This is a genomic window from Selenomonas sp., assembly GCF_057272215.1.
Map to the genome: position 1 here is coordinate 171,755 of NZ_DBHIUY010000004.1, position 56,524 is coordinate 228,278.

At 56.9% G+C, this 56,524-nt stretch carries 61 protein-coding genes, 1 tRNA gene, 2 riboswitches and 1 other annotated feature (2 of these 65 cut by a window edge); of the genes, 58 read left to right on the forward strand and 4 right to left on the reverse strand.

What is annotated here, in order from left to right; all coding sequences use genetic code 11:
- From clpX to thiC, 6 genes are all read left to right on the forward strand, one after another.
- On the forward strand, positions 1–738 hold the 3' portion of the coding sequence (clpX, locus tag ACO5Z0_RS05090; RefSeq protein ID WP_442672967.1) for an ATP-dependent Clp protease ATP-binding subunit ClpX. The gene continues 534 nt to the left of window position 1, outside the view; only the last 738 of its 1,272 coding nucleotides appear in the window; its start codon lies beyond the left edge, outside the window; its stop codon occupies positions 736–738.
- 62 nt (positions 739–800) lie between these two features.
- The gene (lon, locus tag ACO5Z0_RS05095; RefSeq protein WP_442672968.1) at positions 801–3,134 is read left to right on the forward strand and encodes an endopeptidase La; all 2,334 of its coding nucleotides are present in this window, start codon (positions 801–803) and stop codon (positions 3,132–3,134) included.
- Positions 3,079–3,747, forward strand: a complete 669-nt coding sequence (yihA, locus tag ACO5Z0_RS05100) for a ribosome biogenesis GTP-binding protein YihA/YsxC (RefSeq protein ID WP_485649440.1) — start codon at positions 3,079–3,081, stop codon at positions 3,745–3,747. Before lon ends, yihA begins: the two co-directional genes overlap by 56 nt.
- Positions 3,748–3,797: 50 nt before the next feature.
- Positions 3,798–4,250 (forward strand): siroheme decarboxylase subunit alpha, encoded by a 453-nt coding sequence (gene ahbA / locus ACO5Z0_RS05105; protein WP_442676585.1) that lies wholly within the window; start codon positions 3,798–3,800, stop codon positions 4,248–4,250.
- Between the two features lie 12 nt (positions 4,251–4,262).
- Positions 4,263–4,778, forward strand: coding sequence for a siroheme decarboxylase subunit beta (gene ahbB / locus ACO5Z0_RS05110; protein WP_485649441.1), 516 nt, complete (start codon positions 4,263–4,265; stop codon positions 4,776–4,778).
- 42 nt (positions 4,779–4,820) lie between these two features.
- A riboswitch (TPP riboswitch) is annotated at positions 4,821–4,924 on the forward strand.
- 102 nt (positions 4,925–5,026) lie between these two features.
- Positions 5,027–6,334, forward strand: a complete 1,308-nt coding sequence (thiC, locus tag ACO5Z0_RS05115) for a phosphomethylpyrimidine synthase ThiC (protein WP_485649442.1) — start codon at positions 5,027–5,029, stop codon at positions 6,332–6,334.
- Between the two features lie 107 nt (positions 6,335–6,441).
- On the opposite strand, the gene ACO5Z0_RS05120 is transcribed toward thiC, so the two are convergent.
- Positions 6,442–7,470, reverse strand: coding sequence for an AI-2E family transporter (locus ACO5Z0_RS05120; RefSeq protein WP_442676582.1), 1,029 nt, complete (start codon positions 7,468–7,470; stop codon positions 6,442–6,444).
- 257 nt (positions 7,471–7,727) lie between these two features.
- Between ACO5Z0_RS05120 and rny the strand changes: the two genes are divergently transcribed.
- The 6 genes from rny to ACO5Z0_RS05150 all read left to right on the forward strand — a co-directional run bounded on the left by rny (position 7,728) and on the right by ACO5Z0_RS05150 (position 12,903).
- On the forward strand, positions 7,728–9,272 hold the full coding sequence (gene rny / locus ACO5Z0_RS05125; protein ID WP_442672974.1) for a ribonuclease Y: 1,545 nt from the start codon (positions 7,728–7,730) through the stop codon (positions 9,270–9,272).
- A gap of 104 nt (positions 9,273–9,376) precedes the next feature.
- Entirely contained in the window at positions 9,377–9,907 is a 531-nt protein-coding gene (locus tag ACO5Z0_RS05130; protein WP_442672975.1) for a hypothetical protein, read from the forward strand.
- A 125-nt stretch (positions 9,908–10,032) separates the two neighbouring features.
- Positions 10,033–10,812 (forward strand): TIGR00282 family metallophosphoesterase, encoded by a 780-nt coding sequence (locus ACO5Z0_RS05135; RefSeq protein WP_485649443.1) that lies wholly within the window; start codon positions 10,033–10,035, stop codon positions 10,810–10,812.
- A 118-nt stretch (positions 10,813–10,930) separates the two neighbouring features.
- Positions 10,931–11,191, forward strand: a complete 261-nt coding sequence (locus tag ACO5Z0_RS05140) for a stage V sporulation protein S (RefSeq protein WP_442672977.1) — start codon at positions 10,931–10,933, stop codon at positions 11,189–11,191.
- A 36-nt stretch (positions 11,192–11,227) separates the two neighbouring features.
- On the forward strand, positions 11,228–12,058 hold the full coding sequence (locus tag ACO5Z0_RS05145) for a PHP domain-containing protein (RefSeq protein WP_485649444.1): 831 nt from the start codon (positions 11,228–11,230) through the stop codon (positions 12,056–12,058).
- An 11-nt stretch (positions 12,059–12,069) separates the two neighbouring features.
- Entirely contained in the window at positions 12,070–12,903 is an 834-nt protein-coding gene (locus tag ACO5Z0_RS05150; protein ID WP_485649445.1) for an Asp23/Gls24 family envelope stress response protein, read from the forward strand.
- Positions 12,904–12,920: 17 nt separating this feature from the next.
- On the opposite strand, the gene ACO5Z0_RS05155 is transcribed toward ACO5Z0_RS05150, so the two are convergent.
- A complete protein-coding gene (locus ACO5Z0_RS05155) occupies positions 12,921–13,436 on the reverse strand; it encodes a DNA-deoxyinosine glycosylase (RefSeq protein WP_485649446.1) in 516 nt (171 codons plus the stop codon).
- A gap of 841 nt (positions 13,437–14,277) precedes the next feature.
- A riboswitch (cobalamin riboswitch) is annotated at positions 14,278–14,454 on the forward strand.
- Positions 14,455–14,621: 167 nt separating this feature from the next.
- On the opposite strand from ACO5Z0_RS05155, the gene ACO5Z0_RS05160 reads away from it, so the two are divergent.
- The 9 genes from ACO5Z0_RS05160 (at position 14,622) to trpS (ending at position 22,663) form a co-directional block, all read left to right on the forward strand.
- Positions 14,622–15,605: an ABC transporter substrate-binding protein gene (locus ACO5Z0_RS05160; RefSeq protein WP_442673742.1), complete on the forward strand. Its 984-nt coding sequence runs from the start codon at positions 14,622–14,624 to the stop codon at positions 15,603–15,605.
- A gap of 22 nt (positions 15,606–15,627) precedes the next feature.
- Positions 15,628–16,266: a MotA/TolQ/ExbB proton channel family protein gene (locus ACO5Z0_RS05165; protein WP_485649447.1), complete on the forward strand. Its 639-nt coding sequence runs from the start codon at positions 15,628–15,630 to the stop codon at positions 16,264–16,266.
- Positions 16,263–16,676, forward strand: a complete 414-nt coding sequence (locus tag ACO5Z0_RS05170; protein WP_009646437.1) for an ExbD/TolR family protein — start codon at positions 16,263–16,265, stop codon at positions 16,674–16,676. Before ACO5Z0_RS05165 ends, ACO5Z0_RS05170 begins: the two co-directional genes overlap by 4 nt.
- Before the next feature lie 3 nt (positions 16,677–16,679).
- Positions 16,680–17,402 carry a TonB family protein gene (locus ACO5Z0_RS05175; protein ID WP_485649448.1) on the forward strand — a complete coding sequence of 241 codons (723 nt, stop codon included), beginning with the start codon at positions 16,680–16,682 and terminating at the stop codon, positions 17,400–17,402.
- A 4-nt stretch (positions 17,403–17,406) separates the two neighbouring features.
- The gene (locus ACO5Z0_RS05180; protein ID WP_485649449.1) at positions 17,407–19,449 is read left to right on the forward strand and encodes a TonB-dependent receptor plug domain-containing protein; all 2,043 of its coding nucleotides are present in this window, start codon (positions 17,407–17,409) and stop codon (positions 19,447–19,449) included.
- Between the two features lie 136 nt (positions 19,450–19,585).
- Positions 19,586–20,092: a hypothetical protein gene (locus tag ACO5Z0_RS05185; RefSeq protein WP_485649450.1), complete on the forward strand. Its 507-nt coding sequence runs from the start codon at positions 19,586–19,588 to the stop codon at positions 20,090–20,092.
- A gap of 86 nt (positions 20,093–20,178) precedes the next feature.
- A complete protein-coding gene (locus ACO5Z0_RS05190; protein WP_485649451.1) occupies positions 20,179–20,481 on the forward strand; it encodes an RNA helicase in 303 nt (100 codons plus the stop codon).
- A 22-nt stretch (positions 20,482–20,503) separates the two neighbouring features.
- Positions 20,504–21,274 (forward strand): HesA/MoeB/ThiF family protein, encoded by a 771-nt coding sequence (locus ACO5Z0_RS05195; protein ID WP_485649452.1) that lies wholly within the window; start codon positions 20,504–20,506, stop codon positions 21,272–21,274.
- A 297-nt stretch (positions 21,275–21,571) separates the two neighbouring features.
- Positions 21,572–22,663, forward strand: coding sequence for a tryptophan--tRNA ligase (gene trpS, locus ACO5Z0_RS05200; RefSeq protein ID WP_485649453.1), 1,092 nt, complete (start codon positions 21,572–21,574; stop codon positions 22,661–22,663).
- A 15-nt stretch (positions 22,664–22,678) separates the two neighbouring features.
- Here the strand turns inward: trpS and ACO5Z0_RS05205 are convergent, their stop codons facing one another.
- Positions 22,679–22,909, reverse strand: a complete 231-nt coding sequence (locus ACO5Z0_RS05205; protein WP_485649454.1) for a type II toxin-antitoxin system MqsA family antitoxin — start codon at positions 22,907–22,909, stop codon at positions 22,679–22,681.
- Positions 22,906–23,235, reverse strand: coding sequence for a DUF4258 domain-containing protein (locus tag ACO5Z0_RS05210; RefSeq protein WP_485649455.1), 330 nt, complete (start codon positions 23,233–23,235; stop codon positions 22,906–22,908). The genes ACO5Z0_RS05205 and ACO5Z0_RS05210 overlap by 4 nt, the downstream gene beginning before the upstream one ends.
- A gap of 164 nt (positions 23,236–23,399) precedes the next feature.
- Positions 23,400–23,637: a binding site (T-box leader), on the forward strand.
- A gap of 46 nt (positions 23,638–23,683) precedes the next feature.
- Here ACO5Z0_RS05210 and ACO5Z0_RS05215 point away from each other — a divergent pair.
- From ACO5Z0_RS05215 to rfbB, 37 genes are all read left to right on the forward strand, one after another.
- Positions 23,684–25,354 carry a 2-isopropylmalate synthase gene (locus tag ACO5Z0_RS05215; protein WP_485649456.1) on the forward strand — a complete coding sequence of 557 codons (1,671 nt, stop codon included), beginning with the start codon at positions 23,684–23,686 and terminating at the stop codon, positions 25,352–25,354.
- The gene (locus ACO5Z0_RS05220; RefSeq protein ID WP_485649457.1) at positions 25,351–26,307 is read left to right on the forward strand and encodes an alpha/beta hydrolase; all 957 of its coding nucleotides are present in this window, start codon (positions 25,351–25,353) and stop codon (positions 26,305–26,307) included. The genes ACO5Z0_RS05215 and ACO5Z0_RS05220 overlap by 4 nt, the downstream gene beginning before the upstream one ends.
- Before the next feature lie 60 nt (positions 26,308–26,367).
- Entirely contained in the window at positions 26,368–26,805 is a 438-nt protein-coding gene (dtd, locus tag ACO5Z0_RS05225) for a D-aminoacyl-tRNA deacylase (RefSeq protein WP_485649458.1), read from the forward strand.
- Between the two features lie 256 nt (positions 26,806–27,061).
- Entirely contained in the window at positions 27,062–27,826 is a 765-nt protein-coding gene (locus tag ACO5Z0_RS05230; RefSeq protein WP_442677062.1) for a dihydroorotate dehydrogenase electron transfer subunit, read from the forward strand.
- Positions 27,823–28,737: a dihydroorotate dehydrogenase gene (locus ACO5Z0_RS05235; protein ID WP_485649459.1), complete on the forward strand. Its 915-nt coding sequence runs from the start codon at positions 27,823–27,825 to the stop codon at positions 28,735–28,737. Before ACO5Z0_RS05230 ends, ACO5Z0_RS05235 begins: the two co-directional genes overlap by 4 nt.
- The gene (locus ACO5Z0_RS05240; protein ID WP_442673884.1) at positions 28,734–29,552 is read left to right on the forward strand and encodes a hypothetical protein; all 819 of its coding nucleotides are present in this window, start codon (positions 28,734–28,736) and stop codon (positions 29,550–29,552) included. The genes ACO5Z0_RS05235 and ACO5Z0_RS05240 overlap by 4 nt, the downstream gene beginning before the upstream one ends.
- 18 nt (positions 29,553–29,570) lie before the next feature.
- Positions 29,571–30,818 carry an aminopeptidase gene (locus tag ACO5Z0_RS05245; RefSeq protein ID WP_485649460.1) on the forward strand — a complete coding sequence of 416 codons (1,248 nt, stop codon included), beginning with the start codon at positions 29,571–29,573 and terminating at the stop codon, positions 30,816–30,818.
- Between the two features lie 52 nt (positions 30,819–30,870).
- A tRNA-Leu gene (locus ACO5Z0_RS05250) sits at positions 30,871–30,955 on the forward strand.
- A gap of 168 nt (positions 30,956–31,123) precedes the next feature.
- Positions 31,124–31,723 (forward strand): ComEA family DNA-binding protein, encoded by a 600-nt coding sequence (locus tag ACO5Z0_RS05255; protein WP_485649461.1) that lies wholly within the window; start codon positions 31,124–31,126, stop codon positions 31,721–31,723.
- A gap of 50 nt (positions 31,724–31,773) precedes the next feature.
- A complete protein-coding gene (locus tag ACO5Z0_RS05260) occupies positions 31,774–32,361 on the forward strand; it encodes a hypothetical protein (protein WP_485649462.1) in 588 nt (195 codons plus the stop codon).
- Positions 32,362–32,457: 96 nt separating this feature from the next.
- Entirely contained in the window at positions 32,458–34,866 is a 2,409-nt protein-coding gene (locus ACO5Z0_RS05265) for a DNA internalization-related competence protein ComEC/Rec2 (RefSeq protein ID WP_485649463.1), read from the forward strand.
- A gap of 305 nt (positions 34,867–35,171) precedes the next feature.
- The gene (locus tag ACO5Z0_RS05270; protein ID WP_442673391.1) at positions 35,172–36,452 is read left to right on the forward strand and encodes an ArsB/NhaD family transporter; all 1,281 of its coding nucleotides are present in this window, start codon (positions 35,172–35,174) and stop codon (positions 36,450–36,452) included.
- 269 nt (positions 36,453–36,721) lie between these two features.
- Positions 36,722–36,994 (forward strand): DUF4321 domain-containing protein, encoded by a 273-nt coding sequence (locus tag ACO5Z0_RS05275; RefSeq protein ID WP_485649464.1) that lies wholly within the window; start codon positions 36,722–36,724, stop codon positions 36,992–36,994.
- Positions 36,995–37,007: 13 nt separating this feature from the next.
- Complete coding sequence (locus tag ACO5Z0_RS05280) at positions 37,008–37,580, forward strand: Maf family protein (protein ID WP_485649465.1); 573 nt, start codon at positions 37,008–37,010, stop codon at positions 37,578–37,580.
- Positions 37,561–38,250, forward strand: coding sequence for a RadC family protein (gene radC, locus ACO5Z0_RS05285; protein WP_485649466.1), 690 nt, complete (start codon positions 37,561–37,563; stop codon positions 38,248–38,250). The genes ACO5Z0_RS05280 and radC overlap by 20 nt, the downstream gene beginning before the upstream one ends.
- Before the next feature lie 107 nt (positions 38,251–38,357).
- Complete coding sequence (locus tag ACO5Z0_RS05290; protein ID WP_037370520.1) at positions 38,358–39,398, forward strand: rod shape-determining protein; 1,041 nt, start codon at positions 38,358–38,360, stop codon at positions 39,396–39,398.
- Positions 39,395–40,492, forward strand: coding sequence for a rod shape-determining protein MreC (mreC, locus tag ACO5Z0_RS05295; protein WP_485649467.1), 1,098 nt, complete (start codon positions 39,395–39,397; stop codon positions 40,490–40,492). The genes ACO5Z0_RS05290 and mreC overlap by 4 nt, the downstream gene beginning before the upstream one ends.
- Positions 40,489–40,998, forward strand: coding sequence for a rod shape-determining protein MreD (gene mreD / locus ACO5Z0_RS05300; RefSeq protein WP_485649468.1), 510 nt, complete (start codon positions 40,489–40,491; stop codon positions 40,996–40,998). The genes mreC and mreD overlap by 4 nt, the downstream gene beginning before the upstream one ends.
- 121 nt (positions 40,999–41,119) lie before the next feature.
- Complete coding sequence (gene mrdA, locus ACO5Z0_RS05305) at positions 41,120–42,904, forward strand: penicillin-binding protein 2 (protein WP_485649484.1); 1,785 nt, start codon at positions 41,120–41,122, stop codon at positions 42,902–42,904.
- Positions 42,905–43,012: 108 nt separating this feature from the next.
- Positions 43,013–43,723, forward strand: coding sequence for a septum site-determining protein MinC (gene minC / locus ACO5Z0_RS05310; protein WP_442672881.1), 711 nt, complete (start codon positions 43,013–43,015; stop codon positions 43,721–43,723).
- A gap of 10 nt (positions 43,724–43,733) precedes the next feature.
- Positions 43,734–44,537, forward strand: coding sequence for a septum site-determining protein MinD (gene minD / locus ACO5Z0_RS05315; protein WP_442672882.1), 804 nt, complete (start codon positions 43,734–43,736; stop codon positions 44,535–44,537).
- The gene (gene minE / locus ACO5Z0_RS05320; RefSeq protein WP_485649469.1) at positions 44,530–44,808 is read left to right on the forward strand and encodes a cell division topological specificity factor MinE; all 279 of its coding nucleotides are present in this window, start codon (positions 44,530–44,532) and stop codon (positions 44,806–44,808) included. Before minD ends, minE begins: the two co-directional genes overlap by 8 nt.
- A 21-nt stretch (positions 44,809–44,829) precedes the next feature.
- Complete coding sequence (rodA, locus tag ACO5Z0_RS05325) at positions 44,830–45,933, forward strand: rod shape-determining protein RodA (RefSeq protein ID WP_442672884.1); 1,104 nt, start codon at positions 44,830–44,832, stop codon at positions 45,931–45,933.
- A gap of 16 nt (positions 45,934–45,949) precedes the next feature.
- Entirely contained in the window at positions 45,950–47,803 is a 1,854-nt protein-coding gene (locus ACO5Z0_RS05330; RefSeq protein ID WP_442672885.1) for a TIGR03960 family B12-binding radical SAM protein, read from the forward strand.
- Positions 47,800–48,483, forward strand: a complete 684-nt coding sequence (locus tag ACO5Z0_RS05335) for a TIGR03936 family radical SAM-associated protein (protein WP_485649470.1) — start codon at positions 47,800–47,802, stop codon at positions 48,481–48,483. The genes ACO5Z0_RS05330 and ACO5Z0_RS05335 overlap by 4 nt, the downstream gene beginning before the upstream one ends.
- A gap of 76 nt (positions 48,484–48,559) precedes the next feature.
- The gene (locus ACO5Z0_RS05340) at positions 48,560–49,999 is read left to right on the forward strand and encodes an Rne/Rng family ribonuclease (protein ID WP_485649471.1); all 1,440 of its coding nucleotides are present in this window, start codon (positions 48,560–48,562) and stop codon (positions 49,997–49,999) included.
- Between the two features lie 147 nt (positions 50,000–50,146).
- Positions 50,147–50,869: a 30S ribosomal protein S2 gene (gene rpsB / locus ACO5Z0_RS05345; RefSeq protein WP_442672888.1), complete on the forward strand. Its 723-nt coding sequence runs from the start codon at positions 50,147–50,149 to the stop codon at positions 50,867–50,869.
- Positions 50,856–51,731, forward strand: coding sequence for a translation elongation factor Ts (gene tsf / locus ACO5Z0_RS05350; RefSeq protein WP_442672889.1), 876 nt, complete (start codon positions 50,856–50,858; stop codon positions 51,729–51,731). The genes rpsB and tsf overlap by 14 nt, the downstream gene beginning before the upstream one ends.
- A gap of 202 nt (positions 51,732–51,933) precedes the next feature.
- Positions 51,934–52,662 (forward strand): UMP kinase, encoded by a 729-nt coding sequence (gene pyrH, locus ACO5Z0_RS05355; protein WP_442672890.1) that lies wholly within the window; start codon positions 51,934–51,936, stop codon positions 52,660–52,662.
- Positions 52,659–53,216 (forward strand): ribosome recycling factor, encoded by a 558-nt coding sequence (gene frr, locus ACO5Z0_RS05360; protein ID WP_442672891.1) that lies wholly within the window; start codon positions 52,659–52,661, stop codon positions 53,214–53,216. Before pyrH ends, frr begins: the two co-directional genes overlap by 4 nt.
- On the forward strand, positions 53,216–53,443 hold the full coding sequence (locus ACO5Z0_RS05365; RefSeq protein WP_442672892.1) for a PASTA domain-containing protein: 228 nt from the start codon (positions 53,216–53,218) through the stop codon (positions 53,441–53,443). Before frr ends, ACO5Z0_RS05365 begins: the two co-directional genes overlap by 1 nt.
- Positions 53,427–53,597: a DUF362 domain-containing protein gene (locus ACO5Z0_RS05370; RefSeq protein ID WP_442672893.1), complete on the forward strand. Its 171-nt coding sequence runs from the start codon at positions 53,427–53,429 to the stop codon at positions 53,595–53,597. Before ACO5Z0_RS05365 ends, ACO5Z0_RS05370 begins: the two co-directional genes overlap by 17 nt.
- A 158-nt stretch (positions 53,598–53,755) precedes the next feature.
- Positions 53,756–54,136 carry a universal stress protein gene (locus ACO5Z0_RS05375; protein ID WP_485649472.1) on the forward strand — a complete coding sequence of 127 codons (381 nt, stop codon included), beginning with the start codon at positions 53,756–53,758 and terminating at the stop codon, positions 54,134–54,136.
- Positions 54,137–54,320: 184 nt separating this feature from the next.
- Positions 54,321–54,755: a hypothetical protein gene (locus ACO5Z0_RS05380; protein WP_442676104.1), complete on the forward strand. Its 435-nt coding sequence runs from the start codon at positions 54,321–54,323 to the stop codon at positions 54,753–54,755.
- A gap of 27 nt (positions 54,756–54,782) precedes the next feature.
- Positions 54,783–55,655 (forward strand): glucose-1-phosphate thymidylyltransferase RfbA, encoded by an 873-nt coding sequence (gene rfbA / locus ACO5Z0_RS05385; protein ID WP_485649473.1) that lies wholly within the window; start codon positions 54,783–54,785, stop codon positions 55,653–55,655.
- A 12-nt stretch (positions 55,656–55,667) separates the two neighbouring features.
- A complete protein-coding gene (gene rfbC / locus ACO5Z0_RS05390; protein ID WP_485649474.1) occupies positions 55,668–56,240 on the forward strand; it encodes a dTDP-4-dehydrorhamnose 3,5-epimerase in 573 nt (190 codons plus the stop codon).
- Positions 56,237–56,524: the 5' end (the start) of a dTDP-glucose 4,6-dehydratase gene (rfbB, locus tag ACO5Z0_RS05395; RefSeq protein ID WP_485649475.1), read on the forward strand. Its footprint extends 720 nt past the window's final position; 288 of the gene's 1,008 nt are visible here — the first part of the coding sequence; its start codon is at positions 56,237–56,239; its stop codon lies off the right edge, out of view. Before rfbC ends, rfbB begins: the two co-directional genes overlap by 4 nt.

Sequence of the window (56,524 nt, forward strand, 5' to 3'; positions counted from 1 at the left end):
ATTTACATCGACGAGATCGATAAGATCGCGCGCAAGTCGGAGAATCCGTCCATCACGCGCGATGTTTCGGGCGAGGGCGTGCAGCAGGCGCTTTTGAAGATCTTGGAAGGTACCGTGGCTTCCGTGCCGCCGCAGGGCGGGCGCAAGCATCCGCATCAAGAGCTTATACAGATCGACACGACGAACATTTTGTTCCTCTGCGGCGGCGCTTTCGATGGCATCGAGAAGATCATCGAAGCGCGTATGGGCAAGAAGAATATGGGATTCGGCGCTGAGATCGCCTCGAAGGTGGAGCGCAATATCGGGGAGACACTGCGCCACATCCTGCCGGAAGATTTGCTGAAGAACGGCTTGATTCCAGAGTTCATCGGGAGACTTCCGATCGTCGTGACCCTTGAAGCGCTCGGCGAAGGAACGCTCGTGCGCATCTTGACTGAGCCGAAGAACGCGCTTGTCAAGCAGTATCAGAAGCTCTTGGAGATGGACGGCGTGAAGCTCGACTTCGACGAAGCGGCGCTCCATCTGATCGCGAAGGAAGCCTTGAAGCGAAAGACGGGGGCGCGCGGTCTGCGCTCAATCATCGAGAGCATCATGCGAAACGTCATGTATGAAGTGCCGTCTGTTGATGGAGCTTCGCACTGCCGCGTCACAAAGGAAGTCATCTCGGACAAGAAAGATCCTGTACTGACGATTGACAAGGCAAAGGCGAAGAGCGTGGATAAGGAAGCATCAGCTTGAGCATCGAAGGGGACGCTGCGGCAAGCAGCGTCCTTTTTTGCTATCTTTAAGGAGGATTGTTTATGTCGGAACTGCGTAGGCTGCCGCTCCTGCCTCTGCGGGGAATGATCGTGTTTCCCTTCATGATCATCCATCTCGATGTCGGCAGGGATCGTTCCGTGGCGGCATTGGAGGAAGCGATGGTGCGTGACCGTCAGATTCTGCTCGTGGCGCAAAAGAATGCTGAGACCGATGAGCCGGGCGAACAGGATCTCTACAGCGTCGGTACAATCGCCGAGGTGCGTCAGCTTTTGAAGCTGCCGGGCGGCGCCTTGCGCGTGCTTGTCGAAGGACAGAAGCGGGCTGTGATCGAAGGCTACGAGGAGCTTGAAAAATTCGCTGAAGTAGCGGTCGCCGAGTATGCCGAGGTCGTCGAGGAGTCTATGGAAATGGAGGCGCTGACACGCGCTGTCGTGCATGAGTTCGAGCAGTGGGTGAAGATCAGTAAAAAAATTCCTGCGGAAACACTCGTTTCCGTGGCGATTCTCGACGATGGGGGCCGCTTGGGCGATCTCATCGCGAGTCATTTGAATCTCAAGCTCGAAGACCGGCAGGCGCTTTTGGAGCAAGTCAATATCAAGAGCCGCATGGAACTCCTTTATAAGATTTTGGCGCGTGAGCTTGAAGTGCTGGAAATGGAGCGCAAAATCGGTATGCGCGTGCGCAAGCAGATGGAAAAGATTCAGAAGGACTATTACCTGCGCGAGCAAATCAAGGCGATTCAAAAAGAGCTGGGTGACGAGGACGACAAGGCGGCGGATATCGAAGCGTACCGCAAGAAGCTCGCTGAGGGCGGCTATCCCGAGGACGTGCAGAAGGCGATCGAGAAGGAAATCCATCGCATGGAAGGACAGGCGAGCATGTCCGCCGAGATGGGCGTCATACGCACCTACATTGAAACTTTGCTTGAACTGCCGTGGACGATTCTATCGGAGGACAACATCGACATCAAGGCGGCGGAAGCTGTCTTGGATGCGGATCACTACGGACTCAAGAAGGTCAAGGAACGCATCCTCGAATACCTCGCCGTCCATCAGCTCACGAAGGAGCAGCACGCGCCGATTTTGTGCCTCGTCGGCCCGCCGGGCGTCGGCAAGACGTCTCTGGCAAGTTCCGTGGCGCGTGCGACGGGCAGGAAGTTCGTGCGTGCATCGTTGGGCGGCATTCGTGATGAAGCGGAGATTCGCGGACATCGCCGCACCTACGTCGGTGCGATGCCGGGGCGCATCATGGAAGGGCTGCGCAAGGCGGGCACGAAGAATCCCGTATTCCTGCTTGACGAGGTGGATAAGATCGCTATGGATTACAAGGGCGACCCTTCGGCGGCGCTCCTCGAAGTGCTCGATCCCGCGCAGAATTCGACGTTCAGCGATCATTACGTCGAGCTGCCCTTCGACCTCTCCGAAGTTCTTTGGATCGTTACGGCAAACAGTCTGGCGAATATCCCGCGTGCGCTGCGCGACCGCATGGAGATCATCACGCTTTCGAGCTATACGGAGCAGGAGAAGCTGGAGATCGCCAAGCGCTACCTCATCGGACGCCAGCGTGCGGCGAACGGTCTGAAGGCGCGTGACCTGCGATTCGGCGAGGGCGTCGTCGAGAAGATGATCGTCGAGTACACGCGCGAATCGGGCGTGCGTGAGCTTGAACGCACGATCGGGCACGTATGCCGCAAGGCGGCGCGGCTCATCGTCGAGGGTGAGAAAAAAGCGGTGCGTGTGACGGAGAAGAATCTTGCTGCCTTCTTGGAACGACCGAAGTTCCTCAGGAAGAAGGCGGAGAAGAAGCCTGAGATTGGCGTGGCGACGGGCATGGCGTGGACGGAGGTCGGCGGCGATATCCTGCCGACGGAAGTCACGGTGCTCGCGGGCAAGGGCAAGCTGATCTTGACAGGTCAGCTCGGTGACGTCATGCAGGAGTCGGCGCGTGCGGGACTTTCCTATATCCGCAGCCGACAAAATGTGTTCGGTATTGATGCAGACTTCTATGAGAAGCGCGACATTCACATCCATCTGCCTGAAGGCGCGATTCCAAAGGATGGACCGTCTGCGGGCATCACGATGGCGACGGCGATGATCTCGGCGCTGACGGGGCGAAAGGTCAGAAGCGACGTCGCCATGACGGGCGAGATTACGCTGCGCGGTCGCGTTTTGCCCATCGGCGGTTTGAAGGAAAAGGTTCTGGCGGCGTACCGCGAGGGCATGAAACGTATCGTTTTGCCGAAAGAGAACGAGCGCGACATCGAGGACATCCCGCAGGAAGTGCGGGAAAAACTCGTTTTCGTGCCCGTAGAAACGATGGATGAGGTGCTCCTTGAGGCGCTTGTGCCGCAAAAGGGAGGCGCACACACTGGATAAGGTCACGATCACACAGGGAAAATACATCGCCTCCGCCGTGAAAAAAGAGCAGTATCCCGAAGTAAGACGCAAGGAGATCGTCTTCATCGGACGCTCGAACGTCGGCAAGTCGTCGCTCATCAACTCGCTTGCACGCACAAAAAATCTTGCTCGCGTCTCGGGGCAGCCCGGCAAGACGCAGACGATCAACTTTTACGAACTTGGCGCGAAGATCGAAGGCGAAGCAGAGCGGCGCGACTTCTACCTTGTCGATCTGCCGGGTTACGGCTACGCGCGAACGGCGAAGAGCAAGCGCAAGGTGTGGTCGCGCTTCATCGAGGCATACCTTTTGCACAGCGAGGATTTGCAGTTTGTTTGTCAGCTCATGGACATTCGCCACGAACCCATGACGTCGGATATTGAGATGTTCCAATGGCTCGTGGCGAAGGGGCTGCCCGTGCTCGTCGTCGCGACGAAGGCGGACAAGCTGAGCCGCAACGAGCAGAAGAAGAGCATCGCCGTCATGCGAAAGGCGCTCGGCGTTGCGGAGCTGGATATTCTACCGTATTCTTCGGTAAAAAATGAAGGGCGTTCAGAATTGCTTGACGTGATAGCAAATGTTCTGATAGAATGAGCGAAAGGGTGTATTGCCAAAACTTCCCCGGAGAAAATGAGGGTGAAAATATGTTGACAGCTTTTGACAAGAAGCTTCTCAACGTCTTGCAGGCCGGCTTGCCCATCAGCAGCCGGCCTTTTGCTGACTTGGCGCAAGGCTTGGAGGCAGATGAAAAGACCGTTCTTTCGCGCGTGAAGGAACTCAAGGCGCAAGGATATCTGCGCCGTATCGGGCCGTTTTTCGACTCGGCGAAGATGGGCTATCGCGGCACGCTCGTGGCGCTTCGCGTGAAACCCGAAGCGATGAAGCGCGTGGCTGAGGCGGTGAACCGCCATGTGGGCGCGACGCACAACTATGAGCGTGAGGGAAAGTACAACCTATGGTTCACGCTGCTTACGCCGAATGAAGAGATGCGCCGCAGGATTCTTGCGGAGATCCGCGATCTGCCCGGCGTCGAGGCTTTGTTGAATCTCGCCTCGCACAAGAAGTATAAGGTCAACGTACAGTTCAAACTCGGATAAGGGGGTGCTGCGATGGAAATGCTCGATGAAATCGACAAGAAGATCATACGCGCCATGCAGGGGGATTTTCCGCTCGTAGAAGAGCCGTACAAGGAAATCGCCGCCATCGTTGGCGTCGAAGAGGCAGAACTGCTGCGCCGCCTGTGCCGTTTGAAGGAAAACGGGCAGATCCGCAAGATGGGGGCTGTCCTTCAGCACCGCGCTGCGGGATTCACGGCGAATGTCCTGTGCGCTTGGGTCGTGCCGCCCGCACGCATGGATGCGGTCGCGCGATGTATGTGCGAAAACCCTGCGGTATCGCATTGTTATGACCGCGACACCGCAGAGGATTGGCCGTACAACGTCTACACGATGATTCACGCGAAGAGCCGCACCGAGTGCGAGGAGATCGCCGATGCGATCGCTGCCGAGTGTGATCTTAAAGAGCGCGTCATGCTCTATTCTGTCAAGGAATGGAAGAAAACGAGTATGCGCTATTTCTGCGAGAACGAAGATGTCCGTCCGTCTGACTGCGTCCTGCGGGCTTGACTTCTTGAACTTTCATGCTACAATAAGACTGTCAGATGAATATGAATCCACTGGGGGAGCATTTGCTGAGAGGCTTTCGTGCGACGGAGCCGACCCTTGGAACCTGTTTGGTTAATACCTGCGTAGGGAAGTGGTGGTTTCTGCAGATTTTTGGGGAGCTGCCGGGCTTTGCGGGCGGCTCTTTTTTTTGCGCTCTGTCGTGGATTCGTCGATTGGGGCGGCGTTTGCCGTCCGTATGGGGGGATCTTATGGCAACGCAGATGCAGTATGCAAGAGAGGGAAAGATCACCGATGCCATGCGGCAGGTGGCTGAGACGGAGCAGGTGGACGCGGAAACGATTCGTGCGCGTGTGGCGAAAGGAACGGTTGCGATCTGCGCCAATGTGAATCATGCGGGGCTGAAGCCTGCCGGCGTCGGCGAGGGTCTGCGCACGAAGGTCAATGCGAACATCGGCACGTCGAGTACATTTCCCGACATTGCGCCGGAGCTGGAAAAGCTCGATGAAGCCGTGCGCTCAGGCGCGGACGCCGTCATGGATCTTTCGACGGGCAACAACATCGACGAATCGAGGCGGCGCATCATCGCTCATTCGCCTGTCATGGTCGGCACGGTGCCGCTTTATGAAGCGACGGTTACGGCGATCAAGAAGCGCGGCGCCGTGGTCGAGATGACAGCGGATGACATCCTGCAGACGATTGAGCGGCAGGCGAAGGACGGCGCGGACTTCATGACGTTGCACTGCGGCTTGACGCTCGAAGCCGTGCGCAACCTGCGCGAAGAGGGGCGCGTCATGGACGTCGTGAGTCGCGGCGGCTCTTTCATCACGGGCTGGATGCTTTACAATGAGAAGGAAAATCCTCTCTACACCCATTTTGACGATATCCTCGATATCTGCGAGAAGTACGATTCGACGATCAGCTTGGGCGACGGTCTGCGTCCCGGCTGTCTTGCCGATGCGACGGATCGTGCGCAGATCACGGAGCTCGTGAATCTCGGCGCACTCGTTGACCGCGCATGGAAGCGCGGCGTACAGGTCATGGTCGAAGGTCCGGGGCACATGCCGTTCGATCAGATCGCAGCGAATATGAAGCTCGAAAAGCGGCTATGCCACAATGCGCCGTTCTATGTTCTCGGTCCTTTGGTGACGGACGTCGCGCCGGGCTACGATCATATCACGGCGGCGATCGGCGGCACGCTCGCCGCCGTGAGCGGCGCGGACTTCCTCTGCTATGTGACGCCCGCCGAACATCTGTGCCTGCCTACATTGGATGATGTACACGACGGTGTGATCACGAGCCGCATCGCTGCACATGCAGCGGATATCGTCAAAGGAGTGCCCGGTGCAGCGGAGTGGGACAGGAAGATGGCAGAAGCGAGGAAGGTTCTCGACTGGGATGCACAGCTCGCGCTTGCCATCGACCCCGCCCGCGCGAGAGCGCGCCGCGAGGCGAGAAACGATGCGGGGGAAGGCGCTTGTTCCATGTGCGGCGACTACTGCGCGGTGGAAATCATTCAGAAGTATTTCGATCAGCCTGTCGCTGGGATTTGCGATTGAGGATAGGAAAAGAGCCTGCCGTACTTTGCGGCAGGCTCTTTTCCTGTGCATATCGTATAAGCGCCGATAAGCGGATAAAATGAAGTATTATCCGTGCTTGGCGCTCCTTACGCCTCTTCTTCATTTTGCCGTCCCGTTTCCTGCTGATCGCGGTAAATGTCGGCGATCACGAGCTTTACGATGACGATGAAGGGGACGGCGAGGAACATGCCGGCGGGACCGAGAATTTCGCCGCCGAAGATGACGCCCAAGATGATGGCTACAGGATGCAGATTCAGGGACTTGCCGATGAGCGTCGGATAGACGAAGTTGTGATTGATCTGCGTCAGTACGACGTAGAAAAGGACGGTTTGGAGCACGAGCCCACGCGATTCGGTGGCGGTCAGAAAGACACCGAACGCCGAAGCGGCAGTCGGACCGAGTACGGGGACGAATTCGCCCAGCCCGGAGAGAAAAGCAAAGACAGAGGCGTAAGGGAGCCCCATAAGTTCGAAGTAGAAGAATACGACGACGCTTGTGATGGAGCACATGATGATCTGGCTGAAGATGTAGACGCGCAGAGCGCGCAGGATGTCGTTGAAGAGGTTGAGAACACGCCTCCGAGAGGTTTGCGGGAATAGTCCGGCAAGCCATATTTTTATGCTCTTTCCGTCTTTGAGAAGATAGAAGGTCACGAAGATAATGATGACGAATGCCATGAATTTTCCGAAGGCTTCCAAGAGAAACGTGAGCGAGGATTTCAGCAGTTCTGCACCCAGACTGCGTAAATTGACGAGGATGTCGTTGAGTTCGCCGCGCAGCAAGTCGGATTCGGAAACGAAGGGGATGTTTTGCAGGCTCAAGGTGATATTTGGCAAGTCGGCGATAAAGCTGCGGAAGGTGGGGAAGAAGGAGAGCGATAAGAGAACGAGCAGCCCTGCGAGGAGCGCGATGAATCCGATGACGACGAGACCCGCCGCAAGGACGCGCGGCACTCTTTTGCGCTGCAAAAAATCGACGGGCGGCTGAAGGAGAAGCTGCAGGAGGAGAGAGAGGAAGATGATGAAAGCAAGATCCGGAAAGAACCAAAATGCCGAGAGCAGAAGCGTGAAGGTGACGCCTAAGATGATGGATGTGCGGTAGTTTGTCAAGTGCATGGTATATCCCCCTTTTATCGTTATATTTATCGAGCGCGGCGGAAAATCCTGCATGAATATCGGCAGAAAAGAGTTTTCTCTGAAAATCAATGAAATTATATCTGAAACTAGGTCTTTAAGGGAACTTTAGAGGATAATTCTTGACAGGACATGGGAAACATCATACAATAGGAAAGTATAGTTTTCAGCCACGCACTATCACAAGATAAATTTAAGGGAAAACGGAGTCGTTCAGCGATTCTTATACAAACTAGGGGGTGTTAGTTATCATTGAAATACTTTTGGCGGTCATTCTCTCGCTGATCGTCGGCATTGGCGGCGGTTATCTGCTGCGCAAGAGATCTGCGGAGGCGCAGATCGGTTCTGCCGAAGAAGAAGCGAAGCGGATTGTTGCCGAAGCGGAGACCAAGGGCGAAGCTCGCAAGAAAGAGGCTTTGCTTGAGGCGAAGGAAGATATTCATCGGCTCCGCCAGGAGCTTGATCGCGATACAAAGGATCGCCGCAGCGAGCTGCAGCGGCAGGAACGCCGCATTGTGCAGAAAGAGGAGAATCTCGACCGCAAGCTCGATTCCCTAGAGAAAAAGGAAGAAGTCCTTTTGAGCAAGGAAGCGAAGATCGACCGCACGCGGGCGTCCATCAATGAGCTTCGCGACAAGCAGAAGGAAGAGCTGGAGCGTATTTCGAGCTTGACGGCGGAGGAAGCGCGCACGATGCTCTTGTCGGAAGCGGAAGAAGAGCTCAAGCACGAAAAAGCCATGATGATCAAGGATTATGAGCAGCAGGCGAAGGATGAGGCGGACAAGCGCGCGCGCGATATTGTTTCGCTTGCCATTCAGCGCTGCGCCGCTGATCAGGTGGCGGAGACGACGGTTTCTGTCGTATCGCTTCCGAATGACGAAATGAAGGGGCGCATCATCGGTCGTGAGGGACGCAACATCCGCACGCTCGAAACCTTGACGGGCATCGACTTCATCATTGACGATACGCCGGAGGCGGTCATCCTCTCCGGCTTTGATCCGGTGCGGCGCGAAGTGGCTCGTATCGCACTGGAAAAGCTCGTCACGGATGGGCGCATCCATCCGGCGCGTATCGAAGAGATGGTCGAAAAGGCGAAACGAGAGGTCGATCAGCGCATCAAGGAAGCGGGCGAACAAGCGACGTTCGAGACGGGCGTGCACGGGCTTCATCCCGAGCTTGTGAAGCTCCTCGGGCGTCTGCGCTACCGCACGAGTTACGGGCAGAACGTGCTCAATCATTCGATCGAGGTCGCACATCTTGCGAGCGTCATGGCGTCGGAGATCGGCGCGGATGTGATGCTTGCAAAGCGCAGCGGTCTTTTGCACGATGTGGGCAAGGCGGTCGATCATGAGGTCGAAGGTTCACATGTGACGATCGGCGCCGATCTTGCGAAGAAGTACCGCGAGCACAAGGACGTGATCAACGCGATCAGCGCGCATCACGGCGACGTGGAGCCGACGACGGTAGAAGCGGTGCTCGTTGCGGCGGCGGACGCTGTCTCGGCGGCAAGGCCGGGCGCGCGCCGCGAGAGCCTTGAGGCGTATCTGAAGCGTTTGACGCGCCTTGAAGAGATCGCTGAGTCGTTCGACGGCGTTGACAGCTGTTTCGCCATTCAGGCGGGGCGCGAGGTGCGCGTGATGGTCAAGCCCGAGAAGGTTGACGATGTCGCATCGGTTGCGCTCGCGCACGACATCGTCAAGAAGATTGAGTCGGAGCTTGAGTATCCGGGACAGATCAAGGCGACGATCATTCGTGAGACGCGCGTTGTTGATTACGCAAAATAGTTGTATAATGGGTGTTGGGAGGATGCTTCTCAGCACCCTCGCTTTTTAGAAAGCACGGAGCCTGCCGGCGTCGTGTGCATTTTGGCTGTGACTAGGGAAACGAGGTGTTTGCTTTGGGCAGATTTATGGGAAGTGCGAAGAAGCCGAACAAGGATGGCATCAATCTCTTGGTGTCCATCCTCGTCTGTTATCCGGAAATCGGCATGGTCAGCTACGAGCCGGAGAAGGAGGCTCTTTACTTCTCCTTTACGTTGCAAAAGGTGCCCCCGCGGCAGGAGTTTGAGGAGACTGCGGCTTTTCTGGAGGAGAGCATCCTCACATATCACGATCTTGAGGGACTGATTCCGGGGGAGATTGACTTTACGCTGGAAGGGCAGGGAAATACGGCGTTTTTCCGCGTGCTGCGCGATGTCCGTACACTTTCGCGCGGTGAAATTGCCCTTTTGGCAGACCTCATGTACGAGCGTTTCGGTGATGCACTCGTTTCCGACCAGACGCGCGATACTTACGAGGAGGACAACTTCATGCGTGAAGAGGCGATTGACCATATCATCGGCAGTCTCAAGGGAAGCCGCATGGCGGATCGCATGATCGGCATTCGCGAAGAAGGCCGCGTCATGGTGTTCAATAAGTAAACCGGCAGGAAAAATGGAACAGGGTGCAGGCGGCAGGAAGTGTCGCCTGTCGCTTTATAAACGGCGCGTGAGTATGAGAACGTGTCCACAAAATTTGTGCTGTTTGCACGAAAGGTGGTTATGTTTTGAGAGTCATGCTTGTTGGAGATGTTTGCGGCAGACCGGGCAGAGAGGTGTTCAGCCGTTTTACATCGGCGCTTCGCAGGGAAAAGGCCGTGGATGTCGTCATTGTCAACGGTGAAAATTCTGCGGGCGGCAAGGGCTTTACGCGCAAGTCGCTGGATGCGCTGTATCATGGGGGCGCCGATATTGTGACATCGGGCAACCATGTCTGGGATAAGAAGGATGTTTTGGAGTTCATTGATGATGAGCCTTTTCTCATCCGCCCTGCCAACTATCCGGAAGGCGCGCCGGGAAAGGGCTATTGCATTTATCCTTACCGCGCAAAGAACATCGCTGTCATCAATATGTCGGGTCGTGTGTTCATGCCGGATATGGACTGCCCGTTTCAAAAGATCGAGGGAATCCTGCGCGAGATTCGTGATGAGGCTGACGTTGTTTTTCTCGATTTCCATGCGGAAGCGACTTCTGAGAAAGCGGCGATGGGCTGGTACCTCGACGGGCGTGTCAACGCTGTTGTCGGCACGCATACGCATGTGCAGACGGCGGATGAGCGGCTTTTGCCGGGGGGGACGGCATATATCACAGATCTCGGCATGACAGGGCCGTGGGACTCAGTGCTCGGCGTGCGCGTCGACCGCGTGCTGGAGAAATTCACGACGTGCCGCCCCGTACGATTTGAGGTGGCGGAAGGTCCTCGCGTCTATTGCGCCGTCATCGTTGAGATTGATGATGCGACGAATCGGACGCGATCTATCGAGCGCGTTATGAAAACGGTGGATTAGCAGGAGTTTTCCCTTTTGTATAGAATAGGGAAGATAAAGTTTCATATAGATTGTATATGAATGAAAAATCTGAATCGGCAGAAAGAAACTGCAGAGAGTTTTAGGAGGGAAGACGATTATGGAGGTCTTGAAGGTTTCGGCACGATCGAATCCGAATGCTGTCGCGGGGGCTTTGGCGGGCGTCGTTCGCGGCTCGGGAGCCGCTGAGATGCAGGCGGTCGGGGCGGGCGCTTTGAATCAAGCGGTCAAGGCGATTGCTATTGCGCGCGGCTTTGTCGCTCCGCACGGCATAGATCTCGTCTGTGTTCCCGCCTTTACCGACATTGAAATCGACGGCGAAGGGCGTACGGCCATCAAACTTATCGTGGAGCCGCGTTGAGGCTCTGCGTGGGTTCAGCAAGGGAGTGGGGTTCTAGTGTCGAGCGATTTACATACGCATACGTCATATTCCGATGGACAGATGACGCCGGAAGAGCTGGTGGCGGCGGCAAAGGCAGCAGGGCTTCGCTACATCGCGATCACGGATCACGATACCGTTGACGGTGTCACGCATCTCTATGAAGAAGGGCTGCTGCCGGCGAAGGGTATCGGCATCATACCGGGCATTGAGTTCAGCGCCCATCATGAAAAGCGGGAAATCCATATCCTCGGCTACAATGTTGACATCTATCGCCGCGATCTCCTCGAACGATTGAATGATGTGGGCGAGGCTCGATGGAGCCGATTTGCCGAGATGGTGGAAAAGCTGCAGGAACTTGGCTACGGCATCACAGAAACGGATGTACTGAAGATCGCAGGCACGAGCAAATCCATCAGTCGCTCGCATATCGGACGTGCGCTCGTGAGCAAGGGCTTTTTTTCCAGTGTGCGCGAGGCGTTCGATGCGGTGCTTTCCAAGGGATGCCCTGCTTATGTTTCACACTATCGCTTGGAGCCGGAGGAAATCATCGCGCTCATCAAGGGCGCGGGCGGTACGCCGGTCCTCGCGCATCCGAAGCTCATCGGCGACGATGCACTCGTAGAGCATGTGCTCGATCTCGGCATCGAGGGGGTCGAGGCGTTTTATCCGCAGCACGACACGGTCGATACGCAGCGCTACATCGGCATGGCAGAGCGCCGTCATCTGCTCGTGACGGGCGGCTCGGATTTCCACGGCTTCGCTTCGCGTTATCCGCCGGAGCTTGGCATTTTCACGGTCGAAGATTCGTTTGCGGAGAAGCTGTATAAGCCGACGATGAATTTTTAGGAGAGAAAGATATGGACGTCATAGCATTCGTAGGTCCGAGCGGCACCGGCAAGAGCCACCGCGCCTTGCTTGTGGCGCATCAGCATCGGGCGGACGCCATCATTGATGACGGCATCCTGATTAAGGACGGCAAGATCGTCGCAGGCTCTTCCGCCAAGATGGAAAAGAGCAAGATCATGGCAGTGCGTCGTGCCATCTTTACGCTTCCCGGACATGCGGACGATGTACGCGCCGCCATCGCCGAGTGCAGACCGCATCGCATCCTCATCTTGGGAACCTCTGAGAACATGGTTTACAAGATCGCGCACATCCTCAAGCTGCCGACGATTGAGCAGATCATCCATATCGAGGACATCGCGACACAGCGTGAGATGCAGAAAGCGCGCGACAGCCGACTGAAGCAGGGGAAGCACATCATTCCTGTGCCGACGATTGAGCTAAAGCCCCATGCGTCGGGCTTTCTCATTGATCCCATTCAATCCTTCTTCCGCCGCAGCCGCACACGCCGCCGCAAACTCGGCGAGAAGTCCATCGTGCGTCCGGTATTCAGCTATTACGGCAAGCTCATTATCGACGATTTGGCAATCCGCGAGATGGTCGTGCGCATCATGCATGAGAAGGATTACATCTCGAAGGTCGGCGCCGTGCGCGTGCGCCATATCTGGAAGGGTGACGAGGATCGCGGTCTTGAGATTTCCTGTTCCGTCGTGCTGACCTACGGCAGCCATATCCCAACGCTCATCAAGGAAACGCAGCAGCGCGTGCGCACGAAGGTCGAATATATGACGGGGCTTTTCGTGCGCGAAGTTGACATCATGGTGCAGGCGCTTTATATCGAAGCATAGCAAAGAGGCTCTTCCCCTTAATGGTCGATGGGAAGAGCCTCTCTCCATGCGCATTTGAGATCGTCGAAGCGCCAGCGTGCATTGGCGGCGCTCGTCGAGGGGAGCGTGTGAAAGATGAGATCTGTGCGATTTAACAGAGATTTGTTAGCGCTGCGAAAGATTGCGGCGGCTTTGCCGCCGTTTAGACAGAAGGTCGAAAGACGCGGATAGCGCGCGAGAAGCGCAGAAAAATCGTTGGGCTTCACCTCTCGAATTGCCGCATCCAAGCTGCCTTCGCGCTCGCATGAGGCGATGGAATCCCAAAGTGCGATATGGTGGCGGAGCAGCATCTGAAGCCGCGCCACATAGCCCTGCGGCGGCTCGCCGCCCTCCAAAAGATACGCCATGAGCCGCCAGAAGCGATTCTGCGGATGCGCGTAATATTGCTGCGCTTTGAGCGATGCCGCGCCCGGCATTGAGCCGAGGATGATATGCGTGCATCTCTCGTCGATGCTCGGCAAAAAGCCGATGCAGGTGAAGGGAGAAGCGGGCATGAGGAAGTCTCCTTTGCATTGGAATTTGACGAATCTGCCTTCACGTCGTATAATGAGCGTAGAAAGGGGGCTACTGGTAACGGTCAGCCCCGCTAGAGAAATTTGGGTTAAGAAAGCCCGCCTCTTCCGGCAAAGACTAGGCGGGTTTTCTTATGCTTTCAGAACGATGAGGATAAAAAGCGTTACCAAGAGCAACGCAATCAAATCATTGATCGTCATAAGCAACGCCCTGCTGAGCCGTCCAAGAAGCAAGCTCAAAGGGCGCGGCTGATTGGCAAACGGCTCGTATGCGAAAACGTCCCAAGAATGCAAGCGCAAAGCGCGCCGCATGATTGGCTGACGTTGACCGCCAAGGAGGGCTAAGAATCGACCGCTACCGTTGTAGCAGCACCGTCTGTATTATAACATACATCCAATCTTCGTGGGAACCTTTCCGCCAAGGAAGTCTCCTTTGCATTGGAATTTGACGAATCTGCCTTTGCGTCGTATAATGAGCGTAGAAAGGGTGCTACTGGTAACGGTCAGCCCCTAAACCTTAGTAGGAGAATCCCCGCCTAAGTTGTGAGCTGCAGGCGGGGTATTCTTATTTTGCCTTTAATGCAACGACGCAAATCGTTACGAGGAAAACGAACGACAAGAAGCAGATCTGGACGGCGGAGCCGGCGTTGCGCGTGCGGCGACGCTGCTTGGATGAGAGAGACTTTCATAGGAAACGAAGGGAGGGGGCTGTCTTTTGGCAGCCCCCTTGACGTCCTCGCCGAAGTGCATTGACAAGCCATACGTTTTGCGGTAGCATAGGCGTTAGATTAGCATACGCATAATTTCATGAGGGACAGCGGAAAATCTCCGCTTTGGAGCAGGTACCCGCAAGGGTCTACGAGAGAATCCGGTCATGCCGGAGCGGTCCCGCCACTGTGAGGGGAGCGAAGCTGCAAGGATGTCACTGGGGCATTGTCCCGGGAAGGCGCAGCCGAGTGATGAACCGAGCCAGGAGAACTGCCTGCTTGACGATCACCGTTTGACCCGCGAGCGATGGGAAGGGGATTCTTCTTTGCATTTGTGCGCCTTGGCGTCGCTGCATATATGGAGCCTTTCTTTCTGCGGAAAAGGCTCTTTTATTTTGGGGCAAAGGCACGATCGCATGGTCGTGCCGATGGAGAAAAGAATTGCAGAGGGGGAGAAAAGTTGCGAAAGAGTTTTTTGGCAATTGTCATGGTCATCGCGTGCCTGCTGTTGACGGCTTGCCGTGCGCCGGGGGCGCCCAATGCAAATGGTGCGGATGCTTATACGGTCACGGACAGTCAAGGTACGGTCGTCACCTTGCCTGCAAGACCGCATCGCATCGTCACGCTTTCGATGAGTACCGACGAGATCATGCTCGGCCTTGTGCCGCCCGAAGACATGGCGGCAGTCAATGGATTGTTGGATGACCCCGTAAGCTCGAATGTCGTCGAGCTGGCGCAGAAGGTGGAGAAGCGTGTCGGTAATCCGACCGTCGAAGAGCTCGTCGCCCTGCATCCCGATCTCGTCGTCGTGCCCGATTGGGGGGATCTCGCGATTGTGCCGTCGCTTCGAGAAGCGGGATTGACTGTCGTCGTCTGCAAGGGGGCGCGAAATCTCGCCGAGATCAAGGAGACGATCACGCTTCTCGCGCAGGCGGCGGGCGTACCCGAACGCGGGGAAAAGCTCCTCGCGATGATGGACGATCATCTGAAAAATATCGAGAAAAAAGTCAGCGCCATCCCCGAGAGCGAGCGCAAGACGGTTGTTTTAATCTCGCTGATGTCGGGCTATGGAGGTATCGGTTCAAGCTTTGACGACGCCTGCCGCTATGCAGGCGTGAAGAACGGCAGAGCCGAGCTTGGCATCCGCGACGGACAGGTTATGACGAAGGAGCAGCTCGTTCAAATCAACCCGGATGTCCTTTTTGTACCGACATACAACGATCACGGAAAATTCGACGTTGATAAGTTCCGCAAGGAATACTTCGAAGATCCGTCCCTACAGACGCTCCAAGCGATCCGTGAGCATCGTTTGGAGGAGCCGACGGAAGCCTACATTTACAATTGCTCACAGGATTTCGTGCTCGGTGTGCAGGAAATCGCCTATCGCACATACGGGGAATCTTTTGCGCAAGGGAGAAACGAACATCTCTCGGCGGTGGAATAGTTACAGTTTGGGAGGATTTTTCATGGAAGCAATTATGACAGGCATCGAATTTTTTCATAAGGGTGGCTCCATCATGTATGTGCTGCTCTTGTGTTCCGTTTTTGTCGTGACGATCGGCATTGAGCGCGCGATGTACTTTTCGCGCATGGACACGGGACGCGCCTTTGCGCGGGAGTTTTATCAGTACATGGCGAATGATGATTATGCGGGAGCGAGAAAGCTTGCCGAGGAGCATCGCGGTGCGCTTGCCAATATTCTTTTCGGTGCGATGAAGCTGATGAAAAAAGATGCCGCGCGTGTTTCATCCTATATGGAGATTCAGTCGGGCGTTGCGCTTTCGAAGCTCCGAAAGCGTCTCTATTACTTGAGCGTCATTGTGACGATGGCGCCGCTTCTGGGGCTTCTCGGCACGATCAGCGGCATGATCTCGGCGTTTTCCGTGTTCAACCTTCAGTCGGGACAGGCGACGGCGATCACGGGCGGCGTCGGCGAGGCGCTGATCGCGACTGCTATGGGGCTTTGCGTCGCCATCATCGCGCTCGCCGTGCACGCATACTTCACGCAGCGCATCGAGAGCATCGTGACGGATATGGAGCAGTGTTTCTCGCTCGTCGAGGGTGCGATGGACGCGCTTTCTTCCGATGAGGGGGCAGCGCGATGAGGCTTAGGGACAGAAAGGGCTTCGATAAGCCCGAGATCATCATCATCCCGATGATCGACATCATGTTCTTCCTTCTCGTATTCTTCATGCTCAGCACGCTCTACATGGTGAATCTCAAGACCGTCGACGTCAATATGCCGAAGGCGGCGAATGTGGAAACGCAGATGCGCGTGACCTATGTCGTCACGATGAAGAAGGACGGCAGCCTTTTCCTTGAGGATCAGCCCATCGCGGAAAAGACGCTTCTTGAGCGCGCCAAGGCGGAGAACGCGAGAAACGGCAACTTCTCCCTCGTGCTGCGCGCCGACCAAGACATAGACTATGGCATGGTCTATGCGCTCCTCGACAAGTTCAAGGGCGCGGGCATCACGCGCTTTGGGCTTGCCGGCGAAAGCGCAGGAGGCAAGTAGCGTATGGAGAATACGAGGGATAAATACAAGGCTCTGCTCGCGTCTCTCGGTGTACATCTCATCATCTTCTTCATCGCGGCAGCTGTCGGCGTCTTTTCTATGGCGACGATGAAAGAGAAGAGCGACAACGTCGAAGTCGTCATCTATGATGAGGCGCAGGATGAGGGAAGCGAGGGCGGCGGCTCGCCGCCGCAGGTGGAGGCGGCGCCTGCCGTCGACGAGGTCGTGATACCCGACAAGACTTTGCCTCCGATCGAGCAGAAGCCTCCCGAGGAGTCGGATAAGCCGAGTCAGAAGCGAGAAGCACGTGCGGGCAATCCCTTTGGGCAAGGCGGTGAAGGGAAAGGCGTCGGCACGGGCATCGGCGATGGCGAGGGACCGGGTACAGGCGGCAAGGGTACGGGTCTCAGTCAGTCTGAACCGCCACCGCCGCTGCCCCCGCCGCCCCCGCCGCCGCCCAAGGAGCGCATCGAGGCGAGCCTTCGTTCGGAAGCGCGTCCCGACTATCCGCCCGATCTCATCGAGGAAGACGTCGAGGGCAGCGTCACGATCAAGATCTTCGTCGCGTCCGACGGCTCGATCGAAGATGTCGCCGTCATCTCGTCCTCGGGATACGCCGCGATGGACAGTGCGGCGGTAGCGGCAGGCTACCGCTTCACGTTCAACCCCGGTGACGGCGGTGCGCGCGGCGTCTGGACGAAGACGTTTCACTTCCGCTTGAACTGAATTTATGGAAGAAGGCTGTATTTTGCAAAGCAAGAAAAAGAAGATGCTCACGCTCGCCATCGCGGCTGCATTTATGGCGACATCCGTCCCCGCTTGGGCGGCGCAAATGCCGCAGCAGACGGGTGAGGCATCAAAGGAAGAGTCTTCTGCTGCGCCTGTGGCAGCGGCAGAAAACGATCATGCGCTCGAAGATACCGTCGTGACGGCGACGCGCCGCGAAAAGCGCGACATTGACGTGCCGGCGGCGACCGTGGTCATCACGTCGGAAGCCATCAAGGAGAGCGGCGCCGCTGATGCAGCGGACGCACTCGCCAAGGTCAACGGCTTCGCCTACAAATCCTTCGGCCCTTCCGGCGCTTCGATGGGAACGATGAACAACGAGCTGAACGTGCGCGGTTTCAAGAGCGGCACGCTCGTGCTCATGAACGGCAGCCCTATCTCATGGCGCGGCAAGTACAACCTCGACCAGATCCCTGCCGATCAAATTGAGCGCATCGAGGTCGTCAAAGGCTCGGGATCCGTCCTCTACGGCAGCGAGGCGATGAGCGGCATCGTGAACATCATCACGAAGAAAGGCGCGAGCAATGCGGCGCATGTCGGCTTCGGCAACTTCGGACAGCGCCAGTACGGCGTGAGCGCAGGCGATGATCGCTTCGGCGTCTACTACAATTACGACAAGTGGGGGCATCTGAACGGTCTTGCCGAGACGGATGTTATATCTGCGAAGTTCAACGGCTCGACGCGCACCGACTTGCGCGATGTGGAGAAGACGAGCGCGGGATTGACATATCATATCAATCCGCAGCTTGATTTCCTCTTCGGCTATTACAAGACGGAGGCGACCTATCTGCGCTTCGTCGACCGCGTGGATCGCACATCCTCAGGCGTGCGCCTCGGCGACCCGTTCCATGCGCGTACCTACACGACGCAGCAGTACGTGAGCCAGCTCAATTATCACGATCATGCGTGGAAGGGCAGCCTCTACTTCAACACGGGGACGGTGGAAGCGAAGGGACCGACGGACATCTCGCGTACGGGTGCGAAAACGCCCGGCGATTGGTACGACACGCGCGAGCGCAACACGACGTACGGCGTCGATCTGCAGCGCACATGGAAGCCCGATCCGAAGGCGACCGCCGTACTCGGCTTCAGCTTGGAGCATGAAGTCTACGAAGCACTGCCGGCTCGCTCGACGGCTAGCCCTGCAAGCTACATGCGCAACAACTGGGGCGTGTTTGCTCAATGGGAGCAGAAGTTCACAGAGCGCGACACGGGCATCTTCGGTATGCGCGAGACGTGGACGACAGCGGCGATGCGCGATGAGAACTACCATAATTTCAGCGCTTCCGGTCAGTGGCTGCACAAGCTCGACCACGAAAACAGCCTCTATCTTTCCGTCAGCCAGTCCTTTGTCATGCCGAAGTTCGCGCAGATGTACGGCGCGAGCAGTCGTCTCGTGCCTGCGCCGGATTTGAAGCCGCAGACGGGTGTTACCTATGAGATTGGCTGGAAGGCGAAGCACGCAGGGCATACGTGGAAGGCGGCGCTCTTTCACATGGACGTCGAGGACAATATCACGGCGACATGGAAACCGCGGGACAACAGGTACCAATACAAGAATGAAGATTTTCGCAACACGGGACTGGAACTTTCGTGCGAGACGCAAGGAAAGCACGGCTTTTCGTGGAACTGGGGCATTACATGGCAGAACCCGGAGGCGAAGGGCAGCAAGGGCGCGGACTGGGAGCGCATTTTCGGCAAGTTGCAGCTTACGGGCGGCGTGCTTTACAAGAAGGGCAAGTGGAGCTCGTCGCTTACCGGCTCTTACCTTGCTGATCGTGTGCAGTCGCCTTCGAGCGAGCCGTCCTATGCGTGCAAGCCGTACTTCCTCACGAGTTGGAGTACGGCGTACCATCCTGACGAAAGAAGCGAGATACGCCTGACCGTGGAAAATGTGCTCGACCGCGCGGATGTGACCTCGCATACGGGCGCGAACTACCGCGTCGCGCCGACGAATTACATGCTGAGCTGTAGCTATACGTTTTGAGTAGAGTTTCTGATTTCCCCATGAATAGAGTGACAGGAAAAGGCATGGCGAAAAACTTTGGGGAGGTGAAGCATAGGCACAGAAAAAACGTAGATTGGCTGTTTTTACGATTGTATAGGAGAAGGAGTGTATTTTCATGAAGTTGAAGAAAATTGCTGCAAGTTTGCTGCTGGGCGCGACGCTCGCCGCTGGAAGTGCCGTATGCGGTGCGGAAGGGCTCGATTGGATCACGCCGCAGGACATGTCGCTTGGCGGTGTGGAACCGGGAATGTCGCTCGACTATGTGGAGAGCATCTATGGACCGATGAAAGATGTGCAGTCGCATTACGTCGAACATCTCTTCGGCTACAGCGACACCGTGAAGATCGTGCCATCGGCGGATGGTATGAGTGTGAAGTCCGTCCTCGTCAAGGGAAACAACGGCTGGGCGACGCCCGCAGGCGTGACCGTCGGCATGGACGCCTCGATCCTGCAAAAGATTTACGGCACAGGTGCAGTCGACTCGACGAAGCATAAGAAACACCGTATGCCGGGCTACGACTACTACACGTATTGGCAGACAGACAATCCGTTTCACTATCTGACCTTCGGCGTCAAGAACGGCAAGATCGCCTTCATCAAGGTCGGTTTGATGCAGAAATAAGATATGGAGATCCGCATAGAGATCTCGAAAAAATCGCTTGATGATGCCGTCGTTATTTCGCATCGTTTGTAAGGGAGAAACGCATCATGATGGAAAAAGAATGGCTGCTGAACAATCCGCATCTGACGGCGGAGAAGATGCGTCCGATCGAGGAGCGTATCCCTGCGGCTCGCGCAGAGATGCACGAGGGGCTTTTGCGTGCGAAGGGCATCCTCGGGGAAGAGGGCTACAAGAAGTACCTCGCGCCGCTGCAGAATCTCGCGAAGAGCGGCACGACGCTCCTCGTCACGGTGCGCACGGCGCGTGAGCGCACGATGCTCGTGAAAGAGTGCCTGCCCGTCTTGAAGGAAGCCTTCGGCGCGAACGTCGTCAAGGTCGTTGCCGTCTGATATGGGCGGCGAGGAAGCGGACTTGAAAGAACGATTGCTGACGCAGGAAGAGCGCGAGCGGTATTCGCGCCAGATGCTCTTGGCAGATGTTGGGGAAGTCGGACAGAAAAAGCTTCTCGCCGCAAAGATTCTGATCGTCGGCGCGGGCGGTCTTGGCTCGCCTGCGGCGATGTATCTCGCGGCATCGGGTGTCGGCGAGATCGGCATCGTCGACGATGATGTTGTCGATCTCTCCAACTTGCAGCGCCAGATAGCGCATCGGTCAGCGGATGTCGGCAGGAAGAAGGCAGATTCGATGGCGAGGGCGCTCGCCGCGCGCAATCCCGCTGTGCGCGTTAACGTCTATCGGGAGAGACTCTCGGAGGACAATGTCGAGAATATTCTCTGTGATCGCAGCTATGACTTCGTTCTCGACTGCACAGATAATTTCCCTGCGAAGTTTCTCATCAATGATGCCTGCGTGCGTCTGCATAAGCCTTTTTCTCATGCGGGAATCACGGGATTTGGCGGTCAGATCATGACCGTCGTGCCGCAAGAAGGTCCGTGCTATCGCTGCATTTTCGAGGATGTGCCCGAAGATGGGACAGTGCCGACGAGCCGAGAAATCGGCGTTCTGGGCGCAGCGGCAGGTGTCGTGGGATCTTTGCAGGCGGTCGAAGCCGTCAAGTATATCTTGGGCGTTGGCGATCTTCTTGTCGGGCGATTACTGATTTACGACGCGCTGACGATGAAGTTTCGTGAGGTGGAATTGCCGAAGCGGAATGAATCGTGCACGGCGTGCAGGAACGCTTGATTGTGAAGCGATGAAGGAAAATATCGCAAGGCAGAGCGAGGCGGCGAATGTACATGGTGATGTGCATTTGCCGCCTTGCGCTCTTCTTTTCGGGCTTGACCTCTTGGATTTTCATAGCAAGCTACATGCACAAACGTCCACTTTGTGGACATAGTGCGCCGTCCGTACAGAAGCCTAGCTAATCGGTCTGCGTCTTCGACTTGACCTCTTGGGGCTTCATGGTAAAATAAAGAGTGAGTTTGGAAGTGCGCATACATTCGGCACTTTCCGACAAATCAAAGGAAAAGAGGCTTTATCGTGAAGAAAATCATATTGACAGGCGACCGTCCTACGGGGCGGCTTCATCTTGGACATTACGTCGGTTCGCTCAAGCGGCGCGTTGAGCTGCAGAATTCGGGCGAGTACGATGAAATATACATTATGATCGCCGATGCGCAGGCATTGACCGACAATATGGACAATCCCGAGAAGATCCGCCAGAACATCATCGAAGTTGCGCTCGACTACATGTCGTGCGGTCTTGACCCGGCAAAGACCGTGATGTTCGTGCAGTCCGAAGTGCCGCAGCTCTTCGAGATGACGGCTTACTATATGAACCTCGTGACGGTTTCGCGTCTGCAGCGCAATCCGACGGTCAAGGCGGAGATTCAAATGCGCAACTTCGAGACGAGCATCCCCGTGGGATTCTTCACCTATCCGATCAGTCAGGCGGCGGACATCACGGCGTTTCAGGCGACGACCGTCCCTGTAGGCGAGGATCAGGAGCCGATGTTGGAGCAGACGCGCGAAATCGTGCGCAAGTTCAACGAGGTCTACGGCGAGACGCTCGTCGAACCGCAGAGCCTGCTCGCCTCGCAGAAGGCGGCGATGCGTCTTCCCGGCACGGATGGCAAGGCGAAGATGTCGAAGTCTCTTGGCAACGGTATCTACATCTCCGATTCGGCAGCGGAGGTGAAGAAGAAGGTCATGTCGATGTATACCGACCCCGACCATATCCGCGTCGAAGATCCCGGCAAGATCGAGGGCAATACGGTCTTCACCTATCTCGACGTATTCTCGCGTCCCGAGCACTTCGAAAAGTTCCTGCCCGAGTACGAGAATCTCGATGCCTTGAAGGCGCACTACAGCCGCGGCGGTCTCGGCGACGTCAAGGTCAAGAAGTTCCTCATTGCGGTATTGGAAGATGAGCTGGCGCCGATCCGCGCACGCCGCAAGGAACTCGAAAAAGACATCCGCGCCGTCTACGCCGTGCTCGCCGAAGGCAGCGAAAAAGCGCGCAAAAAAGCCGCCGCAACGCTCGAAGCGATGAAGGCGGCGATGAAGATCAATTATTTCCAAGACGAGGAATTGATCGCTGCGCAGGTAAAACGGTTTACAAGCGAGGCGTAAGGGAAGAAAGTTTTGTCATGCGGCGGTTTGATAATTCACGACGACGATTTCCGTCATGTTATGGCGGACGTCTTGCGCAATGCGGAAAAGCTGCTGCATGACTTCAGTCGAGTAATAAGTTTCGCCGCATTGCTCGCAGATTTGTGAAGGGACATTGCGAATCACGATGACACAGTTTTCGAGATCGACCGTGAAGGTGGAGAAACCATCTTTCGTCGTTCCCTTGCAAAAAGTACAGTTTTTCATGTGAAGCCTTCCTCCTTTTTCCGTATGGTGAATGTTTCGTCCCATGAAGCTTGTGTTGGCTCGTAAGCGGTGATGATATAGAGTTGGTTGTTGCCGATGCTGCAAACAACATGTAAAGGGCGATTGTTTATGCAGGCATAGATCAGACAACTGGGGAATGGATAATCCTCGGGATATTGCTCGATGATACTGCCGTTGAGCAGTGTATCGATGACCTCGTTTGGAGAAATCCATCGTTTGATTAAGCGCTTGCCTGCATGATCCGTCCAATATATGGCGTCTTTTTGACAAAGACACCGAATTTCTTCCATCTTTATTTCGTCCATGTAAAGTTCTTCCTGTCTGGGTTAATATGTGTTTTCTTTCAGTATAGCACCTTTCTGTTTAATATAGAAGAGCGGTCCTTGAAGATGCGCCGAAGTGCTAGGAGAAAAATTTCCCTTGCAGAGCGGCGACATATATGCTATCCTATAGAGTATAAATTCAAATTGCAAATGCGTTGCAGAGGAATAGTAGGCGTCGCAGAATGGATAGAGAGCCGCTGGCTGGTGGAAAGCGGAGAGGAAGCGCCGTTGAACTCGCCTTGAAGCAGCTCGCTGAAACAGACGTGGAGTAGGCGGAGCCGGAGCCTGACCGTTAGAGCAGGAGGATATGATGGTATCCGTTAAAGTGCGCGCTTTGGCGCGAAATTGAGTGGTAACACGTAAGCATTGCCTTTCGTCTCTTTGGGGATGAAAGGCTTTTTCTATGAAGGGGCTACGGGAGGCGTTCTTTATGAAGAATTACACGAAGTACGAGAAGCAGTATTTTCTGCCGCCTGAGATAGATTTGAGCTGGCTCAAGAAGGAGCATCCGACGAAGGCGCCGACGTGGTGCAGCGTCGATCTGCGCGATGGCAATCAGGCGTTGATTATCCCGATGAGCTTGGAGGAGAAGCTGGAATTTTACAAGATGCTCGTGAAGATCGGCTTCAAGGAGATCGAGGTGGGCTTTCCCGCAGCGTCCGATACGGAGTTTGCGTTTCTTCGCCGCCTCGTAGAGGACGATCTGATCCCCGACGACGTGACGGTGCAGGTCTTGACGCAGGCGCGTGAGCATATCATCAAGAAGACGTTCGAAGCGCTTGACGGCGTGAAGAACGCCATCGTCCACGTCTACAATTCGACGTCGGTGCCGCAGCGCGAGCAGGTGTTCTATAAGTCAAAAGAAGAGATCAAGAAGATCGCCGTCGAGGGCGCGAATCTCCTCGCCGAGCTTACGGCGAAGGCGGGCGCTGACTATCGCTTCGAGTATTCGCCCGAGAGCTTCACGGGCACGGAGCCGGAGTATGCGCTTGAGGTCTGCAACGCCGTGCTCGATGTCTGGCAGCCGAAAAGGGAGCGTCCTGCGATCATCAATATCCCCGTGACGGTGCAGCTTTCGATGCCGCACGTCTATGGTATGCAGGTCGCCTATATTTCACAGAATCTCAAGTACCGCGACGCTGTCCGACTGTCTCTGCATCCGCACAATGACCGCGGCTGCGGCGTGGCGGATTCGGAACTGGGCATCTTGGCGGGGGCGGAGCGCATCGAGGGCACGCTCTTCGGCAACGGCGAGCGCACGGGCAATGCGGACATCGTGACGCTTGCCATGAATCTCTTCGCGCTCGGCGTCGATCCCGAGCTGGACTTTTCCAATATGCCCGAGCTTGTCGAGCTTTACGAGCGCGTGACGCGCATGAGCGTCCACGCGCGTCAGCCGTATGCGGGCGAGCTGGTCTTCGCCGCTTTCTCCGGCTCGCATCAGGACGCGATCGCCAAGGGCATGAAGTGGCGCGAGGAGAAGAAGCCGAAGTTCTGGAATGTGCCGTACCTTTATATCGATCCGAAAGATGTCGGGCGCGAGTACGACGGCGACGTCATCCGCATCAACAGCCAGTCGGGCAAGGGCGGCGTCGGCTATCTCTTGGAGCAGAAGTTCGGACTCGACCTGCCGAAGAAGATGCGCGAGGACCTCAGCTACTTCGTCAAGGGCGTTTCCGATCGCGGGCACAAGGAGCTTTTGCCCGAAGAGGTGCATGAGCTTTTCCAGAAGGAGTACGTCAATGTCGAAACGCCTGTGCGGCTCGTCGATTTCCTGCTGCGCAAAGCGCCGGACGGCGTACGCGCGGGCGAGGTGCACATGGAAGTCGAGAGCAAGCCCGTGACGTATCAGGCGCGCGGCAACGGACGCCTCGACGCCATCAGCAACGCCTTGCAGGAGAATCTTGGCATCTCCTATAAGGATTTGACATACAGCGAGCACGCGCTTGAGATCGGCTCAACGTCGCGCGCTATGGCATACATCGGCATTACGGCGGAAAGCGGCAAGGTCACATGGGGCGCAGGGCTTGATACGGATATCATCACGGCGTCGGCGATGGCGCTTGTCAGCGCCATCAATCGCATGAAAGCGGGCAAATGAGAACGCTGGCGACGATTTTTTTCACGAGTATTGCGACGACGCTCCTGCTTGCGGCGCTCTCCGCAGGCGCCTTCGTCTATGTCGTCGGCGGTTACTTCGTCGACCTCGCCTTGGCGCGCGGCAGCGGCGGCGATCCGCAGGCGCCGCCCGTCATCGCGGCGAGTCTTTCCGATCCGAATGTCCATCTGCCGAAGAAGCCCGAGGCGCAAAGCGAGGATTGGACGTTGCACTCTTTCGACGGTCTGCGGCTTGCGGCGACGCATTTTTCCCCCGCTGCACCGAGTCATCGCTGGGTCGTGCTGCTGCATGGCTACGGGCGCAGTCAGGCGGATACGTGGGATTATGCCGAAGCGTACATAGCGCATGGGTATCACGTCCTGACGCCGGATTTGCGCGCTTCGGGCAAGAGCGAGGGAAAGTATGTGACGATGGGAGCGTTCGAAAGCCGCGACGTTGCCGCATGGATTTCGCGCATCGCTGAAGTCGATCCTGCAGCGCGTGTCGTGCTGCACGGCGTTTCTATGGGCGCGGCGACGGCACTCCTTGCAGCAGGAAGGGACGATGCGCCGCCGAACCTTGTCGCCGTCGTCGAGGACTCGGGCTATACGAGTGCTGAGGATATGTTCGTGCGCAAGATGGAGAGTTTCAACCTGCCGGCATCTGTCATCATGCGCGGTGTGGACTATATGAGCCGCGAGAAGACGGGCGTCGCGCTTTCTGACGCCTCGGCGCTCGACGCTGTGCGCCGCATGAAGACGCCGACGCTCTTCATCCACGGCACGTCCGATCTGCTCGTGCCCTACAGTATGATGCAGGAGTTGGCGGCGGCGTCGAGCGCACCGCAGAAGGAAGCGCTGACGGTCGAAGGCGCGTGGCATGCGGCGGCGAAGGCGAAGGATCCGGAGAATTACTACCGACATGTATTCGCCTTTGCCGATCGCTGGACGAACTGAGACTTGGGCGGCGGGTGTTTTGCTGTTGGCGCGGTTTTTGCCGCGGGAAAGGATGGGATCATGCGGGCAGTCGTGACGAGGGTGAAGGAGGCTGCCGTCTCCATTGATGGCGCAGTGACGGGTGAGATCGGAGAGGGCTTCCTCGTCCTTCTGGGCGTGGGGCCGGCAGATGGGGAAGAAGAGGCGAAGCGCCTGGCGGAGAAGATCTGCCGTACGCGCGTATTTTCCGACGCGGCGGGCAAGATGAATCTCGCGCTCAAAGATGTCGGCGGCGCACTCCTCGTCGTCTCGCAGTTCACGCTCTACGCTGACCTTTCGAGCCGCCGCCCGGGCTTTTCCAGGGCGGCGAAGCCCGCGATTGCCGAGCCGCTCTACGAGAGTTTCATGGCGCATTGCCGCGCTCTGGGCTTTCGCGTCGAGCACGGCAGTTTCGGCGCGGATATGCAGGTCACATCGGTCAACGACGGGCCTGTGACGCTGCTTTTCGATACGAAGTGAAACTCCCGATCTAAGGAACCACGGATCAATTCAGCCGCCCATCTTCAAACATCTACGCTGTCCTCTCGTCGTCGGCAATTCCGTGACAGGAACAGCGTAGATGTGCAAATCTGGGAACTTTGTTTTATCAGCGTTTCCCTAAAATTCGTATGGAAGAAACCGTTGCAGTGGCGGCGGTTTCTTCTTTTGTTTCCTTCCGTAGATAATGATGTTATAATACAAAAAGATGTAAGCGATAAGACAGGAGGACGATTCCTTGAAAAAAACTTTGGAGGATGCCGTTATCGTTTTGAACCGCGCCATATTGCCCGATATTTGGCAGATGGAGCTTCTTTCGCCGAAGATCGCGGCGGGGGCAGAGCCGGGGCAGTTCGTCATGGTGAAGAAGCCGAAGAGCGCACACCTCTTGCGACGTCCTTTCGGCGTGGCGGATATCGACGATGAGAAGGGGACGATCACGCTCTTTTACCGCATCTTGGGCGAGGGGACGGCGGAGCTTGCTGCGCTGCGACCGGGCGAAACTCTGAGCGTCGAGGGCGCACTCGGCACGGGCTTTACGCTCACGGACGAGCCTGCGCTTCTCGTCGGCGGTGGTCTGGGGCTTGCGCCGCTCCTTTTGCTTGCGCATCGTCTGCATGAAAAGCCTGTCGTCATCATCGGCGCACGTTCTGAGCCGGAGACTTTTTGGACGCGCTTTTTTACGCCGTATGCGAAAGCGGTCTATATCGCGACAGACGATGGAACGAGCGGCTTTCACGGCTATCCTCTGCACTTGATGCCGCTCGTCCTCTGTGAAAATGAGGTGCGCGCCGTCAAGGTCTGCGGCCCCGATCTCATGATGGACGGCATTGCGCGTCTTGCACGGAGCGCAGGTCTTTCATGCGAAGTGTCGCTCGAAAAGCGAATGGCGTGCGGCTTCGGTGTCTGTCTTGGCTGCACCTTCGAGGGAAAGACGACGGGCAAGAGGCGCAAGACTTGCACGGAAGGGCCGGTCTTTGCGGCGGAGGAGGTTTTTGAATGAACAGGGAAAGGCTTGCCGTCGAGGTCGCGGGCATTCGCATGGCGACGCCGATCATGGGCGCTTCTGGCACGTTCGGCTTTGGCATGGAGTATGAAGATTTCCTTGACCTTGCCGATGTCGGCGCGGTCGTATCGAAAGGCATTACGCCGAAACCGCGTGCGGGAAACGGCGGCGTGCGCATCGCCGAGACGCCCGCCGGCATGCTCAACTCCATTGGCTTGGAAAACCCCGGCATCGAGGCGTTCTGCCGTGACATCCTGCCCGAAGCGGCGAAGCTGCCGACGGCGTTCATCGTCAACATCAGCGCGGGGACGGCGGAAGAATACGGCGAGATGGCGCAAATGCTCGATGTCGATGGCGTGGACGGCATCGAGGTCAATATTTCGTGCCCGAATGTCAAGGAAGGCGGCATCGTATTCGGCACCGATCCCGTGCAGGCGGCGCGTGTGACAAGAGCGGTCAAACAGCATACGAAAAAGCCCGTGATTGTCAAACTCTCGCCGAACGTCACCGACATCACGCAGATGGCGCGTGCCGTTGAAGACGCGGGCGCCGATGCCGTCTCGCTCATCAACACGCTGACGGGCATGGTGATCGACGTCGAACGGCGACAACCGCTTCTCGGCAATATCACGGGCGGTTTGTCCGGTCCCGCCGTCAAGCCCATCGCCCTGCGCATGGTTTATCAGGCGGCACATGCGGTCTCCATTCCCGTCATCGGCATGGGCGGCATACAGACGGGCGAAGATGTGGCGGCGTTTTTGCTCGCGGGCGCGAGCGCCGTCGAGATCGGCGCGGAGAATTTCGCAAATCCGCGTGCCGTCGTCGAGGCGGCAGAAGGTCTCGATGCGTATCTGGAGCGGCAAGGCATCGAATATGCGAGAGATTTGACGGGGGCGTTGGAACTTTGAGGACAGGGAAAAGACAAGGACTGCGCTTCATACTGGTTTTTGCGCTGCTCTCCCTGCTTGTACTCTCTGTCGGCTGCGGCAGAAGGAGCGCTGTCTACCGCGAGCCGCCGCATCACCCCGAGTTCGTTGAGGGCGTGAAGTTCTCGGAGAATCCTGCGAAGTTCAAGGGCAAGGAAGTGCAGTTCGTCGCGCGTGTCGTCGATATCGACGGTGCGGCAATGCAGGCGGAGATGCATACGAATGGACCGCGCCTTCTCGTCGAGGGCAAGGGGGTCAGCGCCGCTGAACCGCGCCCCTCGCGCGGCGACTATGTGCGCCTTTATGGCACGGTGGCGCAGGACGATCGGGCGGGCTACATCGCCGTCATTGATTCCTACAAAGTGACCGTGCCGCGCTGGAGCGAGCTGATGCGCACGTCGCAGAGCCTTAGAAGCGAGGATGGTCATGTCGAAGTGCAGATTCTCTCGGCAACGACGGGACGCGACTCGCTTGAAATCAAGGAAGGAAATATTGCCTTGATGCCCGACAGCGCCGCAACGAGACTGTCGGACATCGCCTTCATCGGCATGACGTTGAAGATCCGCGGCGAAATTAGCGATGATGGGGAAGGCGACTTCGACTATCTTGAGCGCAGCGGGCAGAGAATGCGTTCGGGCTTCACGCTCGACTTGGACGGCGCGGGTACGGCGACCTTCAAGACAGAGGCGCTTTCTGTACCGGTCGAGTACAAGGAAGCGCTGAAAGCCGTCGGTGCATCGGGCGACGGCGGCATCATGCTGCCCGAAGGCAAGACGTACCGCCTGCGGTACCGCTGAAGGAAAGGGAGTAGGAATATGAACGAAAAGAACCGCGAGGAGCTTCTCGAAGAATATGCGCGTCTGATCGTGCGCATGGGGGTCAATCTGCAAAAGGATCAGCCGCTCGTCATCAACGCGCCGCTCGCGTGCGCCGACTTTGCGCGGCGCGTCGCGAGCGCGGCATACGATGCAGGTGCGCACGATGTGACGGTCGCGTGGAACGACGAAAAGCTTGCACGCCTGCGCTACGATAAGGCGAGAAAAAGCGTCTTCACGGAGTTTCCCGAATGGCGTCGCCGCCTCTACGAGGACAGCGCCCAAGAGGGGGCGGCTTTCGTCACAATTCATGCCTCGGATCCCGAGATCTTCAGCGGCGTCGAGCCGGAGCGTCTGACGCTTGCACAGCAGGCGGCGGGCGCGGCGCTTCTCGAGTACCGCCAGCGTTTGATGAGCAACAAGAACGCCTGGTGCGTCGTCTCAATTCCGACGGAAAGCTGGGCGAGAAAGGTGTTCCCCGAGGACGCGCCCTCCGCTGCCGTCGAGCGGCTTTGGCAGGCGATCTTCGATGCCGTGCGCCTTGCGCCGGGCGAAGATGCGGCATCAGACTGGCAGAAGCATATCGAATTCTTGGCGCGTGCGGCGAAGTTTATGAATGACCATGCTTTCTCGCGCTTGGAGTACAAGAACGATCTCGGCACGAATCTTTCCATCGAACTGCCCGAGGGTCATATCTGGATGGGCGGCGCGGAAAAGACGCAGGGCGGCGTGACCTTCGTCGCCAATATGCCGACGGAGGAAATCTACACGCTGCCCAAGCGCGACGGCGTAAACGGCACGGTCAAAGCGACGCGCCCACTGAACGTCAACGGCAATATCGTCGAGGGCTTCTCGCTGACCTTCAAAGACGGTAAAGTCGTTGACTACAAGGCAGAGCGCGGCGCGGAAATCCTCAAGGAGCTTTTTGCCACGGACGAGGGAGCGAACTATCTCGGCGAAGTCGCGCTCGTGCCCTACGATTCGCCGATCTCGAAGAGCGGCGTGCTCTTCTTCAACACGCTCTTTGACGAAAATGCCGCGTGCCACCTCGCCTTCGGCAAAGCCTACCCGACATGCATCAAGGGCGGCGAGGCGATGACCAGCGTCGAGCTTTTGCAGCGCGGCGTCAACGATTCGCTCGTACATGAGGACTTTATGATCGGCTCGAAAGATCTCGCTATTGACGGTGTGCAGGAGGACGGCAAGCGCGTGCCTGTGTTCCGCGACGGGAATTTCGCGTTCGTTTGACAGCGGCGCGGTTCTCATGCTAGAATAGGTCACGTTGGCGAGGCGTCAATATGCGGGCGTGGCGGAACTGGCAGACGCGCTGGACTTAGGATCCAGTGCCGCAAGGCGTGGAGGTTCGACCCCTCTCGTCCGCACCAAACGACAGAAAGAGAAGTCCGATGATTGTCGGGCTTCTTTTATTTGTCTAAAACCAGAAGGAAAATTCTGCAAGTTGTGGAATATCTAAGATGTAAGAAACATAAGAGAAAGGGATTTTTACTCGACGAGGAACGAGGGTTGTGGATCGTATTAGGAGGCTGAATACCATGCCGATGTTCAAGAAGTCGATGCTTGTGCTTTTGGCAGTCGTCGCACTCGCGGCGGGCGGCGCGTTCTATGCGGGGTATTGCGGTCAGGATGACGCCGTCGAGCTGGATGCGGGCGTGGCGCCTGTGCGAGAAATGTCGGTCAAGGAGAGCGAGATCGTCGTCTATGTGTCGGGCGCGGTCAATCGGCCGGGTGTCGTGCGGCTCGCCGAGGGAGCGCGGGCGAAAAATGCGGTCGATGCCTGCGGCGGCTTCCTGCCGACGGCGGATACGAATGGCGTGAACCTCGCGCAGAAACTCAAGGACGGCGTGCAGGTCACCGTGCCGGAAAAAGCGCCCGTGGCGGCAGAGGGCAGAGCGGCGCAGGGCGCACCGACAGCAAGCGGCGCGGCGAGGTCTTTGCCCGACGGCATGGTGAACATCAACACGGCGGACGAAAAGGAGCTGGACAAGCTGCCGGGCATCGGTCCCGCTATGGCAAAGCGCATCATCGAGTACCGCACGGAAAACGGCGCGTTCCAATCGCCCGAGGAGATCAAGCGCGTCAAGGGCATCGGCGATGCGAAGTATGAGAAGATGAAGGACAAGATTGTATTGTGAGGAAACGGCGATCCGTTTTCGCGTGATGAGAGGGAATGGAGGCGGGAAAGATGCTGAAAACGAAGACTTGCAAGAAGATGGCGGCGGTTCTTTTTTGCGCTGTGTGCGTTTCTTCTATTGGCTTGGCACGGCGACCTGTGGAATACAGCTATAATTTCGGCGCGATACCTATAAGCTGCTCAATCTATGCCGAACAAGCGGGGCTGGCTGGAATCCACGGCAATGATTCCATGGGAAAAGTCATTTCCGTCTTGGGACAGCCGGGGTATCGCTCAAGCGGCTCTACTCCCGTGTATACTTATGACGGTGTTAGCATAAAATTCGTTGATTGGGGCGGCGATGGAAGATATACGGTGTGCAAAATTGAAACGAATCAGAAGGGGACAGCGAGCACTGTGGACGGCATTAGCGTCGGTATGCCCGAATCCGTCCTGTCCGAGGTTTACGGCACGGCAGATGAAGTGAAGATCGAGAGAAACATGGCGCCGAAACTCCCAGAGAAGGAAATGCAGGTCTACAGGCAGCGGGTAGATGAAATGGTGACGGTATACACCTACAATGTAAGCGCGGCGAACAGCATGTCGTTTACGGTGAAAAAGGGAATTATCACTAGAATTGTGATCCATGTGTATGATTAGGAGCGGCTGAATCATATAGGGAAGCGCTGATGTGAGAAAATGAGCGGCAGAGTTTATCAGTGATTCCTACTGGGAAGTTCAAAGACAGGAGTCATCATGAAGACAGGACAGCAGCAGCTCGTTTTTCTCAACGGGCTTTTCTTTGCCCTTTTGCTCGGTATCTACGGCGAGGATTGGCTGCACGTCTCGCTTGGCACTCTCGCCATCGGCATGGCGGGGTTCTTCTTTTTGTCGCTTTTTCTTCTCGTGCGTGAGAGCAGCAGGACGTGGCTGGCGTTCTTGCTGCTCTTTCTTTTTTTCGGTGCGTGGCGATTCGCTTGGGGCGAGGCTTTGCCCGCCGACGATGTTTCGCATTGGATCGGGCGTGAGGCTTCAGTCGAGGGCGTGCTCGTCGAAGCGCCGCATGTGCGGCGGACGGCGCAAGGAGTGTTCGTGCGCTATACAGTGGCGGCGAAGCACGTGCGCTTCGCCGGCGAGGAGCAGGCGGCGTCGGGAGCGCTTTACATCTCGGAGATGCGCGGTGAGGTCGGCGATTTGCCTGAGATCGGCGCAGAAATCACGGCGTTCGGGAAAGTCAAGGGCATCTACGGCTACGGCAATCCCGGGCGCATTGATGTGGAGCGTGCGGCGGCGGTCAAGGGCGTGCGCGCGCGTCTATCGGCGAAGAAGCCGGGCGTTTCATGGGAAGCGGGGAAGGCGCATCCTGTGCTGCGCTGGAGTGAGCGGGTGCGCTCGGCATACCGCGCTTCGATGGAAAGTGTGATGCCCAAGGAAGATGCGGCGGCGATTTTCGCCATGCTCTTTGGCGGCTACGAGGGCATTAAGCCCGAGCTTGTCGAAGCGTTCACGGCGACGGGCATCGTGCATATCCTCTCGGTGTCCGGCTCGCATATTACGCTGTTGGCGGCAGTCATGGCGTGGCTCGGTGCGCTCCTTCGCCTGCGTCCTGCTGTGACGGCGGTTTTCGTCACCGCCGTCGTCGTGCTGTACTGCGTGCTCGCGGGCTGTGTGCCGCCGGCTGTGCGTGCGGGCGCGATGGGATTGCTCGCGTTCTTCGCGCTTGCCTTGGAGCGTGAGAGCGACGCGCGGCGGCTCTTGGCTCTTGTCGGCATGGGGCTGCTTTTCTTCGAGCCGCTCATGGCGTTTGACGTCAGTTTCCAACTGTCGTTCGCGGCGACGGCGGGGCTTTTGTACCTCGCGCCGCCTTTTTGCGAACGGCTTTCGCGCCTGCGCTTTTTGCCGCGCTTTGCAGCGATGAGTCTTGCCGTCACACTCGGGGCGCAGCTTGCGACTTTGCCGCTCCTCGCGTGGTACTTCCACCGTTTGTCGCTTTCGTCGCTCATCGCCAACATCATCGTCGTGCCCGTCGTGGAAATCGTCATCGTCGCAGGGCTTTTCGCGGGGCTTGCGTCCTTTGTGCTGCCGTTCTTGGCGAAGCTTGTCTTTCTTGCGGACAGCTTGCTCTTGGGGCTTGTCTACGAGTGTACGCGCCTTTTGGCAGCTATGCCCGGCGGCGAGGTGTATCTGCCGACGCTTTCCGGCCCGCTCGCCTGCATCTATTTTGCTATGCTTGCCGTATTTGTGCAGTCTGAGGAGCGCCGAAAGATTATTTTGGCATGGTGCAGCGAGCGGCGCAAGGCGCTTTTTGCAGCGCTTCTGCTCGCTGCTGCTGCCGTCGTCTTATGGCAGTTTTCGCGCCCGCAGGAGATGGCGGTGCATTTCATCGACGTGGGGCAGGGAGATGCGGCGCTCGTCGTGACGCCGCACGGCAGGGCATTGATGATTGATACAGGCGGCACGCGCGACGGCGGCTACGACATCGGCTCGCGCGTCGATGTGCCGTATCTCGCACATTACGGCGTGCGAAGGCTCGACTATATCATCCTCACGCATGTGCATGAAGATCATGCGGGCGGTGCGGGCGGCATCCTGCGCCGACTGCCCGTCGGCATGGTCTTGACGGCGCACGAGCCGCGCAGCGAGTATGCACGCGTGCTCGGCTGCTCTCTCGATGCGCCTGAGATGCAGCGTTTAGCTCCTGCGGAGGCGGGCGAGCATATCGATCTCGACGGCGTGGCGGTCGATATCCTCTACGCGCCGCAGATGGAGGGCGGCGCAGCGAATGGCGCGACGGGCAACGAGTACTCAAACGTCATCCGCGTGAGCTATGGCGCGGCATCGTTCCTCTTCACGGGCGATCTCGTCGCGGAGCAGGAGCAGGCTATGCTTGCGGAGGGGAAGAATCCTCAATGCACTGTCCTGAAGGTCGCGCATCACGGCTCGAAGACTTCGACGACAGAGAACTTCCTTGCCGCCGCCCAACCGCGCTTCGCCGTCATCAGCGTCGGTCGGGACAACAGCTTCGGACATCCGGCAGATGAAGTTGTTGAGCGGCTGCAGGAAAGGGGCATAAAAATTTACCGCACCGATGAGAATGGCGCCGTCGTATGCAGGACGGACGGCAAGAGGCTGCATGTGGAGACGTTTCGTGCATTTGCAAAGTGACCTTTCAGGACGTATGTTCAGACGTCACGCAAAATGGCATGAGGACAGGGTTTCGCAATCCTTCCACCGATGCTTGCGGAAGAATTAAGAAGCCCCTCTTCCCAAATGTATGATAATCTGCTATAATAGGCACGGAAGAGTTAAATAAGTGAAATTTAGGCGGAGTCTGTTCAAACAAGGGCTCCGTCTATTTTTCGGTCGGCTGTCCGCCGTTCTTTTGCCTCTCCAGCTTGACGGAGAAAGGCGGGCAGCGTGTGTGTAGGACTGTCGTGCTTATTGGCAGTCTAAGATGCAAGGAGGTTTTTATGGAACAGGAAACAATAGCTGGTATTATTTTCGTCGCGATGTATGCGGTGATCGTCTCAGAGAAGATTCACCGTACGATCATTGCGATGATCGGCGCGATCCTCATGATCGTCATGGGCATCATGACGCAGGAGACCGCCGTCCACCACATCGACTTCAACACGCTCGGGCTTTTGATCGGCATGATGATCATCGTCGCCATCACGAGCAAGACAGGGCTGTTCAATTTCATCGCCGTCTGGGCGGCAAAGAGGGCAAAGGCTGACCCTGTGAACCTCTTGATCTACTTGTCGCTGATCACGGCTGTCTGCTCGGCATTCCTTGATAACGTGACGACGGTGCTCTTGATGGTGCCGGTCACGTTCAGTATCACGACGAAACTCCACGTCGATGTCATGCCGTACCTTTTGGCGCAGGTCATCGCATCGAATGTCGGCGGCACGGCGACGCTCATTGGCGATCCGCCGAATATCATGATCGGCAGCGCCGTCAAGGAGCTGACTTTCGCGGCGTTCATCGAGAACCTCGCGATCATTTCGATCATCAACCTCATTCTCATCACAGCGATCTTCGTCCTGCTCTATCGTAAGCATCTGACGACAAAGCCGGAGCTTAAGGCTCTCGTGATGCAGGAAAACGAATGGGACGAGCTTAAGGATATTCCGCTTCTAAGGAAGTGCCTGTTCGTGCTCGGGCTTGTCATCTTGATGTTCTTCCTCCATTCGCTCACGGGTCTTGAGTCTTCGCTTATCGCGATTGCGGGCGCGTTCCTGCTGCTTCTTTTGGTCGGCAAGGAAGAGTTTGTCGAGCACGCGATGCACGGCGTCGAGTGGCCGACGATCTTCTTCTTCATCGGTCTCTTTATCGCCGTCGGCGGTCTTGTGGAGACGGGCGTCATCCGTGATCTCGCGGTGCAGGGCGTCAACCTCACGGGCGGTGACGTGACGAAAACTTCGATGCTCGTCCTCTGGATGAGTGCGATCGTCTCGGCGTTCCTCGACAATATTCCGTTTGTCGCGACGATGATTCCGCTGATTCAGGACATGGGTTCGATGGGTGTTTCGAATCTTGAACCGGTCTGGTGGAGCCTTGCGCTCGGCGCCTGCCTTGGCGGCAACGGCACGATCATCGGCGCATCTGCAAACGTTATCGTCGCCGGCATGGCGGCGGAGAGAGGCGTTCCCATGACGTTTGTCCGCTTCATGGCAATCGGCTTCCCGCTGATGATTCTGACGATCCTTACATCGACGGTCTACGTCTATTTGCGCTACCTCATGTAATGACTTTTTTGCCTCCCTCGTTCGCGGGGGAGGTTTTTTTCGTCTGTACGGCATGAAAGAAATGACCTTAGTCGAGCAGGATTTATGTTGCGCGGCTAGAAAAAAACAGGAGCAATTAATCATGCAGCGCCGTTTGACTGTCGATGGGTCCGGGGAAGCGCTGATAAAAGGAAGCCGCCGGATGGATATGCGAAGATGGGCGGCTGGATTTATCAGAGATTCTCCAAGAAGCCGCCGAAGCAAGCGGTGTTTCCTTTGGGGGGATTTTTGTGAAGTTTTCTTCGGGGCGCGGTTTTGGTATATGTGCTGTATTCATCTTGACGGGCGCGGTGCTTGGCGGTCTCTTGGGCGAGGCTTTGCGCGGCGTGGATGCTCTTTCGTCTATCGCGCCGCTTCTTTCCGACACGCATCCGGCGTTCGTTTTAGCGCCTGTGGCGATGGATCTTTTCGTCGTCAGCGTGAACTTCGGCTTTTCCTTCACGCCGAATATCATGAGCCTTATCGGCGTCATCGTTGCACTCGTTCTTTTCCGGCGCTATTGAGGAGGCGATTCCTGTGTTTATCTTGGCATCGGCTTCACCTCGCCGCCGAGACCTTCTTGCGCAAATCGGCGCATCGTTTCGCGTGGAGGCGAGTGAGGCGGAGGAAATGCGTGAGGCGAAGGATGCGAAAGAACTCGTCCTCGCCAATGCAGGCATCAAGGCGCGTGCCGTGGCGGCGCATACGGGACTGCCTGTTCTCGGCGCGGATACCGTCGTTGCGCTCAATGGGCGCATCTTCGGAAAGCCTGCGGATGAAGCGGAGGCGCGAGCGATGCTCTTGGCGCTTTCGGGATGTAGGCACGAGGTTTTGACCGGCGTCGTTTGGGTGAAAGCGGGACGGGAGTTTTCCGCAGTCGCCAAGACGCATGTGTTTTTTGCGCCGCTTTCTGAGGCGGTGATCGCGCGTTATGTGGCGACGGGCGAGCCGCTGGGCAAGGCGGGCGCCTATGCGGTGCAGGGGGGCGCCGCCGTCTTTGTCGAGCGTATCGAAGGATCTTTTTCGAATGTCGTCGGTCTGCCGCTTCACTGTACGGCAGAACTTGCAAAAAAAGCGGGGGTCGATCTCTATGGCGTTTCTGGTGCGTGATTTGCCCGAAGATGAACGGCCGCGCGAGAAGCTCTTGGCGGCGGGTGCGGCGAGCCTTTCCAACACGGAGCTGCTCGCCGTTCTTCTGCGCACGGGCGTCCGGGACGATTCGGCGCTGCATGTGGCGGAGAAGGTGCTCTCGCTGTATAAGGAGCGCGGTCTCTCTGCCGTCACGCAGATGAGTGTGCGAGAGCTTTCCTCGATCAAGGGGGTAGGCATGGCGAAGGCGGCGACAATCCTCGCCGCCGTGGAGCTTGGGCGTCGTCTTGCGTACAAGGCGGCGGAGCAGCAAGTGATCGTACACGAGCCTGCCGATGCTGCAAATTATGTCATGCCGCGGTTTCGTTTCGAGCGAAGGGAGCACTTCGCTGTGCTGCTTTTGAACATGAAGAATCATATCCTTGGCCTCAAGACGATTTCCGTAGGCACGCTCACAAATTCGATCGCGCAGCCGCGCGAGGTGTTTCAGGCGGCGATTGAGTGGGCGGCGGCTTCTGTCATTCTCGTGCACAATCATCCGTCGGGTGATCCGACGCCAAGCCGTGAGGATATCGCCTTGACGCGCCGTATGGTGGAAGCGGGGGCGGTCATGGGCATCCCCGTGCTTGACCATATCGTCTTAGGTTATGATAAATTTATTTCCCTAAAAGAAGAAGGTATGATACAATAGAACTCGTATCTTCATCAGCCATTATAGCTATGATTGACAAGGCTTTTTGACAGATTTTTACAGATACATACAGAGTGTGTGCAAAGAGAAGGGAGTTTTATTTCAACATGTGGAGTCTTTTTGGTGGCTTGTCCCGTGATATGGGCATCGACCTTGGAACCGCGAATACATTGGTGCATGTGAAGGGCAGAGGCATCGTACTGCGCGAGCCGTCTGTCGTAGCGATAAAGAGTGAGAACGGCGAAGTTCTTGCCGTCGGTGAGGACGCAAAGCGCATGATCGGCAGGACGCCGGGCAATATTATCGCCATTCGTCCGATGAAGGACGGCGTCATCGCTGACTTCGACGTGACGCAGGCGATGCTCAAGTACTTCATTCGAAAGTCGATGAATACGAAGTCTTTTGTGCGTCCGCGCGTCGTCGTCGGCGTGCCCTCGGGCGTGACAGAGGTGGAAAAACGCGCTGTCATCGATGCGGCGCAGCAGGCGGGGGCGCGTGAGGCGTATTTGATCGAAGAGCCGATGGCAGCGGCGATCGGCGCAGGGCTTCCCGTAGAGGAAGCGACGGGCAGCATGGTCGTTGACATCGGCGGCGGCACGACGGAGATCGCCGTCATATCGCTCGGCGGCATCGTCACGAGCCGCTCGATCCGCATCGGCGGCGACGAGATGGATTCTTCCATCGTACAGTATATCAAGCGCCAGTACAACCTCATGATCGGTGAGCGTACGGCGGAGGAGATCAAGATCACGATCGGCTCTGCTATCGTGACGCCCGATGTTGATCGTGAAATGGACATCCGCGGGCGCGACCTCGTCAGCGGTCTGCCCAAGACGCTCTCCATCCGTGCGAGCGAGGTGCGTGATGCTTTGAACGAGCCGATCTATAAGATCGTTGACGCCGTCAAGGGCACGCTTGAAAAGACGCCGCCGGAGCTTGCTGCCGACGTCATGGATCACGGCATCATGATGACGGGCGGCGGGGCGCTGTTGACGAACCTCGACAAGCTTCTGAGCCATGAGACGGGGATGCCTGTCCTCATCGCGGAAGATCCTCTGTCCTGTGTGGGCGAAGGCACGGGCAAGTCGCTTGAAAACATCGAGCTTCTGAAGCGCGTCGTGATGATTTCCAAGAAGCTGAGACAATGAGCCGCATACGCAGAGATGATCAGGAGTCGAGCCGCAAGGTTTGGCTGCTTCTCGTTTCGCTCGTTTGTATCCTCTGCTTGATTTTTTTTGCGGGCAGAGGCAGATTCCAGTCCCCATTCCTGAGCCGCGCTGCGTTGACGGTGCTGCGTCCTTTCCAATCGGTTACGGCTTGGGTGGGCGACAAGGTGCATCATCTCAGTACGGAGTTTTGGGAAGTTTATTACGTCTACGATCAAAACTGTCTGCTGAAAAACGAGGTGGAGGCGCTGCGCGTACAGAACCTCGAAGCAAATGAGGCGTTTGCCGAGAATGCGCGTCTCAAGGCTCTTCTTGGCTACAAACAGGAAAAGACGCAGTTTGACCTCGTGGCGGCGCGTGTCATCGGACGCGATTATGCGACATGGTCGGGTGTCATCGTCATTGATCGAGGCACGGCGAGCGGCGTACATGAGAACATGCCTGTAGTGACGGAGAAGGGGCTTGTCGGCGTCGTCGTCGAGGCGGCTCCGTACTCCTCGAAGGTGCAGCTGATCCTTGACCCGCGTGCGGCTGTCGGTACTCTCGTGCAGCGGCAGGAGTCGCGCGTTGCAGGTATCGTCGAAGGGGATCCTGCGAACGCTTTGATGCCGCGCATGAAGAATATCCCCAAGTCTGCCGATGTCGTCGAGGGCGATGTTGTCGTGACTTCGGGCTACGGCGGCGTCTACCCCAAGGGCGTCCTTGTCGGTACGGTCAAGGCATTGAAGAACGATGAGGGAGGGCTCTTAAAGTATGCGGTTTTGGAGCCTGCCGTTGATTTTCAACGCTTGGAGGATGTCGTCGTCATTGTAGCGTCGCGCGAAGCGCCACCCGCGCCGATTACACCGCCGCCGCAGACGCCGGGTACGGAAACGGATCCGGCTGCAGTGAAGGCGGCGGCGGAGCAGGCAAAGCGCGAGGCGGAAGAGGCGCAGCGCCAAGCGGCGCAGCCGGCTCCGACGCCGACGAAACCGCAGCCTGCCGCACCGCAGCAGCCGACCCGGCGCCAGCAGAACGAGCAGCCTGCTGTGCAGCCGCAGAGCAGTCAAAAACGCGAGGCAGGTGCGCGCCCATGATCAGCTACCGCAAGATTCTTCTGTGGATGGCGTTCGTGCTGGGACTCTTCGTTTTGCAGACGTCGCTTTTCCCGATTTTTTCGTGGAACGGCGTTTCAGTGAATCTCATGCTGGTCTTTACCGTCTCGTGGAGCCTCCTTTACGGTGCGCGCCGCGGTGCATTTTTAGGCTTCATGACAGGGCTTTTGCAGGATCTTGCGACGGGCATGTTCTTCGGCATGGACGTGTTTGTCTTGACGATCATCGGCTATGTTACGGGCGCTTTTTCCCGAAACGTGTTCAAGGATCCTGTGTTCCTGCCTGCGATGGCAACGATGTGGGCGACGACGGCGCATTACTTCTTCGTGCTCGTCCTCATGCTGCTTCTTGGCTACAGTTTCAGTCTGCTCTACATTGGCAAGACGCTTCTTCCGGCGCTCTGCTTCAACATTTTCTTTGCCTATCCCGTCTACCGTGCGACGAATCGTATGCAGGAATGGACGAAGAAGCGGCGCGGGGGGAGATGACGTCCCGTGCGCCGCTTCCCTGCAAGGAAAGGAAAAGGATCAAGGCACCTCGCGAGGTGTCTTATTGTCTGAATGGGGAGATATACCTTTGGAAGAAAATGAAAACGAGTATGCAGGGCGTATGCGTGTGCTCGGCGGCGTCATCGTCGCCGTCATCATCGTGCTTCTTCTGCGGCTCGTCTATCTCCAGATATACGACGGCAATTATTACGCGAGCCTTGCCGACGGCAACCGCATCCGCATCATTCCGAGCGTTGCGCCGCGCGGCAACTTTTTTGACCGCAACGGTACGCCGCTCGTCATGAACCGGCCGAGCTTCACCGTTTCGCTTCTGCCTTTGTCGGGAGCGGTCCCTGAAGACGTCATCGAGCGTTTGTCCGCCCTCCTTCATGTGCCGACGGAAGAGATTCACAAGAAGATTGACGCGCATGTGGGATTCGATCCTATACGCATCAAGCAGGACGTCGGACCGGAAGTCTATACGATCGTTGAGGAACAGCGCGACAAGTATCCCGGCGTCATGATCGAGGCGCAGCCGATCCGCGACTACGTTTACAAGACGTGGGGGGCGCACATATTCGGCTACGTCAGCGAAATCAGCAACGAGGAACTTGAAAAGCGCAAGGATGAAGGCTATAAGTCGGGCGATATTATCGGCAAATTCGGCTTGGAGCGCATCTACGACAAAGAGGTGCGCGGCACGGACGGCGGCAGGCAGGTGGAAGTCGATGTCGCGGGCAAGCCGGTGAACAATCTCGGCACGAAGGCGCCGGTCGCGGGGAACGACCTCGTCTTGACGATTGACGCAATGATTCAAGTTGCAGCCGAGCGCGCCATTGATCAGCAGCTTTCTGCCATCGGCGCCAATGCGGCGGCAGCCGTCGTTCTGAATCCGCAGACGGGAGAGGTGCTCGCTCTCGTGAGCCGTCCGTCCTTTGATCCGAACCTTTTCGTCAATGGCATATCGACGAAAGATTGGAAGCTCATCAACGAAAACCCGTATCATCCGATGGACAACAAGGCGATCACAGGCGAGTATCCGCCGGGATCGACCTTCAAGATTGTCACGGGCACCGCTGCTTTGCAGGAGAACGTCGTCTCGCCGAACGAGATCATTTACGATTCCGGACGCCACTGGATCATTCCGAAAGGCAACGCGGGCGGCGAAGCGCTCGGTCCGATCAACTTCATTCAGGCGCTCGCCCACTCGGACAATGTCTACTTCTATGAGATGGGCAACCGCCTTGGCGTCGACCGTATCGGCGAATACGCGCGCATGTTCGGTATTGGCTCTAAAACGGGCATTGACCTGCCCTATGAGGCTGAAGGGCTTGTGCCGAGCCGCGAGTACAAAAAGAAGGTTTACGAGGACGATTGGTATCTTTCCGAGACTTTCGATGCGGCGATTGGGCAGGGCTTCGATCTCGTGACGCCCCTGCAGGCGGCGCAGGTCATGGGCGCGATTGCAGCAAACGGCGACCGCTATCAGCCGCATCTCGTGCAGCGCATCATCGGCCCCGACGGCAAGACGGTCGATACGATCAAGCCTAAGCGCATCGGCAGACTTGACGTGCGCCCCGAGGTCATCTCCCTCGTGCAGCAGGGGCTTCGTGACGTCACAAAGTACGGTACGGCAGCGGCGGCTTTTGGCGCGATGTATCCGATTGACATTGCAGGAAAGACGGGAACGGCGGAAAACTCACACGGGCGCGATCATGGCTGGTTTGTCGCCTACGGACCTTTCAGCAACCCGACGATAGTCGTCGCCGTCATCGTCGAGCAGGGCGGCTTCGGATCTCTGTCCGCCGTGCCGATTGGCAAGAAGATCCTTGATGCGGCATTCAATCTCGATACGCCCGAAGTCAAAGCTGTCCGTCAAGAAGTGGCGGCGAGGCAAAAAACTTGATATAATAGAAACGTTAATCAGGGAGAAATGATGCAGGCAAAGATGCCGCAGTCGTTTCTGGAATCCTTCATGCGGCGCATCGCCGCACACGCATAAAGCGAGGAAATCATGGAGAAAGAAAGCGTATTGTTCAAGGGGCTGAAAACGGGGCTTCTGCTCGTACTTACGGGAAAGCCTGAGTTTTCCGCCGTCGAGCGGGAGATTCGTGAGAAGTTGGAATCAAGCGCACTGTTTTTTCGGCGCGGTACCGTCATTGAGTGGCGTACAGGGACGTTTACGGCGAAGGAAAGCCTCGTTCTCAAGAAGCTCTTTTTGCAGCATGGCTTGTATTTTCGAGAGATGAAGGCGGAATCGGGTGCAAAAACTGCTTTATCCGGCGCTTTGAGAGGAGCCGCGGCAAGTGGCGGCGCGGGCGCTCTGCCGTCTGTCGGAAACGAGGCGGCGCTTTCGAAAGCAGAAGCGTCGGCGCCGGAGGACGAGACGTTCAAGGACACGCAGATGCTCGTCGTGAACCGCACGCTTCGCGGCGGGCAGGAGGTGCAGAGCCGCGGCTCGGTGCTCATCTTGGGGAATGTGAATCCCGGTGCGCAGGTCATCGCGGGCGGCAGCATCGACATACGCGGCACCTGCCGCGGCATCGTCCATGCGGGCGCTTACGGCGACAGGAGCGCCTGCATCATCGCCGATCATCTGATGCCTGTGCAGATTCGCATCGCCGACGTCATCGCACAATCGCCCGAGCAGTATGAAAAGCCTGAGCTTGCCGAGCGGGCGCTCGTAAAGGATGGACAAATCGTTATCGAACCGATAGAAAGGTAGGAAGCAGCCGATGGCAGAAGTTATCGTTATCACTTCGGGAAAAGGCGGGGTCGGCAAGACGACAACCACGGCGAATATTGGCGTGGGGCTTGCGAAGCGCGGCAAGAAAGTCGTGCTTATCGACACCGATACGGGGCTTAGGAATCTCGATTTGCTCTTGGGGCTTGAGCGCCGTATCGTCTATACGCTCGTCGATGTCATACAGAAGCGCACGACGTACAAGAGGGCGCTCGTGCGGCATAAGAAGTACGAGACGCTCTTTTTGATGCCGACGTCGCAGGTGGCGGATAAATCGGCGATCGAGCCTGAGCAGATGAAGGAACTCATCGCCGAGATGAAGGATGAGTTCGACTATATCATCGTCGATTGCCCGGCGGGCATCGAGCAGGGATTCCAGACGGCGGTCATCGCAGCGGATTGGGCGATCGTCGTCACGATGCCCGAGATCGCCGCCGTGCGTGACGCCGATAAGATCATCGGTCGTCTGCAAAACGACGGCAAGGAGATCAAACTCGTCGTCAACCGTATCCGCGCACAGATGGTCAAAGACGGCACGATGCTCGATATGGATGCGATCAATGATATTCTGTCGCTGCCGTGCATCGGACAAGTGCCTGACGATGAAAAGGTCATTGATTCGGCAAATCGCGGCGAACCTGTCATTGACAATGTGAATTCGCTTGCGGGCAAGGCGTATGCCAACGTCGTCTCGCGCATCATGGGGGAGGACGTACCGTTCCTCGAAGTGCCGAACGAGAGCTTTTTACAGCGTTTGAAGAATATGATTCTCGGAAGGGGGAAGCGCGATGATTGAGGCGTTGCTCAAGATCTTCGGCAAACAGGGAAAATCGTCGCGCCAGATCGCGCATGATCGACTTAAAGTCGTCTTGATTCACGATCGCTTGAGCGTGTCGCCGGAGGTCATGGATAAGATCAAAAACGACATCATCCGTGTCATTTCCAACTATGTGGAAATCAACCAGAAGGATATGGAGATTTCGCTTGCCAACGATCAGGATTCCGTCGCGCTCATCGCGAACATTCCCGTGAGCAAGATGAAGCCCAAGACAAATCCTGGGTTTTAAGAATCGGAGGCGCAGAGGAAAATGAACAAGCGTTGGCTCAGGCGCATGGACTTCACCTTGATCGGCGCGACGGCGGCGATCATCGTCATGAGCCTCGTCGTCATCAGCAGCGCTACGCACATCAATACCGCCGACGGCGAGCACTATTGGTTTGTCCAGAAGCAGGGCGTGTTCGTCGTCTTGAATGTACTTTTTGCGATCTTTTTGATGAATTTTGACTATAAGGCGCTGCAAAGATACGGCAGGAATCTCTACATCGTCAATGTCGTCATGCTGCTCCTTGTCATGCTGATCGGGCAGACGGCGCTCGGTGCGCAGCGTTGGATCCAGCTCGGTCCCATTACGCTGCAGCCGTCGGAGTTTTCGAAAATCATCATGATCATCGCACTTGCCGCTCTCTTGGAAGATCGTGTTGGAAAGCTCAACACTTTGCATGATATCTTGCCTGTCGTCGGTTATGTGGCGCTGCCATTCTTCCTCGTATTGAAGCAGCCCGACCTTGGCACTTCGCTCGTATTTATCGCAATTCTTCTTGGCATGATTTTCGTGGCGGGGGTGAATCTTCGCATCCTCGCCGTATCATTCGCGGCGGGCGTCGCGGCGTCGCCGCTTCTCTGGCTCTTCTTGAAGGACTATCAGAAGATGCGGCTCAAAGTTTTTCTCGATCCGAGCGTCGATCCCTTGGGATCCGGCTATCATATCATTCAATCGAAGATTGCCATCGGCTCGGGACTGCTTTTTGGCAAGGGGCTTTTCGGCGGCACGCAAAGCCAGCTGAACTTCCTGCCGGAGAACCACACAGACTTCATCTTCGCTGTCGTGGGCGAAGAGCTGGGATTCATCGGCGCAGCCGTACTTCTTCTCTTGTACCTCGTCGTGCTTTGGCGCGGCGTGAAGATTGCGCGTGATGCCAGCGACGCTTTCGGTCGGCTCCTTGCCGTCGGCATCACTTCGATGCTCGCGTTTCACGTCCTCGTCAACGTCGGCATGACGACGGGCATCATGCCCGTTACGGGTATACCGCTGCCGCTCATGAGTTACGGCGTCAGCTCGTTGACGACAAATTTGCTTGCGATCACGATTTTGCTTAATATTCACATGCGAAAGGCAAAACTTTTATTTTAGCTTCATGGGAGGATTTATGGTCAAGTTGGAACAGGATATGCTTCAGGCTGTGGAGAAGCCCGCACGCTATACGGGCGGCGAATGGAACGCGCAGCCGAAAGACTCCTCAGCCGTCCTTTGCCGCATTGCACTTGCGATGGCGGACGTCTATGAGGTCGGCATGTCAAACCTCGGGCTGAAAATTCTCTATGAGATTTTGAACCGCCGCGATGATGTCGCGGCGGAACGTGTTTATGCACCTTGGCTCGATATGGAAGCGGAGATGCGCCGTCGCAATATACCGCTCTTTTCGCTGGAAACATTCCGAGAAATTTCTTCCTTTGACATTGTCGGATTCTCTCTGCAGTACGAGCTTTTGATTACGAACACGCTCAATATGCTCGATCTCGCAGGCATACCTCTTCATGCGGCGGAGCGCACGGACGAGCATCCCTTCGTCATTGGCGGCGGTCCCTGCGTCTATAATACGGAGCCGATCGCCGACTTCTTTGACTTCTTCGTGCTCGGCGATGGGGAGGAGATCGTCGTCGAGGTATGCGACGCATGGCTTGCGTGGAAGAAGGAAGGGCGTTTGGGCGGCAGAAGCGGCTTCCTGCGCCGCGTCGCAAATGTCGCAGGCGTCTACGTGCCGTCCTTTTATGCGCCCGAGTACGATGAAACGGGCATGTTCACGGGTCTGCGCGTTCTCGACGAAGCTGCACCGCTGCAAATTCATCGGCGCATTGTACGCGATCTTGATGCAGCGCCGTTCTTGGAAAAGCCCATCGTGCCGTACCTCGGTGTTGTCCATGATCGCCTCATGCTTGAGCTGTTTCGCGGCTGTACGCGCGGCTGCCGCTTTTGCCAGGCGGGCATGGCGTATCGTCCCGTACGCGAGCGCCGCCCCGAGACACTCAAGCGTCTGGCGCGTACACTGTTCGACGCAACAGGCTACAACGAGATGTCACTGACCTCGCTCTCGTCTGCCGATTACTCATGTCTTGCGCCGCTTGTCGATGAATTGCTCAAAGACACAGAGGGGGAGCGCGTGAGCTTTTCCCTGCCGTCTTTGCGCATCGACAGTTTCTCCGTTGACATCGCCGAGCGCCTGCAGCAAGTGCGAAAGAGCAGTCTGACGTTCGCGCCCGAGGCGGGCACGCAGCGCTTGCGTGATGTCATCAATAAGAATGTGACGGAAGACGACCTGCTGCACTCGGTGCGCACGGCATTCGAGCAAGGGTGGAAAGCGGTCAAGCTCTATTTCATGATGGGGCTGCCGACGGAGCGCGATGAAGACGTCGTCGGCATCGCCGAGCTTGCGCAGAAGGTCGTCGATTGCTACAAGGAAGTCAAGGGAAAGCGCGGCGTCAGGGTCACGGTGTCCGTTTCGTGTTTCGTGCCGAAGGCGTACACGCCGTTTCAATGGTTCGCGCAGGTGCCGCAGGAGGAGTTTGAGCGCAGGCAGCAGCTTTTGAAGGCGAGCATACGCGACCGCGCCATTTCCTTCCATTACCACGATGCGCGAGCGAGTGTCCTAGAGGGCGCACTTTCGCGCGGCGACCGCAGACTCGCACCCGTCATCGAAACGGCGTGGCGAAACGGCGCGAAGTTTGACGGCTGGACGGATCAGTTCAAGGACGAGGTATGGAAGGACGCTTTTCAAAGCTGCGGCGTTGCGCCCGAGTTCTACAGTCGGCGCACGCGCGATCTGCATGAAGCTTTGCCGTGGGCGCATACAAGTCCGGGCGTATCGCAGGACTTCTTACGGCGCGAGTGGCAGCGTGCACAGGAAGCGGCGCTCACGCACGATTGCCGCCGTGAAGCCTGCACGGGCTGCGGCGTCTGTCCTGCGCTTCATTGCGAGGTTGTCGATTGGAGGGCAGAGGCATGAAACTGCGCGCACTCTTGACGAAGGGCGAGGAGATCCGCTTCATCTCGCATCTCGACTATGCGGCTCTCATCGAGCGGGCGATTCGCCGCGCCAAACTGCCTGTCGCCTACTCGGAGGGGTTTAATCCGCACATGAAGTTTTCCTTCGCCTCGGCGCTCGCCGTGGGTGTGACGAGTGAAGCTGAGGTCATGGACGTGGAACTTTCGCATCGCATCTCCCAACCGGAAGCGTGGGACAGACTTGCCGCCGCCTTGCCGAAGGGGGTGCGTCTGCTGCGTCTTGTGCCCTACGAGGGCAAGGCAAAGTCACTGATGGCGGCGGTTGATCGCGCCGAGTACTGCGTGCGCGTGCCCTATGCGGGAGCAGAGGAGGCGGCGCAGTGCGCCGTCGCTGCTTTTTTCGCCGCGCCGGAGGTCATCTATCGCCGCATTCTGCCGAAAAAGACGCGCGAGGTTGATGCGAAGGCATACCTGAAGAAAATGCACGTCGAAAAAGATGGTCAAGAGCTGCTTTTGACCATCGCCATCGCCGTCACGCCGTCGGGCAGTTTGAAGCCCGGCGAAGCGGTCGAACTCTTGGCGCACGACTTCGGCTTGAACATAGAGCCGAAGCAGGCGAAGATCCACCGCACGGCGCTCCTTTCGGGCGGCAAAGACCTTTTCGCCCTGATCGAATCGTAAGACCGATTTTCCCCTGAAAGTTTAGCGTGAAACTGGACGTTTGTGCGTGTAGTTCCCCAACGATGGAGTTGATGTGATGAAAACCATTCTTGTAAACTGCACCCCCGAAGAAACGCGCATGGCGATCGTGGAAAGCGACGAGCTTCTGGCGGTCGAGGTCGAGCGCGAGTCGCAGTCGCACCTCGTCGGCAATATCTACAAGGGACAGGTGCAGAACGTCCTGCCGGGGATGCAGGCGGCTTTCGTTGACATCGGCTGGGAGAAGAATGCGTTCCTCTATATAGGCGACGGTCTGCCGCATGAAGGAGCGAAAGGTACGATGCCTGCGGCGCGTATCCACATCGGGCAAAGGATCCCCGTGCAGATCACGAAGGATGCTATCGGTACGAAAGGACCGCGTGCGACGATGCACCTTTCGATCCCCGGCAGGAACGTCGTCCTCATGCCGACGGCATCCTATATCGGCATCTCACGCCGTATCGAGGGCGAAGTCGAGCGCACAAGGCTCAAAGAGATTGCCGCTCGTATATGCCCCGAGGGCATGGGCCTCATCATACGAACAGCCGCGCACGGGCAGACAGAAGAGAGCTTCCGGGAGGACGTCGAACGCCTCGTGCGTCTCTGGCAGACCCTGCAGGCGAAGAATAAGATGGCAAAAGCGCCGGCGCTGCTTTACCGTGATGCTGATCTCATCGTGCGCCTTGTGCGCGATTCCTTCACGGAAGAAATCGATGCCCTCTACATCGACGATGCCGATGCGTATCGCCGTGTGACGGAACTCGTCGAATCCATTTCGCCGGAGCTTGCCGAGCGTGTTCACCTCTATGAAGAGCGCGAGCCTCTCTTTCGCCGCTATGGCGTTGAAACGGAGATCGAGCGACTCGGCGAGCGCGAGGTCATGCTGCCCTCGGGCGGCTCCATCGTCATCGACAAGACGGAGGCGCTGACCGCCATCGACGTGAACACGGGGCGCTACGTCGGCAGCGCAAACCTTGGCGACACAGTCTACCGCACGAACCTCGAAGCGGCGGCGGAGATCCTGAAGCAGATACGCCTTAGAGATATCGGCGGCATCATCCTCGTCGACTTCATCGACATGGACGCCGAAGATCAGAAGGAGAAACTCCTCGCCTTCCTGCGCGACCGCGTACGTTTCGACCGCACGAAGACGAACGTCGTCGATATCACGGCGCTCGGCCTCATCGAGATCACGCGCAAGAAGTCGCGGCAGAACTTAGAGAGCATCATCTACAGCCCGTGCCCCTACTGCCACGGTCGGGGCAGGGTCGAATCGCCCGAGACCATCGCCATCAAGATCTGCCGCGACATCCGCCGCTTGGAGAGCAAGGCGCACGCGGGCGCCTATGAGATCGAAGTCGCCGGACGCATAGCACGCGCCGTGGAAGCCGCCGAGCCTTTAACACATCTCGCCGCCGAACTCGCGCTCTGCCTGACCGTCGTCGCCAAAGACGTCATGGCTCTCGAAAGCTACACGATCTTACCGAAGGAAGATTGATTTTCCCACTTGCTTTTCCACCCCATCTATGCTAAAATTCTTCACGGTGTCTATATAACGCACGCGCACTGACGTCTGCCCTGTGCTCCTTTGGGAGTGGTGCAGAGGATGAGGGGCGCGGAGGAAAAAACAGGAGGTGCACCAATTATGGCAGTAGTTTCTATGAAACAACTTTTGGAGGCTGGCGTCCATTTCGGACATCAGACCCGTCGTTGGAACCCGAAGATGGCGAAGTACATCTTCACGGAGAGGAACGGCATCTACATCATTGATTTGCAGAAGACCGTGCGCAAGGTTGACGAGGCGTACAACTTCCTTCGCAGCTTGGCGGAAGAGGGCAAGAGCGTTCTCTTCGTCGGCACGAAGAAGCAGGCGCAGGACGCCGTGAAGGAAGAGGCGACGAAGGCTGAGATGTTCTATGTCAACGAGCGCTGGCTCGGCGGCATGCTGACGAACTATCAGACGATCCAGAAGCGCATCCGCCGCTTGAAGGATCTTGAGCGCATGGAAGAGGACGGCACGTTTGACGTCCTGACGAAGAAGGAAGTCCTGCAGCTGCGTCATGAGATGACGAAGCTGGAGAAGTTCCTCGGCGGCATCAAGGAGATGAACCGCCTGCCGGGTGCGCTCTTCGTCGTCGATCCGCGCAAGGAGCGCATCGCTGTCGCCGAGGCAAAGAAGCTCAATATTCCCATCGTCGCGATCGTCGATACGAACTGCGATCCCGATGAGATTGACTATGTGATTCCGGGCAACGACGATGCGATTCGCGCCGTCCGCCTTCTGACGAGCGCGATGGCGAGCGCCGTCGTCGAGGGTCGTCAGGGGCAGGCAGGTGCAGGCGAGGAGGCGCAAGATGGCAAAGATTGACGCAAAGATGGTCAAGGAGCTGCGCGAACGTACGGGCGCAGGCATGATGGACTGCAAAAAAGCGCTGACGGAGACCGACGGCGACATGGACAAGGCGATCGACTACCTGCGCGAGAAGGGTATTGCCAAGGCTGAGAAGAAGGCCGGCCGCATCGCTTCCGAAGGCGTCGTCGCGGCTTATGTCGCGGACGATGCGAAGGTCGCTGCACTCGTCGAGATCAACTGCGAGACAGACTTTGTCGCTGTCACGGAGAAATTCCATGAGCTTTGCGACAAGATCGTCAAGCACATCGCTGAGACGAATCCTGCCGATATGGATGCCTTGAACGCGAGCACGCTTGATGGCAAGACGGTGGCGGAGATCGTAACGGAGGCTGTTGCGAGTATCGGTGAGAAGATTTCTCTGCGCCGTTTTGAGCGCTATGAAAATGCTTCGGGTCGCATTGCGAGCTACATCCACATGGGCGGCAAGATCGGCGTACTCGTCGACCTTTCCGGCGGCACGGCGGAGATCGGCAAGGACGTCGCCATGCACATCGCAGCTTCGGCGCCGACGGCGATCGATCGTTCGGGCGTGAAAGCGGAAGAGCTTGAGCATGAGAAGGAAGTTCTGCGTGCGCAGGCTCTTGAAGAGGGCAAGCCCGAGAAGATCGTAGAACGTATGGTCGAGGGACGCATCAATAAGTTCTATCAGGAAGTTTGCTTGCTTGAGCAGCCCTTCGTCAAGGATCCGGACAAGAATGTCAAGGAAGTACTTGGCGACGTCAAGGCAGAGCGCTTCGTGCGCTTTGAGCTTGGCGAAGGTCTGGAGAAGAAGTCGGAGGACTTCGCAGCTGAGGTCGCTGCGCAGATCAAAGGCTAAGAAATAAGGAAAGCTGCCGCATGGTGATTTTGAAAATGATTTCTGTGCGGCAGCTTTTTTCCTGCCGTTTTTCCTGCGTTTTGAAGACAGGGGGCTGAATTTATCCGTGTTTCCTAAAAGGATTATCTTCCATCCCGTCGAATAGGAAAAGGAACGGCACGATGACAGTGATCGAAAGATTTCTGCAAGGGGGACGATTATTTTGGATATTGCCAGCTACAAACGCGTCGTTTTGAAGCTCAGCGGTGAGTCTCTCGCCGGAAATCAGGGCTTTGGTATTGATTTGCCTACGGTCGACGCCATTGCGGCAGAAATCAAGAAGGTGCGTGAGCACGGCATTGACATTGCTGTTGTCGTCGGCGGCGGCAATATCTGGCGCGGGCTCGCAGGGAGCGACAAGGGCATGGATCGTGCGCAGGCGGACTATATGGGAATGCTGGCGACGGTCATGAACTCGCTTGCCTTGCAGAGTTCGCTCGAAAATATTGACGTCGATACGCGCGTGCAGAGCGCCATCGAGATGCGCCAGATCGCTGCGCCGTACATTCGCCGCAAGGCGGTGCGCCATCTTGAAAAGGGGCGCGTCGTAATCTTGGCGGCGGGCACGGGAAATCCGTATTTCTCGACCGATACGACGGCGGCTCTTCGCGCTGCCGAGATCGAGGCAGACGTCATCCTCATGGCGAAGAAGGGCGTCGACGGCGTCTATGATTCCGACCCGCGCAAGAATCCCGGGGCGAAGAAGTTCACGCGTCTCGCGTACATTGAAGTTCTGCAGCGCGGTCTTGCCGTCATGGATTCGACAGCGACGAGTCTCTGCATGGACAACAAGATTCCCATCGTCGTATTCAATATTGACAAGTATGAAAACATCCTCAAGGCTGCGGTCGGCGAGGATATCGGCACGATTGTAGGGGGGGAAGAAGCATGATCAAGGACATTTTCCATGCCCAGGAAGACCGCATGAAGAAGACGCTCGAAGCGCTGCGCCGCGACTTTGGATCGCTGCGTGCCGGACGCGCAACCCCTGCGCTCCTCGATCGCGTGATGGTTGATTACTACGGCCAGCCCACGCCCGTGAGCCAGGTTGCGGCGATTGCCGTACCCGAGCCGCGTATGCTCATGATCACGCCTTGGGAAAAAACGATTCTGCATGACATTGAGAAGGCGATCATGAAGTCGGAGCTTGGTCTCACGCCGAATTCCGACGGCACGGCGGTACGCCTTTCTATTCCGCAGCTCACACAGGAGCGCCGCACGGAACTTGTGAAGTCGCTGAACAAGAAGACGGAGGACGCGAAAGTCGCGATCCGTAATATTCGCCGCGATGCGAATGAACAGGTGAAGAAGCTCGAAAAGGCGAAAGAAATCACCGAGGACGAGGCGAAGAAGGGGCAGGACGATATGCAGAAGCTCGTCGACAAATACATCAAAGCTGTCGATGATGCGCGTATCGTCAAGGAAAAGGAAATCATGGAAGTCTGATGGAAGAAGTCGATGTTTTGGGGATTCCGTGGCAGAAGGCTAAGGAGCGCCTTGCGGCGCTCGGTCTTTGCTGCGAGGTTGAATGGACACGCCCCGCGAAAGACTTTTTTCCGATAGATGAGCAGTCTCCCTATGTCGTGCGGCAGAGGCGAGAAGGCGATAAGATCAAGCTCGTGCTTGCAGCGCGGCTGCGAAAGGAGGTGTCCTGTCATGGCTTACAAGATTAGCGAAGAGTGCATTTCGTGCGGTTCGTGCGCTGGTACCTGTCCCGTCGAGGCGATCTCGGAGGGTGAGTCCCAGTATGTGATTGACGCAGAGAAGTGCGTTGAATGCGGCGCATGTGCGGAAGGCTGTCCCGTCTCCGCGATTTCCGCGCCTTGATGTATGAAAACCCGTTGCTTCGGCAGCGGGTTTTTGTCTGTCTTTTGTGTGGACCTTAGGAAATTTTTTCAGAAAAATGGTAAAATAAAAAAGGGATTTTCGCTTCGATATAGAAATAGTCAACAGAGGAAATAAAAGTTCGCTTGGAGGTGTTTACTATGGGCAGCATCAACAAGATTCTCGTGCCGGTAGATGGTTCGGTCAATGGCTGCAAGGCTGTGGATCAAGCGATCGCTTTTGCCGAGAAGTGCAATGCAAGTCTCGATTTCGTCTATGTGGCGAGCAACATCAACAAGGACATTCCGAGCCATCTCGTCTTTGACCGTATCTGGGAGAAGATTCCTGAGAACATGTGCACGACGAGGCACGTCGAAACGGGCAATGTACCGAAAGCCATCTTGAAGATCGCCGACTCGGAGAAGAGCGATATGATTATCATGGGCAGTCGGGGTCTCGGTCTCTTCAAAGGCGCTTTGATCGGCAGCGTCAGTCAGAAGGTCGTCGAAGAGTCGAAGGTTCCTGTGATGGTGGTAAAGTAGGTTTCGGAAAACAACGTGTGCGAAAAGCAGCCTTTCGGGGCTGCTTTTCTTTATGGAAGCAGCGCATTCGTGCAGATTCGGACGATTTCATTTTATCTGTGTTTCCATAAATCTTTGGCAGGAGTTTCCTGTCTCTTTGGGGAATATTGCAAGATAAGAATTTCGCATATACGGAGGAAATTTTATGGTAGAGGCAGCGGAGAAGTTCAAGCGGTATTTGCAGCGGCATAAGATTGACAGTTTTGAGCGCGAGGAGCTTGGCGATGAGCATGAGAGCGTGATCTTTCGCTCGACCGTTGAGGTGCAGGGGCAGTATGTGCCGCTCGGGGTCATTTTCGACGATACGATCTATGTGATCGTGCGCGCCAATCTCGCGCCGAAGGCGCTGAACGATGACAACGCCTATGAGGTGACGAATTTCATCATGCGTCTGAACAACGGCAACAAGCTGTTTAAGTATTATCTCGCGCCCGATACGTCCGTCATTCTTGACGCTTGTATCCCGATGACGCAGAAGAATTATTCAGCGGATCTCGTCAATACGATTGTAGGTGTCGTCGCACGGGAAATCAAGAAGCGCCACAGCGAATTCATGGGATTGATCTGGCAAAAAGGTTGAGGTTCATATTGTGCGAGAGGTGATTTCGTGCTGAAGAAAGGCATTATTTTGGCGGGCGGCTCAGGCACGCGGCTCTATCCGCTGACGAAGGTCGTGTCGAAGCAGCTCATGCCTGTTTTTGATAAGCCGATGATCTATTATCCGCTGAGCACATTGATGCTTGCAGGACTGGAGGATATCCTCGTCATCACGACGCCGCAGGATAGCGCGCTGTTTTCCGCCATGCTCGGCGACGGCAGCCAGTGGGGCATCCACATCTCTTACGCCGTGCAGCCGAGCCCCGACGGTCTGGCGCAGGCGTTCCTCATTGGCGAGAATTTCATCGGCGGCGACGGCTGTGCGCTCGTCTTGGGCGACAACATCTTCTACGGCGCCGATCTTGCGCGCCTCCTGCAGCGTGCGGCGGCACGCGAGGCGGGCGCGACGGTGTTCGCTTACTATGTGCGCGATCCAAAGCGCTACGGCGTCGTGGAGTTTGATGAGACGGGATGCGCTGTCAGTTTGGAGGAGAAGCCCGAGACGCCGCGCTCGAATTATGCGGTGACGGGGCTGTACTTCTACGACAACGATGTCGTAGAGATCGCGAAGGGAGTCAAGCCGTCGGCACGCGGCGAGCTTGAGATCACGGATGTGAACCGCGCGTACTTGGAGCGCGGCGACCTTCAGGTGGAGAAGATGCGCAGGGGGTTCGCGTGGCTCGATACGGGCACGCATGAATCGCTTCTGCAGGCGGCGACGTTCGTCGAGACGATTCAGGATCGTCAGGGCCTCAAGATCGCCTGCATCGAGGAGATCGCCTACCGCATGGGACATATTGATGCGGAACAGGTTCTGCGCCTCGCGCAGCCTTTGATGAAGAATGACTATGGACGCTATTTGGAGCAGCTGGTCAAGGGATAGGGGAACTAAGGAATGAATGTGACGGAAACGCGCCTCAAGGGCGTCTTTATCTTGGAACCGAAGGTGTTCGGCGATGCACGCGGCTGGTTCATGGAGAGCTGGTCGAAAAAGAAGATGGAAGAGGCGGGTCTCTTCTACAACTTCGTGCAGGACAATCAGTCGTTCTCAGCGGAAAAGGGTACGCTGCGCGGACTTCACTACCAGAAGAATCCTATGGCGCAAGCGAAACTCCTGCGCTGCACGCGCGGCGAGATCTTAGACGTCGCCGTTGACATACGAAAAGGATCGCCGCAGTATGCGAAGTGGGTTTCCGTGCGCCTTTCGGCGGAAAACAAGCGGCAGCTGATGATTCCGCGCGGTTTCGCGCACGGATTCATTACGCTGACGGACGACGTCGAGGTGCAGTACAAAGCGGACAATTACTATGCGCCCGAGTGCGACGGCAATATTCTTTGGAGCGATCCTGCCATCGGCGTTGACTGGGAGATCGCGCCGACGGTTCTTTCGGCGAAGGACGAGGCGGCGCCGACGCTCGCCGAGCGGGAAACGCAGCTCAATTTCGTCTATGGGGAGGAAGAAGCGTGAAGTATCTTGTGACTGGCGGCGCCGGTTTTATCGGCAGCAATTTCGTCCACTATATGATGAAGGCGCACGCGGATGCAGAGATTCTTTGCGTCGATGCGCTGACGTATGCGGGCGACTATGAATCTCTGCGCGACCTTGCAGAAATTCCGCGCTTTCATTTTGTCCACTGCAATATCTGCGACCGCGAGGCGATCTACGCGCTCTTTCGCGCCGAGAAACCCGATATCGTTGTGAATTTCGCGGCGGAAAGTCATGTCGACCGCTCGATCGAGACGCCGGAGATC

Coding starts and splice junctions, on each gene's coding strand:
- ACO5Z0_RS05330 (WP_442672885.1), top strand. CDS start 45,950: ATGGTCAAGTTGGAACAGGATATGCTTCAGGCTGTGGAGAAGCCCGCA.
- ACO5Z0_RS05165 (WP_485649447.1), top strand. CDS start 15,628: ATGGAAGCAATTATGACAGGCATCGAATTTTTTCATAAGGGTGGCTCC.
- rpsB (WP_442672888.1), top strand. CDS start 50,147: ATGGCAGTAGTTTCTATGAAACAACTTTTGGAGGCTGGCGTCCATTTC.
- dtd (WP_485649458.1), top strand. CDS start 26,368: ATGCGGGCAGTCGTGACGAGGGTGAAGGAGGCTGCCGTCTCCATTGAT.
- rfbC (WP_485649474.1), top strand. CDS start 55,668: ATGAATGTGACGGAAACGCGCCTCAAGGGCGTCTTTATCTTGGAACCG.
- minE (WP_485649469.1), top strand. CDS start 44,530: ATGATTGAGGCGTTGCTCAAGATCTTCGGCAAACAGGGAAAATCGTCG.
- ACO5Z0_RS05170 (WP_009646437.1), top strand. CDS start 16,263: ATGAGGCTTAGGGACAGAAAGGGCTTCGATAAGCCCGAGATCATCATC.
- ACO5Z0_RS05380 (WP_442676104.1), top strand. CDS start 54,321: ATGGTAGAGGCAGCGGAGAAGTTCAAGCGGTATTTGCAGCGGCATAAG.
- ACO5Z0_RS05260 (WP_485649462.1), top strand. CDS start 31,774: ATGCTGAAAACGAAGACTTGCAAGAAGATGGCGGCGGTTCTTTTTTGC.
- ACO5Z0_RS05120 (WP_442676582.1), bottom strand. CDS start 7,470: ATGCACTTGACAAACTACCGCACATCCATCATCTTAGGCGTCACCTTC.
- ACO5Z0_RS05370 (WP_442672893.1), top strand. CDS start 53,427: ATGGCTTACAAGATTAGCGAAGAGTGCATTTCGTGCGGTTCGTGCGCT.
- ACO5Z0_RS05150 (WP_485649445.1), top strand. CDS start 12,070: ATGGACGTCATAGCATTCGTAGGTCCGAGCGGCACCGGCAAGAGCCAC.
- minD (WP_442672882.1), top strand. CDS start 43,734: ATGGCAGAAGTTATCGTTATCACTTCGGGAAAAGGCGGGGTCGGCAAG.
- radC (WP_485649466.1), top strand. CDS start 37,561: ATGGCGTTTCTGGTGCGTGATTTGCCCGAAGATGAACGGCCGCGCGAG.
- ACO5Z0_RS05210 (WP_485649455.1), bottom strand. CDS start 23,235: ATGGACGAAATAAAGATGGAAGAAATTCGGTGTCTTTGTCAAAAAGAC.
- lon (WP_442672968.1), top strand. CDS start 801: ATGTCGGAACTGCGTAGGCTGCCGCTCCTGCCTCTGCGGGGAATGATC.
- ACO5Z0_RS05155 (WP_485649446.1), bottom strand. CDS start 13,436: ATGCCCGCTTCTCCCTTCACCTGCATCGGCTTTTTGCCGAGCATCGAC.
- ACO5Z0_RS05220 (WP_485649457.1), top strand. CDS start 25,351: ATGAGAACGCTGGCGACGATTTTTTTCACGAGTATTGCGACGACGCTC.
- mreC (WP_485649467.1), top strand. CDS start 39,395: ATGAGCCGCATACGCAGAGATGATCAGGAGTCGAGCCGCAAGGTTTGG.
- ahbA (WP_442676585.1), top strand. CDS start 3,798: ATGTTGACAGCTTTTGACAAGAAGCTTCTCAACGTCTTGCAGGCCGGC.
- ACO5Z0_RS05265 (WP_485649463.1), top strand. CDS start 32,458: ATGAAGACAGGACAGCAGCAGCTCGTTTTTCTCAACGGGCTTTTCTTT.
- yihA (WP_485649440.1), top strand. CDS start 3,079: ATGAGGTGCTCCTTGAGGCGCTTGTGCCGCAAAAGGGAGGCGCACACA.
- ACO5Z0_RS05215 (WP_485649456.1), top strand. CDS start 23,684: ATGAAGAATTACACGAAGTACGAGAAGCAGTATTTTCTGCCGCCTGAG.
- ACO5Z0_RS05185 (WP_485649450.1), top strand. CDS start 19,586: ATGAAGTTGAAGAAAATTGCTGCAAGTTTGCTGCTGGGCGCGACGCTC.
- tsf (WP_442672889.1), top strand. CDS start 50,856: ATGGCAAAGATTGACGCAAAGATGGTCAAGGAGCTGCGCGAACGTACG.
- ACO5Z0_RS05180 (WP_485649449.1), top strand. CDS start 17,407: ATGGAAGAAGGCTGTATTTTGCAAAGCAAGAAAAAGAAGATGCTCACG.
- ACO5Z0_RS05365 (WP_442672892.1), top strand. CDS start 53,216: ATGGAAGAAGTCGATGTTTTGGGGATTCCGTGGCAGAAGGCTAAGGAG.
- frr (WP_442672891.1), top strand. CDS start 52,659: ATGATCAAGGACATTTTCCATGCCCAGGAAGACCGCATGAAGAAGACG.
- ACO5Z0_RS05375 (WP_485649472.1), top strand. CDS start 53,756: ATGGGCAGCATCAACAAGATTCTCGTGCCGGTAGATGGTTCGGTCAAT.
- ACO5Z0_RS05235 (WP_485649459.1), top strand. CDS start 27,823: ATGAACAGGGAAAGGCTTGCCGTCGAGGTCGCGGGCATTCGCATGGCG.
- ACO5Z0_RS05335 (WP_485649470.1), top strand. CDS start 47,800: ATGAAACTGCGCGCACTCTTGACGAAGGGCGAGGAGATCCGCTTCATC.
- ACO5Z0_RS05190 (WP_485649451.1), top strand. CDS start 20,179: ATGATGGAAAAAGAATGGCTGCTGAACAATCCGCATCTGACGGCGGAG.
- thiC (WP_485649442.1), top strand. CDS start 5,027: ATGGCAACGCAGATGCAGTATGCAAGAGAGGGAAAGATCACCGATGCC.
- ACO5Z0_RS05340 (WP_485649471.1), top strand. CDS start 48,560: ATGAAAACCATTCTTGTAAACTGCACCCCCGAAGAAACGCGCATGGCG.
- ACO5Z0_RS05245 (WP_485649460.1), top strand. CDS start 29,571: ATGAACGAAAAGAACCGCGAGGAGCTTCTCGAAGAATATGCGCGTCTG.
- mrdA (WP_485649484.1), top strand. CDS start 41,120: ATGCGTGTGCTCGGCGGCGTCATCGTCGCCGTCATCATCGTGCTTCTT.
- ACO5Z0_RS05255 (WP_485649461.1), top strand. CDS start 31,124: ATGCCGATGTTCAAGAAGTCGATGCTTGTGCTTTTGGCAGTCGTCGCA.
- ahbB (WP_485649441.1), top strand. CDS start 4,263: ATGGAAATGCTCGATGAAATCGACAAGAAGATCATACGCGCCATGCAG.
- ACO5Z0_RS05175 (WP_485649448.1), top strand. CDS start 16,680: ATGGAGAATACGAGGGATAAATACAAGGCTCTGCTCGCGTCTCTCGGT.
- ACO5Z0_RS05205 (WP_485649454.1), bottom strand. CDS start 22,909: ATGAAAAACTGTACTTTTTGCAAGGGAACGACGAAAGATGGTTTCTCC.
- ACO5Z0_RS05140 (WP_442672977.1), top strand. CDS start 10,931: ATGGAGGTCTTGAAGGTTTCGGCACGATCGAATCCGAATGCTGTCGCG.
- mreD (WP_485649468.1), top strand. CDS start 40,489: ATGATCAGCTACCGCAAGATTCTTCTGTGGATGGCGTTCGTGCTGGGA.
- minC (WP_442672881.1), top strand. CDS start 43,013: ATGGAGAAAGAAAGCGTATTGTTCAAGGGGCTGAAAACGGGGCTTCTG.
- ACO5Z0_RS05270 (WP_442673391.1), top strand. CDS start 35,172: ATGGAACAGGAAACAATAGCTGGTATTATTTTCGTCGCGATGTATGCG.
- rodA (WP_442672884.1), top strand. CDS start 44,830: ATGAACAAGCGTTGGCTCAGGCGCATGGACTTCACCTTGATCGGCGCG.
- ACO5Z0_RS05290 (WP_037370520.1), top strand. CDS start 38,358: ATGTGGAGTCTTTTTGGTGGCTTGTCCCGTGATATGGGCATCGACCTT.